We start from the raw sequence: 57,671 nt of genomic DNA, 5'->3' as shown, positions 1-57,671 counted from the left end.
GAGGAGGCATCGTGGCGCTCGGGATCATAGACGCTCAGCAGGTTCTGCAGAAAGGTCGAGGCGTTGATGGTGCCGGTGCAGCCGTGCTCCTTGATCTGTTCCAGGGCCTTCTCCGGGTCCCACCGCTCCATCACGTGCGTCGCCGCCCCGTGGATCAGGGGCAGGATGATGCTCGTGACGAGCCCGGTGGTGTGAGTGACCGGACTAGGGCCGAGTTGCACATCTTGCTCGCCGTAGCGGTAGTTCCCCCCTTGGATCCTGGCCGACGCGGCCAGCGTGTTGAAGGTATGCAGGCATCCCTTGGCCTTGGACGTGGTACCCGAAGAGAACACGATGGCGAAAGGGTCGTTCGGGCCGGAACCCTCCGGCAGATCGCCAGCGTCCCCTTCGACCGTGATCCCGTCCACTAGGTCCTCGAGGGTCCGGGTTCCTTCGGGGCCGGTTCCCCGCACCGTGATGACGTGCTCGAGACTCGGGGCGGTGTCCTGGAACGCCCGAAACATCCCGGCATGATCGAAGCCGCGGTACGCGGTCACCGTGAAGGCGACCTTGGCGCCAGCGGTCTCGATGATGTGCCCCACTTCGTCCTCGCGGTAAATGGGCTGGATGGGGACGATGACGGCGCCCAAGCGGTTGACGGCCATCGTCAGCGGGGCGAACTCCGCCCAGCTGGGCATCTGGATGGCGACAGTGTCTTCCCGGGACACCCCGAGCCTTGCCAGGCCAACAGCAATCCTCAGGGCCTCGTCACGTACCTGCCGATAGGTGTACTGGCTGGTGTCGTCCGTAATGAAGACCTTGTCGCCACGCTGGACCGCCTGCTTCTCCAGTTCGCCGAACATGGAGAGCTCGCCCCAGACCCCCTCCGCGTGGAAGCGGTCGATCTGCTCCGGGGGATAGCGGTCATGGACTGTCGCGAGAGCCATCATTCCTACTTCCGAGCCGCTCTGGGCCCCAACTCGACCTTGCCGCCGACCACGGCTGTGACGCGGCTCACCAGCATGTTACTTAGGTCAGACCATTAGCACAATATGTAGAATTGGGGCTTACTTCAGACCTGCCCGGCAGTTCAGCGGCTCTGCCACCGCGGTTCGCGCTTCTCCTTCAGCGCCGCGACCCCTTCGCGGACGTCCTCCGTGGCGAAGGCCAGCGCCAGCTGGGACCGCAGGTAACCCAGCGCATCGTCGAAGGGCATGTCCCTAGTGGCATCCAGCGCGTCCTTTCCCATCCGAAGCAGCAGCGGGGATCGTGTGGCCAGTCGGCCGGTGAGCCGGGAGAGCTCCTCCTCGAAACTCTCCCGGGGTGCCACGCGGTTGACGATGTCCATGCGCTGGGCCTCTTCAGCGGTGATAAGTTCACCGGTCATCATCAGCTCGTTGGCCTTGGACCGCGGGACACTGCGGTAGATCAGCGCCGAGATCATGAACGGGAAGACCCCCACGTTGATCTCCGGGCAACCGAAGCGCACTCCCTCCCGCGCCACGATGAAGTCGCAGCCGAGGGCGAGGCCGAAGGCACCGGCAAGCACGTCGCCTTCCGCCGCACAGACGATGGGCTTTCCGAGCCCTCCCAAGGCCCGGTAGAGCCGCGGGAAACGATCGAGCCCGGCGTACTTCTCAATGACGGGGCGGTCGTCCGTGAAATCCTTGAGGTTGCCCCCGGAGGAGAAGACCTTCCGGTCCGCGGAGCGCAGCACCACCACGCGCACCGACTCGTCCAGCCGGGCAGCCTCCAACTCGGCCAGCAATTGATCCAGGGTGTCGTCCCCCAGGGCGTTCCGGGTGGACGGGTCGTCGAGGGTGAGTGTCAGGACGGATCCGTCGCGACCGTGGCGAATGGTTCTGTTCGAGGTCATGGCATGTCTTTCGTTGTTCTCGGACGCCGCACTGGTGGGGAGGTATTCAGCCGTGGTCGAGAACGACTTTGCCGAACCCCCCGCCGGATTCCAGGTAACGGTGGGCATCGGCGGCCTGCCCCAAGGGGAAGACCCGGTCGATGACGGGCGGGCGAACCGAAGCGGCCCTGACCAGTTGGAGTAGCCCGCCGAAGTCCCGAGGGCTTCCCATGGTGGTTCCAAGCAGGTCGTACTGACCGAAGTAGAAGGAGCGCGTGGCCAGGGGCGCAGTGTCTCGGGCATTGGCCCCGAGGACCACGCAGCGGCCACCGGGCCGGAGGGCTCCGATGGATTCGTCGACCCGGCCGACGGGGTCGAGCACGAGATCAAAGCCCTCACCGCCGTTGGCTGAGCGCCGGGCCTCCTCGACCCAACCCGGAGCCGAATGGTCGATGCCGGCGGTCGCCCCCAAGCCGCGGGCTCTGGCGATCTTGTCCGGCGACCCGGAAGTGACGGTGACCTTGGCGCCCGCGGCGGCGGCGAGCGCAACGGCCATAGTGGCCACCCCGCCACTGGCGCCGATCACCAGCAAGGACTCTCCTGCGGCCAGGCGGCCGCGGGTGAACAAGGCACGGTAGGCGGTGACACCGACCAAGGGAAACGCAGCGGACTCCACGGCGGTCCACCCGGACGGCCGCGGAAAGACGGAACCGGCGGGAACGGATACCAGCTCTGCGTAGGTCCCGTTCCGATGGTCCCCGAGGATCTCAAAGCCCGGCGCGGGCGCGGATTCCTTCTCGCCCCAGAACAGGGACGGCAGGATGAGGACGTCCTCTCCGGTCTCGGCCACCACGCCCGCCCCGTCCGCCCCCGGAATGATGGGCAAAGGCGAACCGTACAAGCCCTGGCGCATCAGGGTGTCATGCCAGTTCAACGCACTGGCCTGCAATCGCACCGTGACCCAACCCTCGCGGGGTTCGGGGTCGGCCACCGAGCTCGGGACCAGGACCCCGGGTCCACCGAACGCGTTCATCTGAATGGCCTGCATACCGCCTCTTTCGGTCTCATCATCACCATCCTGCGGCGCGCTCGCAGCCCCGAACCCTCGGCCCAGAACCCGTCCGACCGACCCCGACGGCCTGCCCTGTCGAACCTGAGCGGCACCAGACATACCTTGAATATAATGGACTGACCATTATAGAGTATCGCTCATTAGCTGTTACTTGCACTCTGGAGGCTTCGTGACGGTCCGCCCACCGGCATCCGAAGCGGCATACGAGGACTCGCCCTGGCGGAACTACGCGGAGACGGCCCTGGCCGCCGGGGCAGGAGTCCGCCGTGCCGGTCCGCGAGAGCCGCAAGACCCCCGGTGCGTCACCGGATGTGCAGAGCGTTGACCGGGCACGCGCGGCGTCGACGGCCACAAGCCCACCCGGCTCTTCTTGACCGATGCGGATGCCCCCCGGTTCTGAGCCCCGTTGACAAGTCCGTTGGTAGTGCGGCTGTCTCCAACGTGCTGACCTCGTCCACCTCGGCCGGGCACATGCACGTCGGCGCAGGCGTGCCTGGCCAGCAGCAAGGCGAGGCTGACCGGGATGGTTCGGACCGCGGCCGCGGAAAGCGGAGAACAGTGGAGGGGGCGTCTCCGCGAACCTGGTCCTGTCCGGAACCACCGCCAACAACCGCTGGAGAAAGATCATGAACGCTTACCAATCGGCCTTCCGACCGGACCTCTTCGCCGGTCAGACCGTGATGGTCACCGGGGGCGGCAGCGGCATCGGACGGTGCACTGCCCATGAGCTGACCTCATTGGGTGCCCACGTGGCGCTCATAGGGCGCAAGCAGGAGAAGCTGGACACCGTCGCTGACGAGATCCGGAAGGACGGCGGCTCAGTCTCCACGTACTCCGGAGATATCCGCGACGAGGACCGCGTGGTGGAGATCGTTGATGCGGTCCTGTCTGAGCACGGCCGCATCAACGGTCTGGTCAACAACGCCGGAGGCCAGTACCGAGGCGCACTCAAGTCGATCAAGACCAAGGGTTTCGAAGCGGTCATGCGGACCAACGTGGTCGGCGGATTCATCGTCATGCGCGAGGTCTTCAACCGGACGATGGAGCAACACGGAGGCTCCATGGTCAACCTGATCGCCGACATGTGGATGGGCTGGCCCATGTACGGGCACTCGGGCGCTGCCCGGTCAGCCATGTGGAACCTCACCGAGACGGCCGCTGCCGAGTGGGGCGACGCGGGCGTCCGAGTGAATGCCGTGGCCCCGGGGTCGATCGCCTCCTCCGGGCTGGATACCTATGACCCTGAGGACGACGGTTACATGCAGCGCGATCTGCGCGGCGAGATCCCCCTCCAGCGTTGGGGGACCGAGTCCGAAGTCTCTGCCGCGATCACCTACCTGTTGTCCCCCGCTTCCGGCTTCACCTCCGGCTCCGTGATCCGGGTCGACGGCGGCGCCCCGAACGGTGCGCGGACCTGGGTCGTTCCGGAACCGGCCCGGAACGTCCAGCCGTTCCAGGCCTTCCACCGTTCCGTGGCACCCAGGATCCTCGGCGAGGATTAGTACCGCCGGTTCGGGCGCCTCCGGCCCGAAGCCCTGCCCCGAGCCAGGCCGATCCGGGGGCGCTTACGGACCAGTTCTCCCAGCCGATGTGTTCCCCGCCAGCGACGCCTCGGGGTACATCACCGGTGACGGCAGTCGATGTTCCCGTGGGCGGGCGGACCCTCCATCAGTGCACCTATTGTGAACGATCGTTACCAGGGATAGGCTCGCGCTGTGGATAAGGAACGGACCATACTCCAGGTTGCGGCCACTGCCTTTGCCGAGAAGGGTTTCCATGGTGTCAGTGTGGACGAGCTCGGCAAGCGCGCCGGCCTCAGCGGGCCTGCCCTGTACCGATCGTTCTCTGGTAAGGACGAAATCCTGGCGACCCTGTTGAACGAAGCCATGGATGAGCTGATGAGCGCCACCATCCCCGTACACGATGACCCCTACCAGGACCTGGACCGCGCCTTGCGGCACCATGTCCGCTTCTCCATCACCCACATCCCCATGGTCGGTCTCTACCAGCGGGAAGTCCGTTCGCTCACCAAACCGTGGAAACGTCCCTTCGACCGGCGGCAGCGACAGTACATCGAACGGTGGGAAAGCCTGGTCAGGCGGCGCTACCCCCACTTGCCCGACGAAAGAACCTCGCAGGCCGTGCAGTCCACCCTCGGCGCTGTCTTCTCCATGACATCCTGGCCCCGCCGGACCCTGGGCGGGCGCGACGTGGAGGAAAACCTGTTGTCCTTCCTCCACGCAGGCCTCAGCGACCTGGGCCTCTCCCGTCCCGCAACATCTGCACCCGCGTCGACCACCTGAACCGACCATCAGCGACCAGGGTGGCGATCACCGGACTGAACAGGGCCACATCCGCTCCGTCATGGTGTTCCGTCGACCGGGGTTGGCCAGGGTGCCGGTGGCCACCGGACCCTCCATGGTGACGGTGACGTTCCCGCCCGACCGCACCGGCTCGCTGTCCGGCGGCGTCGGCGCGCTCACGACCGGCCCTTCCCCCGGCCCCCCGTGGCAGCTTGGCGCACGATGCCTGCGTCGACCAGCCCTGCGATCTGTACTTCGTCCAGGCCCAGTCCTCCCAGCACGGCGCGGGTGTCCTCGCCCAGCGCGGGCGGCGCCTTGCGTAGCGGGGTGGCCTCGCCGTCGATGTTGAGCGGGCCGCGCAGCAGGGGCAGGTCCGAGCCGTCGGAGCGCTGGACGCGCTGGACCATGTCCAGGGCCTGGACCTGTGGGTCAGCGAAGACCTGCTCGTACGTGTAGATCGGACCGGTGGGAACCCCGGCCTCTCGGAGGGCCTCGACCCATTCCATCCCGGGTTTGGCGGCCAGCCTCACTTCGATCTGCTCGGTCAGGGCGTCCCGGTTCACTGACCGTTCCCGCCCCGTGGCGAACCGCGGATCGTCGGTGAGTTCCGGGGCACCGATCACCTCGCAGAACACCCTCCAGTGGGCCTGGCTTCCTACGGCGATGATGGCGGGGATGTCCGCGGTGCGGAAGACCCCGTAGGGCGCCAGGACGGGGTGGTTGTTGCCCTGCGGCGAGGGGACGGCCCCGGTGCTGAGGTAGTTCTGGCCTTGGAAGGCGGAGATCGCCAGGCCGGCTTCGAGCAGGGATGTGGCCACCTGTCTGCCCTGACCGTCCTGGCGGTCGCGTCCGGCCAGGGAGGCACAGATCCCGACGGCGGTGAACAGACCCGCGTAGATGTCCATCACCGGGAGGCCGACCCGCGTGGGGTGGTCGGCGTCCGGTCCGGTCACGGACATGAGGCCGGACATTGCCTGGGCCACCTGGTCCAGGCCGGCGGACTGGGCCAGCGGCCCGACAGTCCCGAAGCCGGAGACCGAGGCGATCACCAGCCCGGGGTTGGCCTCGCGCAGCTGTTCGGGGTCCAGGCCCATGGTGGACAGCACACCGGGACGGAAGTTCTCCACAAGGACATCGGCCGAGGTGGCAAGGCCCCAGAGAAGCCGACGCCCCTCCTTCGAGTAGAAGTCCACCGCGATGGACTGCTTGTTGCGGTTGGTCGAATCGAAGTACAGGGAGTGGTCGCCCTCGAAGGGGGGCCACGTGCGGGTGGAGTCGCCGCCCTTGGCGGACTCGACCTTGACGATGGCCGCCCCGAGGTCTCCGAGCAGGGCGGTGCAGTACGGTCCCGCCAGCGCCCGGGACAGGTCCATGACGGTGATCCCGTCCAGGGGCAGCGCGGCGGAGTTCTCGGTGGGATGCGGGGCCATGGTCAACCCCGCAGCTTCACGTTGATCTGCTTGATCTGGGTGAAGCCCTCCAGCATGCCCTCGAGGGAGGCCTCGCGGCCCATCCCGGACTGCTTGTAGCCGCCGTAGGACTGGCCGACAACCTGTCCCCCGCCCTGATTCACCTGGACCCAACCGGACTCGATCCGGTGGGCGGTGTTCAGTGCGTCGTCCAGGTCATGAGTCCAGACGTAGGCGGCCAGGCCGTAGTGGGAGTCGTTGGCCATCTTCACCACCTCGTCCACGTCCTTCCACTTGATGGCCACGAGGACCGGGCCGAAGATCTCCTCCTGGGCCAGCCGGAAGTCGTTGCGGGCCCCGCCGAAGATGGTGGGCGTGTGGTAGAAGCCCTCGGTCAGAGGTCCCTCGGCGGGCTTCTTGCCACCCAGCACAGTGGTCAGGTCCGGGTGGTCACGGCCGTCCGTCAGGTAGCCGCTGATCTGGTCGAACTGGCTCTGGTTGATGACCGATCCCATGTCCGTGGCATCGTCGAGCGGGTCTCCGACCGTGAGGGCCCCGAGCCGGGCGGACAGTCCCTCGAGCACCTCGTCGTAGATGTCCTCGTGCAGGAACAGTCGGGAGCCAGCCGTGCAGGACTGTCCCTGGCGGGTGAAACGGGACGACAGCAGCAGGCCGTCCAGGATGCCCTCGTCCTCCACCGCGTCCGGAAACACGATGGACGGGTTCTTCCCGCCGAGTTCGAGGGACAGGTGGGCCAGGCGCTCGGAGGCCTGTGCGGCCACGCCACGGCCCACCTCGGTGGAACCGGTGAAGGAGACCTTGTCCACGCCCGGGTGCGCGGACAGGGCGTCACCGATGACCGATCCGCGCCCGGTCAAGGAATTCACGGCACCGGGCGGCACGTGGCGCTGGCAGACTTGGGCCAAGTACTGGACGGTCAACGGAGCGTCGTCGGCCGCCTTGAGGATGACCGTGTTGCCGGCGGCCAAGGCGGCCGGGACCTTGAACGCCGCGATCATCAGCGGGGAGTTCCACGGCAGGATGCAGGCGACCACGCCGAGCGGTTCCCGGCGACTGTACTGCAACTGCTGGTCACCGGCGGGCAGGGTGACTCCCTTGGACTCCCCTGCGACCCCGGCGAAGTAGCGGAACAGTGAGACGAGCGTGCTGACCTCGGGCCGGGCCTGCGTCCGCAGGGCGTTGCCCGTGTCCAGGGCAGTCAGCCGGGCGAACTTCTCGGCCTCGGCCTCGATGTCGTCCGCGATGGCCAACAGCGCCTTCGCGCGCCCGGTGAAGTGCAGGCTCCGCCATTCGGGGAAGGCCTGGCGCGCGGCCGCCACCGCCCGGTCCACATCATCCGGACCGGCTGCCGGGACGCGCCCGATCACACCGCCCCGACACGACGGGTTGCGCACGTCGCGCCATGCGCCGGTGCTCGCCTCCACTGCGCGGCCATCGATCCACAGCAGCTGCTCGATGCCGTCCAGGATGTCGCTGGCACGGGAGTCCAGGATGATCTCGGTCATGGGTCCCTCTTCCGGGTTTCTTGGCGATTCGGGTGAGGTCGATGCGGACAGTGGCGGGCTCAACGGTGACGGAACGTCGCGGCGCGGCGCTCAGTGAAGGCGGCCATGCCCTCGGTCTGGTCCTCGGTGGCGAAGCAGGCGTGGTTCAGTCGGCGTTCGAGCGTCACGCCTTCGGCGAGGGTGGACTCGTAGGCGGCATTCACCGCCTCCTTGGCGAGCATCGCGACCGGCTTGGACATAGCGGCGGCGGTCTCCGCGAGGGCGGCAGCCTCGGTGAGCAGGTCGGCCACCGGCACCACGCGTGCGACCAGGCCGGAGTGCTCGGCCTCCTCGGCGCCCATGACGCGTCCGGTCAGGACCATCTCCATGGCCTTGGACTTGCCGATGGCCCGGGTCAGGCGCTGAGATCCGCCCATCCCGGGGATGACACCGAGCTTGATCTCGGGCTGGCCGAACTTCGCGTTGTCCGCGGCGACGATGACGTCCGCCATCATCGCCAGCTCGCAGCCGCCGCCGAGGGCGTGCCCGGCCACGGCCGCAATCACCGGTGTCCGCACGGTCGTGAACCGTTCCCAGATACCGAACAGGTCAGTGGTGTAGGCCTCCGTGAAGCTGAGTGAGGCCATCTCCTTGATGTCCGCGCCGGCAGCGAAGGCCTTCTCGGAACCTGTCAGGACGATCGCCCCGATGCCCGGGTCATGGTCGAAGCGGGTGGCGGCGTCGATGAGCTCGTGGCTGAGCTGGTTGTTCAGGGCGTTGAGGGCCTTCGGCCGGTTCAGGGTGATGGTCGCGACCCGGCCCTCGGTGCTGGTCAGGATGGTCTCGTAGCCAGCGGCCATGGTGGTCCTCACTTCTCGGTGGGTCCGGTGGAGGCACCGGAGTGCTCGCGGATCAGCTCGATGATGCTGGAGAAGTCCTTCGTGCCTGCATCGCCTTCGGCGTAGCCCGCGTAGATCTGTTCGGCCAGCAGTCCCATCCGGCTCTGAGTGCCGGTGGACTCGATGGCGTGCCGGGCCAGGCCGAGATCCTTGGCCATCAGCGCCGTTGCGAATCCGGGCTGGTAATCCCGGTTGGCCGGTGAAGTCGGAACCGGACCGGGCACCGGACAGTTGGTGGTCAGCGCCCAGCACTGTCCGGTGGCGTTGGAGGCGACGTCGAAGAGCGACTCGTTGCTCAGGCCCAGCTTCTCGCCGAGGACGAAGGCCTCCGAGACGGCGATCATGGAGGCGCCGAGGATCATGTTGTTGCAGGCCTTGGCCGCTTGTCCGGCGCCGGTTCCGCCGCAGTGCACCGCGCGCTTTCCGACCACCTCCAGGATCGGCAGGGCCTCGGCGTAGTCCTCGGTCGAGCCGCCAACCATCATGGCCAGCCTCCCGGCCTCAGCCCCCACGGTGCCGCCGGAGACTGGAGCGTCCAGGCTGCGGTGACCGGCCGCGGTCGTGATCTCGTGCACGGCGTGCGCGTCCTCGACCGCGATGGTGGAGCAGTCGATGAACAGGGTGTTGGGCGCGGCGACAGCCAACAGGCCCTCGACGGGCTCGCGGCCGTCGGAGCCATCGCTGCCCTGGTAGGCGCCGAGCACGTGGCGGCCGGCCGGCAGCATACTGATGACCAGCTGGGACCGCCGGACGGCGTCCGGAGCCGACTCGGCGATCCGCACCCCGGTGGCCCGGGCCTTGTCCTGTGTCTCCGGAGCGAGATCGAATCCGGTCACCCGGTAGCCGGCCCGGACGAGGTTGGCGGCCATCGGGCCGCCCATGTTGCCCAGTCCGATAAAGGCGATGTCCGGCAGAGGGCCGCCGGTTCCAGCCGTGTTCTCGGTCATGAGGCGGTCTCCTTGGTCTCTGAGAGGTGCTGTGAGAGCTCGAGGCCGTCACTGAGCGGTGCGAACAGCGCAGTGACGTCGGCGTCCGAGACGCCTTCGAGGGTGGCCGGGTCCCACTGCGGGTTCCGGTCCTTGTCCACCAGCTGGGCTCGGATGCCCTCGGGCATGTCGTGGCCGCGCAGCAGGTGGTAGGCCAGCCGGTAGTCGCGCTCGAGGACCTGCTGGACCGTGTCCGTCTCCCGAGTCCGGCGGAGTAGTTCCAGGGTCACCTTGACCGACGTCGGGGACTTGGCTTGGATCTGGGAGGCCGCCTTGGCCGCCGCCGGATCCCCGTCCGCTTGCAAGGCGGCGATGATCTCCTCGGCGGTGCCCCGTCCATAGCAGGATTCGATCCACTGGCGGTGCTCCTCCAGAGGCGCGCCGGGCGGATCGGTTGCCGAGGCTGCGATCGCTTCCGGTGCATCGGTGACCTCGAGGGCACGGGCCAGACCGTCGAGTGCGTTGGAGGGGACGAAGTGGTCGGCGAAGCCGAGGGCAACGGCGTCCGCCCCGGTGACGTGGCCCGAGGTCAGGGCCATGTGGGTCCCGAAGGCACCGGCCCGGCGGAGCAGGCGTGCTCCGCCGACGTCGGGGAAGAACCCGATGCCGGTCTCCGGCATACCTACACGGGTGCGCTCTGTAACCACGCGGTTCGAGCCGTGGGCGGAGATACCCACTCCGCCGCCCAGGACGATGCCGTCCATGAAGGCGACGTAGGGCTTGGGGTAGTCGGCGATCAGCGCGTTCATCGCGTACTCGGCCGCGAAGAAGGCCTCACCGGCCTCCGGGCGGCCGTCGACGGCAGCACGGTAAAGGGAGACGATGTCGCCGCCGGCGCACAGCCCCTTCTCGCCGGTACCGGTCACCAGGACGGTCCGGACCCCGCTGTCCTCGCGCCAGTCCGCCAGGGTAGCGCGGACGGTGTCCACCATGCCGTGCGTCAGCGTGTTCAGGGCCTTCGGGCGGTTCAGGATGAGGTGGCCGAGCCGACCGGCCCGCCGGACTATCACCTCGGGTTCAGAAGGCCCGACTGGCTTGGCTTCCGTACTCATGGATTCCTTTCAGGCGTCGTGACTGGTTCGACCGGTCCCGCGGCCGTGGCAGTGTCAGCCTTCGACCAGCATCCGGCCGACGATCAGCCGCATGATCTCGTTGGATCCCTCGAGGATCTGGTGGACCCGCAGGTCGCGGGCGATCTTCTCCACCCCGTACTCGTGCAGGTAGCCGTAGCCGCCGTGGAGCTGGAGGGAGGTGTTCGCGGCCTCGAATCCAGCGTCGGTGGCCACCCGCTTTGCCATGGCGCACAGCCGCACCGTGTCCGGGTCATTGCGGTCCAGGGCGTCGCCAGCCCGCATCAGGAAGGTGCGGGCCGACTCCAGCTCCGTGGCCATGTCCGCGAGGTTGAAGACGAGGGACTGCTTGCTGGTCAAGGGCTCGCCGAACGCCGTGCGTTCTTTCAGGTACGCCGTCGCCTTCTCCAGGGCCGCCTGGCCGCCGCCGATGGAACAGGCGCCGATGTTGATCCGGCCGCCGTTGAGTCCCTTCATGGCGATGTGGAAGCCGTCGCCCTCCTCCCCGAGCCGGTTGGCTACGGGGACTCGGGCGTCCTCGAAGATCACTGGGCGCGTGGGCTGGGTGTTCCATCCCAGCTTCTTCTCGTTCGGGCCGAAGGAGAGTCCGGGGGTGTCCGACGGGACCACGAGCGTGGAGATGCCCTTGGAGCTGGTGTCCGCGGTCCGGCACATCACCACGTAGTGCTCAGACGAGCCCGCCCCGGAGATGAACTGCTTGACCCCGTTGAGGACGTAGTGGTCACCGTCCCGGACCGCGCGGGTACTCAGGGCCGCTGCGTCCGACCCGGCTTCGGGCTCGGTGAGGCAGTAGCTGCCCAGGTGTTCCATACTCGCCAGCTGCGGGATCCACTGGGTGCGCTGCTCATCGGACCCGAAGGCGTCGATCATCCACACGACCATGTTGTGGATGGAGATGTAGGCGGCAAGCGCCGGGTCGGCCTTGGCCAGTTCCTCGAAGATGAGGACAGCGTCCTTGCGCTCCAGTCCGGCCCCGCCGTATTTCTCAGTGGCGTAGATGCCGCCCAACCCGAGTTTTCCCGCCTCGGCGAGGACGTCCACGGGGAAGTGCTTCTCTGCGTCCCAATGCAGGGCGTAGGGGGCGATCCGCTCGGCGGCGAAGCTGCGAACGGCCTCCACGAGGGCCCGCTGTTCCTCGGTGACGTGGTACATGACTGCGGTCCTTCCTCCGGGTCCGCCCCGACGTGCGGGCGTGGTCGGGGTTACTTGGAGACTTTGCCCATGCGCTGGGCGATGGGTGTGGTGAACAAGGGCTTGGAGAGGAACCAGGCGGCGGCGATGACCACCAGGGAGGCCAGGAAGATGACCAGGCCCCACCAGTCCACGACGTCCCGGGAGGTGTACATGTGGTTGAGGTTGCGCAGGGCACCGGTGAAGAACACCAGGAACACGTGAGCGATCGTGAAGGCCACGAAGTAGAGCATCACCGGGAAGTGCACGGCCCTCGCCCACTCGACCGGGTAGAGCTTGGTGAGGCGTTCGGCCTTCTCCGGCCACGATGTCGAGAACCGGATCCCGGAGATGACGGCCAGCGGAGCCGCGATGAACACGGTGACGAAGTAGGCCATCACCTGCAGCGCGTTGTAGTGCACCCACCCGTCTTCGGTGGGCCAGTCCAGTGAGGCGTACTGGATGGCCCCGGAGAGCATGTTCGGGAAGATGTCCCAGTCCGTGGGCACGATCCGCATCCAGTGCCCGGTCACCATCAGCAAGACCACGAAGATGATTCCGTTGGCCACCCAGAGCACGTCCAACGATTGGTGGAGCCACTGGGACAGGGACACCTTCTTCGGGGCGTTGCCCTTCGGGGAGAAGAACGAGTTCTCCTTGGCCGTCCAGTAACCCGGTGGCTTGCGCTCGGTGCGCACCTGCAGACCGGTGCGGATGATCAGCACGATGAAGAACATGTTGAAGAAGTGCTGCCAGCCCTTCCACCAGGGCATCCCCTCCGGGGCCGCCTCCGGCTGGGAAGCATGCCCGTCATAGGTGGCGATGAACTGCTGGACCGGCTCCAGGGTCCGCAGCCAACGGGCGGCCAGCACGACTACCAACGCGACGACGACCAGTCCGGCGGTGACCGACACCGGCCTCACCCACGCCGGGCGCCCCGCCCCGGCCCCGGATGCGGGTGCCGTCCGCGACGCCGAACCCCTCGGTGTGCCCCCCGCTCCTGCTGAGGAGGCGGCAGCCGGACCAGCGGCCGCAGAGGAGCTCGCGCCCATCCGCGACGGCTTCGCCGCTCGCGCACCGCCCTCCTGCCCCGCCGTGTCCCGGCCGGGCACCGCCGACCGGTCGCCGGCCATGCGGCGCCGACCGGGGGCACCGGTGCGTTCCTGCGGGGTATTTCCCGCGCCGCCAGAGTTGTTATCGCTGGCCATGGGCATTCTCAGTCCTTCTACTTCCTTCAGGGCAGGCGCTGGCAGCACAAGCTCGCGTGTGGCCGGACGGCTACCCGGATCAGTTCCGGCGGTTGTTGATCTCCTCGATCAGCCGCGGAACCACAGAGAACACGTCACCGACGACCCCGAAGTCGGCGACCTCGAAGATCGGGGCGTCCTCGTCCTTGTTGATCGCCACGACGGTTTTGGAGGTCTGCATCCCGGCCCGGTGCTGGATCGCCCCGGAAATCCCCAGGGCCACGTAGAGTTGCGGGGTCACGGAGACACCGGTCTGGCCGACCTGGTGGGACTGCGCCACGTAGCCGGCGTCCACGGCCGCCCGGGAGGCGCCCACGGCCGCCCCAAGCGCGTCGGCGAGGTCCTCGACCAGGGAGAAGTCTTCCTTCGACCCCATCCCGCGGCCGCCTGAGACCACGGTCCTGGCCCCACGCAACTCGGGACGGTCGGTCTCGGCCGGCGTGTCCACGGCGTCGTCGATCCGCGCCCCCGGGGCGGCCGCGGTGGCCACCATGGCGGACCGAACTTGCGGGGAGGCGACGGCATCTGCACGGGCCTCGATGGAGCCGGAGCGGACGGTGGCGATCATCAGCCCACCCTCGACGGTGGACTCGGAGGTGAAGTCCCCACCGAACACGGAGTGCTCGGTGACGATCTCCCGGCCCTCCTCGTCATAACGGACCCCGACCACGTCGGCGGCCACCGAGCCCCCGGCCACGATCGCCAGTCGCCCGGCCACGGACTTGGAATCGTTTGCGGCCGGTACCAGCACTACATGCGCGCCATAGGCGGCCACGGCGTCAGCCAGGGCGCCAACCTGGGCGGTCCCCAGCTCGGTGGCGACGGTCGCGGACTCGGCCAGGTAGGCGTGTGCGGCGCCCAGTGCGCCGAGTTGCCCGGCCAAGGCCCCGCCCTGCCCAGGGGCAGTGACGGCGACGGCGACCGGTGTGCCGATCTGAGCGGCCGCGCCGAGCAGCTCGGCGGCCGTGGACTTCGGTCTTCCCTCGATGGTGGTCTCGATCAGGACCAGGACGTTTCCGGTGTTTGCCATGATGCAGTCTTCTTTCCGGCCTGTGAGCGTCGTGGTTTCAGAGGGCAGCCGGACGGTCAGACCAGCCGGTTGGAGACCAGGAAATCGGCCAGCTGCACGGCGGCCGTGCCGTCATCGGCGACCTTCGGGCCAGCCTCCTTCGCAGGCCGCTCACTCGCCGAGACCATCACCGAACGCACCGGGGCGGAGTCCGGCCCCGCCTGGATCCCCAACTCCGTCAGGGCCCAGGTGTCCAGCGGCTTCTTCTTGGCCCGCATGATCCCCTTGAAGTTCGGGAAGCGCGCCTCAGCCGCCTTCTCGGTCACCGAGACCACCGCGGGCAACGACGAGCTCAGGGACAGCGAAGCGCCGTCCACCTGGGCTGTGCCGGTGACGCCGTCAGCGGCGATCCGTACTTCTTCCAGGGCTGGAAGCACAGACCAGCCCAGTACCTCGGCGACCATCGCCGGCACCATCCCGCCCCGGCCGTCCGTGGCCTCGTTGCCGGCCAGCAGCAGGTCTCCTCCGGTCTTCTCAACCGCCGCGGCCAGGACCCGTGCGGTCTGGACCATGTCCGAACCGGCCAGTGCCGGATCCGTCACCAGTACCCCCGAGTCCGCCCCCATCGACAGCAGCTTGCGCAGTGTCTTGGCGGAGTCCTCCGGGCCCATGGACAGGATCACGATCTCCGTGTCCGCATTGGCGTCTTTGAACCGGAGGGCCGTCTCCAGAGCACGCTCATTGATCTCGTCCGGCACCGGTTCCGAGGCGCCCCGGTCCAACAACCCCGAATCCAGGTCGAGCTTCCGATCCGACCAGGTGTCCGGCACCTGCTTGGCCAATACGACAATCTTCATCGCGTGCTCTCCTTGCCCAAGGAACCTTCATGGTCTGACCATAAGCATAGTACGTTGGTCTGACCAAAAATACTAGGACATCCAAGTAATTGCCAGCGAAGCACCAGCCAGGACTTGCCCACAGCGGGGCGAGCGGCAGCCGGCCCACATCAAGCCCTGCCGACCGCAGCGCCGGGGGCGGCTGCGCCTGTTCGACCATCGATAGGTATGGTCTGACCATAGAATCGTCAGCCCGAGGGCTCTCACCCAGGAGATCGCCGTGGTATCAGCAACGCGCACCAACCCTTCCGCGGAACAGGTTCTGCAGATCCCCGTGCACTGGACCGACGAGGTCCGTGAGGACTGGATCGATGCCAACGACCACATGAACATCCGTCACTACGTGGACATGGGCGGGTTCTCCACGGACCAGGTCTGCCAGAAGATGGGGATCGATGACGCGTATCGCGCAGAGCGCCGGTTGGGCCTCTTCACCGCGGAGCAGCACCTGACCTACGTCCATGAGATGCGGCTGGGCACGCCTATCACCGCACATGTCCGCGTCCTGGACCGAAACGAGAAGGTCGGGCATATGTTGGCCCTGGTCATGGACCGCGAGAAGGACCGGCTGGCCTGCATCTACGAGACGGTCCTGATCCACGTCGACATGGACAGCCGTCGCCCCGCGGGTTTCCCGGACGACGTGGCACAAGCCTTCGACCGCTTCATAGCCGAGGACACCGCACTGCACTGGCCAGCTCCGGTGAGCGGTTCCCTGGGGATCCGACGGAACTGACTCCCCGCCGGACGGGGGCGGTCCTGGAGAACCAGTGCCGCCGCCACATGCGCGGAGCCGCTCGGACCTGGCGCCCGCGGCGGAAACGGGATGCTGTCGGCCTATCCCGGATGCAGATCACTTCGCCCCGTCGAGCAGTTGCCCGGCGGGGCGAAGTGCCGCGCAGCGGCTGGTGCGGGTACGGCTGGGAGGGCCCCGCCCAGGTGGGCATCGACGCGGCTGAGGCCGATCGCCGCGCCGGTGGACTCATGCCACAGAGCTCGCTTCGGCCGGGCCCGAGCGGCAGGGGCTGTGCGGACACCAGCAGCCTCAGGGATTGGGGCGGTCCAGGTACACGGTCTTGGTTTCCTGGAAGGACGCCAGACCCTCGGGGCCGAGTTCGCGGCCGAGTCCGCTGGCCTTCACGCCGCCGAAGGGCGCCACGGGGTCGTTGTTGTAGCCGTTGACGCCGATGGTGCCGGTGCGGACAGTGCGGGCGAAGGCCGCGCCGCGGTCGGGGTCCCTCGTCCAGACCGAACCGCCCAGGCCGAAGTCCGAATCGTTGGCGATCCGCGTGGCCTGTTGCTCGTCCTCGTAGGGAATCACCGAGAGCACGGGCCCGAAGATCTCCTCCTGGGCGATGGTGGCCTTCGGGTCGACGTCGGCGAAGACCGTCGGCTCAACGAACCACCCTTGGCCCAGCCCCTGCGGTCGGCCGCCACCGACGAGCAGGCGGGCCTCCTGCTTGCCCTTGGCGATGTAACCCTCGACGCGGTCCCGCTGGCGTTCGGAGACCAGCGGTCCGATCTTCGTGGCCGGGTCGAGCGGGTCGCCCACGGCCAGCCCGGAGTAGAGATCGGCGAGCGTCCCGGTGATCTCGCCGTAGCGGGCGGCGGGTACCAGGATTCGGGTTCCCAGCCAGCAGACCTGCCCGTTGTTGACCATGGTCGCTGCGAAGAAGTCCTCCAGGTTCGACTCGAGTTCCGCGTCGTCCAGGATGACAGCGGCGGACTTGCCGCCCAGCTCCAAGGTCACCGGGCGCAACAGCTCTCCACAGGCGGCCGCGACCTTCCGGCCGGCCTCCGAAGACCCGGTGAAGGACACCTTGTCCACACCGGGATGGGACACGAGGTAGGCGCCGACCTCGCGTCCAGCAGGGACGATGTTCACCACTCCGGGCGGCAGGCCCGCCTCGTCAGCGGCCTCTGCAAGCAGGAAGGCATCCAGGACGGTTTCCGGGGAGGGCTTCAGCACCACGGTGCAGCCGGCGGCCAGCGCTGGCGCCAAGGCAAGGAAGGTGATGGCCTGGGGGACGTTCCACGGGACGACCTGGGCCACGACCCCGATGGGACGGCGCACCACGAGAGTCTGCTTGCCCAGCAGGCCGGGCCTGACCTCTTCCTGGGTCTTCTCCGCGAGGTCGGAAAAGTAGCGCACCAGCACTGGCGGGAAGCCCTGTTCCCACTGCTGAGCCAACCAAATGGGCATGCCGTTCTGGACCGTGACCCGCCGGGCGGTCTCCTCACCGCGGGACTCCAGGGCACGGGCGAAGCGCTCGAGGGCCTCGCGGCGTTGTCCGGGAGTCGAGTGGGCCCAGCCGGACGGGTCGTCGAACGCGGTCCGGGCAGCCGCGACGGCCGCGTCGACGTCGGCCTCGCTGGCCTCGGGAACGCTGCCGACGGGCTCATGGGTGGTGGCGGAACGGACGCCGATGCGCGCGGGCGTCGTCGGTTCTGCCCAGGCGCCGCCGATGTACATGCGGTCGTAGTCCACTATCTGTTTGGTGTCCGAGGTGGTCACGTCCAGCTCCTTGGTTCGGGATGGGGTTACAGGTGCGGGTACACGGCGGATCAACCGTGGACCAGCACAACCTTCACGGCCTCTCCGCTGGCCTGGGCGGCGACGGCCTCGTTGATCCGGTCGAAAGGCAGGGTGGTGACCAGCCGGTCAAAGGGGAGGACGCCCTTTTCGTACAGGGCAATGAGCTCAGGGATAAAGGAGTCCGGATCGCTGTTTCCCTCGACGATTCCGGTGAAGCTCATCCCGCGGGCCTGCATCTCCAGCAGATTGACGTTGAGGGCGGCCTGCGGCTGCTGCGGCACGCCCACCATGCCCAGGTGCCCCCGTTGTCCCATGGAGGCGAGGATCTCGATGATGACGTCCTCCATGGCGGTGGTGTCCAGGACGTAGTCCACCCCCTCGGGCAGGATCTCCCGCACCCGCGCCGACATCGACGAAGCCGTAGGGTCCACCACGTGGGTGGCGCCAAGGGACAGGGCCAGCTCCCGACGCTGGGGCAGAGGGTCGGACACGATGACGGTCCCCACCCCACGGGCCACCGCGGCCAGGACACCGGATAGCCCTACCGATCCCCCGCCGGTCACCAGTAGGGACGAGCCCTGCTCGGCGTCCAGCGCGTTGAGCACGGCGCCGGCACCGGTCTGCACCCCGCAGCCCAGCGGTCCGGCGATCTCCAGAGGAACCGATTCGGGGATCTTGACCACGTTGCGTTCGCGCGCCATGGCATGGCGGGCGAATGTGGACTGGCCGAAGAAGTTCGAGGCCACCGGTTGGCCTGCGTGACTGAGGGCACTGGTGCCATCGGGGCGCGCACCACCGAAGTTGCGGTCCATGAACTCGAGGCAATAGGCCGGGACGCCGGCCCGGCACTGAGTGCACTTGCCACAGCTGTTGAAGCTGGCAGCGACCCGGTCGCCGATCCCGACCTTCGTGACGCCTTCGCCAACGGCCAGTACGGTGCCGCTGCCTTCGTGCCCCAACACGCCGGGGAACGGGAAGGGCAAGTGACCCTCCCGGACGGCGATGTCAGTGTGGCACAGGCCGACTCCGGCGACTTCGAACAGGACCTCGCCAGGACCTGGATCGCCGATGGCCAGGTCCTTGAGCGTGAACTCTCCACCGGTGGCCTCTAGGACAGCTGCGGTGGTTTTCATGGTTTCTCCTGGGGGTGTGAACGACTCCGGTTTCGGGCTGAGGTCAGCTGCGGCCAGCCCGTATCAGCAGTTGCCGCGGGAGACCCGGACACGGGCGCCCTCGGCCTCGTCCGAGACGATCAGCTGGCAGGACAGCCTGGAGTTCGCTGACGCGTCCTCGAGGAACTCGATGAGGTCCGCTTCCTCAGTCATCGGCTCCTCGAACGCGCCGTCAGGGGCGTGTTCCAGGAAGACGTGGCAGGTGGCACAGGAACAGCTCCCGCCGCATTCGGCCACGATGCCGGGCAGATTGTTCCGCACGGAGCCATCCATGACGGATTGCCCGCAGGGAACATCCATCGGTTTTTCGGTTCCGTCCGGAAGCACATAGGTGACAGTGGGCATGTCAGTCCCTTCCTTCTTGGGCTGGGATTTCGATATCGGCAGCCGCCCAGGGGCCTCGGCCCGGGAGGGCTCAGGCCGGCAGTTCTCGGACCGGCGGACCTCAGGCCGACACGAGGACCCGCAGGTCGGTGTCCGGGTCGAGAAGAGCCTGCGGGTCGACCGGGCACTGCCTGGTGAGCATCTTCTTCGCGGCCATGAAGTCCCTGGGCGAGTTGACCGTCTCGGCGGCGAGCAGCCGGCCGCCGCGGAGGTGGTACAGGGCGTAGCTCCCGCCAGCCGGATCCCCGCGCTGCACCGTCTCGTAGTCGCCGTGGACAATGCCGACGATCTTGATCTTCAGTTCGAACTGATCCGACCAGAACCACGGAATGTCATGGTCCTGCGCCGGTCGGCCGAGGACGACGTCGACGGCATGTCGCGCCTGTTCCACGGCGTTCTGGATGCTTTCCACCCGCATTCGCCCGGACGGAGTGGCCAGTCCGGCCACGGGCCGGTTCGCGACATCTCCGATCGCCAGGATGGACTCGTCGCTGGTGCGGGAGCGCGCGTTGACCACGACCCCCTGATCGCAAGCCAGACCCGCCTCACGGGCCAAGCCGTCCCTCGGGATCGCTCCTGCCCCCACCAGCACGGTTCCGCAAGGGATTTCCGTCCCGTCGGCCAGCCGCACACCACCGACCCGGCCGGCGTCGCACCGGTATCCCACAGTCTCGGCGCCCGTGACGATTGTGGTGCCGCTCCGTTGGTGGTGCTCCGCGATGCGGTCGGAGAGGTCCGGGCTGGCCACACGGGCCAGGATGCGGTCCTCCCGTTCGATCACGGTGACCTCCACGCCACGGGTCCGGGCGGCCGCGGCCACTTCCAAGCCGACGTAGCCGCCGCCGACGATGGCCAGCGGCCGCCCGGAGAGGATGTCCCTTCCCAGGCTGGTGGCGTCGGCCAGGTCGCGAAGGACGTGGATACCCTCGAGGTCCTTCCCGGGCAGATCCAGACATCGGGGTTCCGCCCCGGTGGCCAGGACCAACATGTCGTACTCGAGCTGCGTGCCTCCGGCCAAGGTCACCCGCCGGGAGGACCGGTGGATGGACACGGCCGTGTCCCCCAGGAGCGCGGTAATGCCGTTGTCCGCGTAGAACGCGGGGTCGTAGAGCCACTTGACGTTCTCGCTGCCGAAGGACTTGGACAACGGGGGGCGGTGGTAGGGGGCGTGCTCCTCGGCGCCGACCATGACGATCTCACCATCGAAGCCCTCCCTGCGCAGCAAGGCCACGAAGGTTCCTCCGGCATGGCCGCCGCCCACCACGACGACCCTGCGTGGACTCACGACAGCTCCAGGATCAGGGGCCTGTTCTTCAGGCCGCCGACGAAGTTGGTCTGGACGACCTTGCGGCCCCCGGTGAGCCGCACGGAGGCGATGCGGGGCAGCAGTTCCTCCAACATCACCCTGAGCTCCATTTTGGCCAGGTGCTGGCCGATGCACATGTGCGGGCCGTAGCCGAAGGCGATGTGCTTGTTGGGTTTGCGGTCGAAGCGGAACTCGTAGGGGTTGTCGAAGACCTCGTCGTCGCGGTTGGCGGACTGGTACAGGGTCATCAGCCGGTCCCCCGGCTCGATGTGCTGCCCGCGCAGTTCGTAGGCCTCTACGGCCTGCCGGGTGAACTGCTTGACCGGTGAGGCCCAGCGCAGGGCTTCGTTGACCAGGTCGGGGATCCTCGACGGTTCCGCCTGGACCGCCGCGAGCTGGTCCGGGTGTTCGGCCAGTGCTTCCAGGCAGCTGGCCATGGTGGACGAGGTGGTGTCATGGCCGGCCGTGGCGATCGCGATGAACCAGCCGTAGGCCACCTCGCGGGGGAAATACTCGCCGTCGGGCTGCGTCGCGTTGGCGATGATGGAGGCCAGGTCGCCCCTCGGTTCGGCGCGGCGGTCGTCGACGAGGGTGTCGAAGTACCGGTAGAAGTCCTGGATGGTGGCGGCCCACTGCTCAGCCGCCGCGGCCGGGGACATGGGGGTCACGTCGGCGCGCTGGGCATCCGGGTCTGCGGTGCCGAAGAAGTCCTGCGTCAAGGCCATCATCCGCGGCTCGTCCTCGGCTGGAACCCCGAAGAGGGTCATGATGACGTGCAGCGGGTAGTAGACGCTGAAGTCCTTCACGAAGTCCAGTTCGTTACGGCCGGAGACGAGGCGCTGGTCGATGGCTTCGCGGGCCAGCACCCGGATCTTGTCCTCCCAGTGCTTCAGCGACGCCGGCCGGAACCATTCCGCGCCGATGTCGCGGAACATGGTGTGCTCCGGGGGATCGAGATATGTCAGGGATTCGATGATCCGCAGGCTTCCACCGGTCAGCTCCTTGGTGAACGCGTCGTCCGCCTGGCTGGCGAAGTTCGGGTTGTGCGCACCAGGGGTGGCTCCGCCGTTGGTGAAGATCTCGGGCTGGCGTTCGACCGTCATGATGTCCGCGTGCTTGGTCAGCAACCAGACCGGGTCGTATCCCTCGACCTTCACCTTGGCCAGCGGGGCGTTCTCGCGAAGCCACCGGTACGCCTCGAAGAGGGCCTCGTCGTCGCGGTGGCCTTCCGGGGTGACGACCTGGCGGGCGATGTGGTCGGGGACCTGCGTCTCCTGCGCGTTCTGGGTAACGCTCATCGTGTCCTCCGTGAGTTGGCTGTTTCCAACATGGAGGAATGTGACCTGGGTTACATCTATCGAATGGGGTATCTTGCCGCCCGGAAGGCACCGTCAGCTATCGCCGCTGTGGCGCCGGTACAGGGCAGCGGCCCGAGTCCTGTTGTCCACGCCGAGCTTGCGGAGGATGTTCCTGACATGGGTTTTGGCGGTACCTTCGCTGATCACCAGGGCCGCCGCCAGGTCGGCGTTGGACAGGCCCTCGGCCATCAGGGACAGGATCTGAAGTTCCCGCTTCGTCAACTCCCCGCAGCAGCCGCGCCCTGGCGCCCTCAGGCCAGCGGCACCAACAGGGGCGGCGGCCCCCGCGGACTCCACTTCGACCGCGGTCCCGCCCCGGCTTGCACCCGACGCCTTGCGGAGCAACCGAAGGCCGCGGTCAGCAGCCAGCCTCGGTTCCTCCCCACCGCCAGTCAGGAGGATCCGCTCCAGGGCGGCTCCGGCGCCGACGGTCAGGAGGCTGACCAGGTCTCGGTCGAAATCGTCCACGGTGCCGCTCTGCGCATGGAGGTCCAGGCTGACAAACCCCACTACCTCATCGCCCACCACCAGCGGGGACGCGACATAGGAGTCCGATTCGGTGACCTTGATGATGTCCGGGTGCACCCTGGAACTGTCCCTGATCCCCCGCATGAGGATGGGGCGCCGACCCTGGATCATGTCGTACTCGAAAAGGCTCCTCAGGTCCCGGAGCGGTTTGCGCCGACCGGCCTCCACCAGCCGCCTGCTCTCCGCCGGACCGCGCTCGGAGTGCGCAGACTGAGCTACCCAATGCAGACGGTCCACCCAGGAGAACAGCGATCTGACGTAACCGAGTTCCACGATCTCCACCGGCAGTCGGGAACTGAACTCGTCGATCGACCCGATCGTCCGCAACTTCTGCAGGGACTGGTCAACCCGGTGCATCATCTCCTGCCGGGTTGCCATCTGCCGGGTCATCAGACTGTTCCGCAGCACGGCAACGTCCGACGCCAGCAGGCGCGCAGCACCCGGCACGTCCAGACCGCCGGCCTGCGACCACACGGGACCACGGCTCCGCAGAACGCCCTCGGCCCAGGCCAGTGCGGCGTCCAGCTCCCGCCAACTGTCGCCGACTCCGTGCAGTGGGAGACACCTGTGGTCCAACAGGGCGACGGTTTCCAGGATGTGGTGGGCCCGCGCTGTCAGGGACTCCCACGACTCGTACGACTCGTACGGTCCGCTGGCCGGACCCAACGGTGGACTCGTCATACTCAGTGAGTATCCCACAAGCCTGATAAGCGTACAATGCTTTCAATGGACCATTGGTCAGTCCAAACATTGCGGCCCTCGCCGGACCAGCGGTCCAGAGCCGCCCGACTTGACCGGGCTCCACCGCCCGCAGAGGCTGCGGGCAGGCTTCATCGAGTAACTATCCCGTCGGGGTAGGCGAGTGCGCTCCCAGCAACCCCAGCGCGTCTGCCAGCCGGTCATTCCACGCCTCCGGGGAACCGAACAGGCCAGCGTTCAGTTTGGCCCGCTTGTAGAACAGGTGCAGGTCGTGCTCCCAGGTATAGCCGATCGCGCCGTGCATGGTCAGGGCGGAGTCCGCCGCGCGCGGCCCCTCGGCCGTGACTTGCGCCTTGGTCGCGGCGGCGTGCAAGGAGCCCTCCGGCTGGCCGGAGTCCACCGAAGCGGCCGTGTAGTACACCGCAGACCGCGCCGCCTCCACACCGACCATGATGGTGGCGGCGGCGTGCTTGACGGCTTGGAACGACCCGATGGCCACGCCGAACTGCTGACGCTGCTTCGCGTACTCGACGGAAAGGTCGAGCAGCCTCTGACTGACACCAAGGGTGTCCGCCGCGACCAGCACCGCGGCTTGACGGGCGATCCCGGACAGCACGGCCGACGCGTCCACGTCCAGGCGTTCCGACGCGGCCCCGTCCAGGGTCACGTCCGCCATGGACCTCGACCGGTCCAGCAACCGGCGCGCCGTGGACCGGACGCCGTCCTGGGCGGCCCCGACCAAGTGGAGCTCCACTCCGCCGGCACCTGCGACCGGCACCACGAAACGGGCCGCCTTGTCACCGGAAAGCACCCGGGGAACAACCCCGTGGATTCCGGAATCCCGCACCTCCAAGGGCGCGGCGTCGTCGGGAATCCGGTCCGCGGGTACGAGCAGGGCAAGCGTCTGGCCGGACAGGGCCGTCTCCACGTCCTCAGGCCGCCCGGCGAGTGCCGGCAGGGCCAGGGTCGTCGCCAGCCACTCCGAAGACGGGGCGGCTACGCGGGCGAGGTGCTCGGACGTCAGGGCCAGCTCCACCAGACCCCCGCCCTGTCCCCCCTCTTCCTCGGGGATGCCGACACCTGCCCAGTACCGGGCGAACGAACCTAGGAACTCAGAGGGGTCGCCGGTCTCGAACCAGCGCCGCAGCCGTTTCGAGTCCACGGAGCTCTCCAGCCAGTCCTGGAGAGCCTCGGCGTAGGCCTCCTGCTCCTCTGAAAACTTCCATTCCATGGTTCTACTCCAGTCACTGGTTATGAGGTCTTGGCGGTGGTCCCGGATAGTCGGGAACGGGGGTCCGCTACTTGCGGGGCATCCCGAGGATCCGTTCGGCCACGATGTTGCGCTGGATGAAAGTGGACCCGCCGGCGATGGCGGTGCCTCGGGCCTGGTTCGCCAGGCGGAGCCAGTGCCGTCCCGGATCGCCGCCGCCAGAGGCAGCCACCTCGTCTGCCAGCCCGAACTGGTCATCCAGCGGCTCCAGCGAGAGCCCGGCATCGGCCAGGTCCTCCACCAGCGGGCAGAAGTAGAGCTTTCCGATGGAGGTGACCTCACCCGGGGGCTCTCCGCCGGTGGCCCCGGAGATGACGCGCTGGCTGATGGCCTGGTGCAGGTGCACCCGGCCCCACAGATCGGCCACCGTACGCCGGACCTGCGGGTCGGCGCCCAGCGGGCCGCCGTCTCCGGCCGTGCGGGACCGGACGTCCCCGATGAGGCGCTCGATCTCCTTCACCGTGTTCACCCGCCCGGTGGCGATCGCAACGCGCTCGAAAGACAGGGTGCCCATGGTCACCTTCCAGCCACCGTCCACGTCGCCGACGACGGCGGAGTCCGGCAGGAAGACCTCGTCCAGGAAGACCTCGTTGAACTCCGCCTCGCCGAGCATGTGCTCAAGCGGGCGGATGGTCACTCCCGCCGCATCCATCGGCAGCAGGAAGTAGGTGATGCCCTTGTGCCGCTCGCCCCCTCCGGTGCGGGCCAGGAGAATGGCGTGGGCGGCCAGCTGGGCCCGGGAGGTCCAGATCTTCTGGCCGGTGATCCGCCAACCGCCCTCCACCTTCACGGCCTTGGTACGCAGTGAGGCCAGGTCTGAGCCGGATTCCGGCTCAGAGAACAACTGGCACCAGATGTCCTCACCGGTGAGGATCCGGCGCAGGTATTGCTCCTTCTGCTCAGCCGTCCCGTAGTGGGCGATGGTCGGCCCGGCGAAGTCCTCACCGATGGTGTTCAGCCGCTCCGGAGCGCCCGCATGCGCAGACTCCTCAGCGAAAATGGAGGCCATCCGTTCGTCGAGCCCCTGGCCTCCGTACTCCTTCGGCCAGGTCAGGCCGGCATAGCCGGCATTGAAGAGTTCGGTCTGGTAGTTGCGCCAGAACGGTGCCTTCTCCTCCAGCTCCGGCGGCTCGGGCCAGTCCAGGGCGGGGAGTGCACGGGCAAGCCAGGCACGCACCTCGGCGCGGAACCGTGCCTCTTCCGGCTGCTCGGAGAAATCCATGCTCGTCCCTTCATCCTTCATTCGCTACAGTGAACTTTAGGTCAGACCATTTAATATGGCTAGCCTAAGACCTCATCAGCGAGAGGACGTGCTCATGGAGGACACCAGCTTGGTCGGCACCGTGGTGGACGAAGTCGCCTTCGACGTCGAACGGGGCAAGATCGCCGAGTTCGCGCGGGCCACCGGGGCCCACGACACCGTGCACACCGACCGCTGCGAGGCCCAGCGACGCCGATTGCCGGACGTCGCCGCAACGGCAACCCATGTGGTCGCCGCCGGCCACCACCGCAGCCAGACCGCGATGCTCGAGACGCTCGGCCTGGAATTGGCTCGGGTCGTCGTTGGCAAGACCGGGTGGCAGTACCTCCGCCCGCTCACGGCCGGCGACTCCCTGACTGGCCGACGGGTGGTTGTCGCTGACGAGGCCAAGACGAGCAGCAGCGGCACTGCCCTGCGGATCATCACCCTGGAGACCGAATACCTGGACCGCGACGGCACGGTCACCGTCCGCCAGCGGGAAACGATCCTCGAAAGGGGCCGGAAATGACCACCCCGTCCGCAGGACGCTTCGGACCTGTCACGCAGACGGACATCGTCCGGTTCGCCGGGGCCGGCGGGGACTTCAACCCCCTGCACCACGACCCCTCCTTTGCCCGGGATGCCGGGTTCGAAGCCCCCATCGCGATGGGCCAGTTCACCGCCGGGCTGATGGCCGGATGGCTCACCGACTGGTGCGGCGTGGAGAACCTCCACTCCTTCGACGTGCAGTTCAAGGCCCCGGTGAAGATCGGCGACACCGTGGACTTCTCTGTCGCGGCAACGGAAACGCCCCCGGACGGGCGCACCCTCGCGCTGGACCTGATCGCATCCGTTGGCGGAAGGACCGTCGTCGTCGGGCACGCCGTGACCACCCCGCCAGAGGGCTGTACGCAGGAAGCCGGCGCCGCGTCGGGCGGCGACGTCCGTCAGCCGATGTGGACACCGTCGGCCGCGCGGGTGGACGGGTCACGGATGCGCGACTTCCAGCGCTGGGTCGCCGAGTACCGCGGAGTGCAGACCAGCGACTACACCTCCCTGCACCGGTGGTCGGTCTCGGACCTCGAGGGCTTCTGGGGTGCAGTCTGGGAGTACTTCGGCGTCCTGGCGTCGAGAAAGCCCGACCTCACGAGGCCGGGCTCCGTGCTGGCCGACGATTCCATGCCCGGGTCCTCCTGGTTCCCCGGTGCGAGGTTGAACTATGCGGAGAACCTGCTGCGTCATGCCGCGGACCGGCCGGACGACGTTGCGATTATCGGCGAGCACGAGGAGCTCGCAGCCACCAGCCTGACCTGGAGCGAACTGGAGGCGCAGGTGGCTGCCCTGGCCGCCGAGCTGCGCCGGCTCGGGGTCCGTCCCGGAGACCGGGTCGCTGCCGTGCTGCCGCACATCCCGCCAACCGTCGTGGCACTCTTGGCCACCGCTTCCGTCGGTGCGGTCTGGTCCGTGGTGAACACCGACTTCGGCCTCAGCGGAGTGGCCGACCGGTTCGCGCAGATCCAGCCGAAGGTCCTGCTCACCGTGGACGGCTACGAGTTCGGCGGCAAGGTGCGCGACATGACAGGCACCATTGCCGAACTGCGCGGGGTGCTGCCCACCGTGGAGCACGTGGTCGTGGTCGATCAATTGCCGGCCGGCACCTGCGGCGAACCACCGGAGGACACCCAGCGGCTCTCGCAGATCCTCGGCCGCCCGGCCGAACCCGACTACGAGCAAGTGCCCTTCGAGCACCCCCTGTGGGTGCTCTACTCCTCCGGTACCACCGGCAAGCCCAAGGGAATCGTGCACTCCCACGGCGGGGTGCTTCTGGAGGTGCTCAAGGCCAACGGCCTGCACTACGACCTCGGGCCCCGGGAACGCGCCTACTTCGCCGTCTCCACCACCTGGGTGGTGTGGAACATGGTGGTGGACACCATGGTCATGGGCACTTCGATCGTCACCTACGACGGCTCACCCAACCACGGCGGTCCGGACCGCCACTTCGAGCTCATCGCCCGGCACAGGGCCACCTTCTTCGGCACCGGCGCAGCCGTACTGACCATGGTGGAGAAGGCTGGAGCGGTCCCGAACGCACGTTACGACCTCTCTGCGCTCACCGCCATGATGGTCACCGGATCGCCACTGCCCGACTCGACCTGGAACTGGGTCTACTGGGCGGTCGGCGAGGACATCCGAGTCGGCTCGGACTCCGGCGGCACGGACGTGGCCACCGCCTTCATCGGGTCGAACCCGCTGGACCCGGTGTACCGAGGCGAGCTCATGGGCGCCTGCCTGGGAGTGGCCGCGGAATCCTGGGACTCCGAGGGGCACCGTATCCACAACGAGGTCGGCGAGTTCGTGGTCACCCGCCCCATGCCGTCCATGCCCGTCATGTTCTGGAACGACCACGACGGTTCCCGGTACTTCGACTCCTACTTCAGCACCTACCCCGGTGTCTGGAGACACGGCGACTGGGTCACAGAGCTGGAAGAAGGACAGTTCATCATCCACGGTCGCTCCGACTCCACCATCAACCGCGGCGGGATCCGGATGGGCTCGGCGGACATCACCCAGGTCGTGGACGAGGTAGACGGGGTCGCCGCCTCCATGGTCATCGGTGCTGAACTGTCCGGCGGGGACTACTACATGCCCCTGTTCGTGGTCCCCGCCACCAGTCGAACCGTGGACGACGCAATGCGGAAGGCCGTCGTCGACGCCATCCGCACCCGTGTCTCCCCCCGCTACGTGCCCGACGAGATCATCGAGGCCCCGGCTGTGCCCAGGACCCGTACCGGCAAGTTGATGGAGGTGCCCGTCAAGAGACTCTTCCAGGGCGCCGGGCCGGAGAGCCTCAACCGCGGCACCGAGGACGACTCAGACGTCCTGGACTGGTATGTCGGCCAGGCAGCGGAGTTCCAGCGGTCCCGAACGTGAACCGGATCGAAACATCGGCGGCGCCCTATTGATAACGATCGTTCACAGGTCTAGAGTCTGAAAATGGTAAGACCAAAAATCTCAGGCCGGGGTTCCCCGGCCGCGACCGGGTCGTACCACCCAGAACCACACACAACCGACGAACTTCAAGGAAAATCATGCCCGCACTCGAGAACTTCACTGACGTCCTCTACGAGGTTGACAACGGCCTGGCCTGGATCACCATCAACCGCGCCGACCGTTACAACTCGTTCCGGGCCCGAACCGTCGACGAGCTCGTCATGGCGTTCAAGACCGCTTGGAACGACCCCGAGGTGGGAGTCGTCGCGCTCACCGCCGCCGGCGAGAAGGCCTTCTGCACCGGCGGCGACCAGAAGCAGCGGTTGGAGAGCGGCGACTACGGCCCCTCCGAGTCGGGCCTGTTCGAGATCGACTCCCTGCACCGCGTCATCCGGGACACCCCCAAGCCCGTGATCGCCGCGGTCAACGGCTTCGCCATCGGCGGTGGCCACGTCCTCCACCTGCTGTGCGACCTGACCATTGCGGCGGACCACGCACGGTTCGGGCAGAACGGCCCGCGCGTCGGGTCCTTCGACGCCGGCTTCGGCACAGGCCTGATGGCCCGCGCGGTCGGTGAGAAGCGCGCTCGGGAGATCTGGTTCCTGTGCCGCCAGTACTCCGCCGAACAGGCAGTGGACTGGGGCCTGGCGAACAAGTCCGTCCCCGCCGACCAACTCAAGGCCGAGGTGCGTTCCTGGGCGGACGAGATCCTCAAGCTCTCCCCCACCGCGCTCAAGGTGCTCAAGCAGTCCTTCAACTCGGACACCGAGCACTTCGCCGCAACCGGGCAGATGGCCTACTCCAGCCTGAGCTTGTTCGGCGAGACGGCGGAGGCCCAGGAGGGCATCAACGCCTTCAACGAGAAGCGGACACCCGACTTCCGCGCCCACCAGGCCTGAGCCGCCCGGACCGCTTCTCCGAGAGGACTCCACCCCATGCAGTTCACCGAAGAACAGCTGTCGCTGGCCGAGGCCATCCGCGGCTATTGCGCTCAGAACACAGCGACCGTAGCCCAGCGGGACGCCCTGACCGGGAACGGGACGCAGACCACCTCGCGGCAGACACTGGCCGATATGGCCGAGCTCGGCTGGCTGGGGATTTCCCTGCCCGAGAAGTACGGCGGGCAGGGCGGGACGTTCGTGGACGAAGTGGTCTTCCTCGAGGAGAGCTCCCGAGGCCTCGCCCCGGTCCACGCCTACTCAACCGGGCTGACCGCCGCCCAGACCTACCTCAGGTGGGGCAGCGAGGAGCAGAAGGCCAGCATCTGCACGAACCTGGCAGAGGGCCGGCTGGAAGCGATCTCCCTCTCTGAGCCGAACACGGGGTCGGACTTGGCCGGGGTGCGCTGCAAGGGTGTCCGGGACGGGCGCGATTACGTCATCAACGGCCAGAAGACCTGGTGCACCGCTGCGCACCTGGCCGAGCACGTCCTCCTGCTGGTCCGGGAAAGCTCCTCGGGCACCCGGCATGAAGGACTGACGCTGCTGATGGTGCCCACCAGCAGCCCGGGGCTGGACATCGTGCCGATCGAGACCATGGAGCCCCGCACGGTCAACGAGCTGTTCTTCAAGGACGTCCGTGTCCCGGCCTCCGCCGTCGTCGGGAAGTCCGGGCAAGGCTGGAAGCAGCTGATGCGCGGGCTGAGCGTGGAACGCCTGATCATCGCCGCCATGAGCCTGGGCGCCGCCCAGCGTTCCGTGGATGACACGGTTGCCTATCTCCAGGAACGCGAGGCCTTCGGTGTGAAGCTCGCGACGTTCCAGGCGCTGCGCCACCGGGTGGCAGACCTTGCCACCGATATCGCGATGGCCAGGTCCTTCGTCTACGACGTGGCGGCCGAGATCGACGCCGGGCTCGAGGACTCCCTGGCCTCCAGGTCGGCCATGGCCAAGTCCCGGTGCACCGACATAGCCCAGCACGCCGCCCTCGAGGGCATCCAGATGCACGGCGGGAACGGCTTCACCCGCGAGTACGGCATGGAGGGCCAGCTGCGTGCCGCCATCGCCCCGCGAATCTACGGAGGCGCGAACGAGGTCCAGCGGGACATCATCGCCAAGGCCCTGCTCGGTCGCCCCTGATCGCAGACCGGAACAACTGACAGGAGCGAGATCATGACCTCCCACCCCTCCCCATTCCGCCCGGACATCCTGGCCGGACAGCGGATCCTCGTCACCGGCGGCGGCACCGGGCTGGGCCGCGGCGTCGCCCGCCACCTGGCCGAGCACGGCGCCGAGGTCCATCTCTGGGGCCGCCGTGAGGCTGTCCTCGAGGAGGCTGCGGACGAGGCATCGGCGTCCGTTCCCGGACGCGTCCACTTCCAGGCCGTGGACGTCAAGGACCATGACATGGTCGACGCCGCCATGGAAACCCTGTGGAGCGGGTTCGGCCCGCTCACCGGGGTTATCAACAATGCTGCGGCGAACTTCATCGCCCAGACCAAGGACCTCAGCCCCCGCGGGTTCGACACTGTCTCCTCCACAGTGATGAAGGGCTCTTACCACGTCACGCAAGCCGCCGGGAAGCGGTGGATCGCACAAGGGCTGAAGGGCAACGTCCTGTCCACCCTGACCACCTGGGTCTGGACTGGCTCGGCCTTCGTGGTCCCCTCAGCCATGGGTAAGGCCGCAGTGAACGCCATGACCATGTCCCTGGGCGTGGAGTGGGCCAAGTACGGGATCCGCATCAACGCGGTCGCCCCGGGCCCGATCCCCACGGAGTACGCCTGGGAGATGCTCAACCCCACGGAGAGCTCCTCCGCCGGGGCCACCCAGTTCGACAGCGTCCCGGCCGGCCGCCCCGGCACGGTCGAGGAATTGGCCAACCTGACGATTTTCCTGCTCACCGACGCCTGCGATTACATCACCGGCCAGACCATCGCGATGGACGGAGGGCAGATGCTCGCCGGCCCCGGCACCTTCGCCGGCTTGACCTCCATGACCGACGAAGACTGGGCCGAAGCCCGCGAGAAGTCCCGGGCTGCCACGGAGGCCTCCAAGGCGCAGCGAAGCGTGTAGCCCGGTAGTCGTCGCCGAAGAAACCATCCGTCCCCTGACTGGAGTCTCGATGTCCCCTCCCACTGTTCGCACCTACGAGGACTCCGCCGTCGTCGTCGCCGGCGCCTCCTCCGGAGTAGGGCTGGCCTCCTCTCTGGGCTTCATCGATGCCGGGGTGACACGGATCGCCATGCTTTCGCGTTCCTCGGAACGGGGCATCGCCGCGCGCGATACCGTGCGTGCACGCAACCCCGAGGCGACCGTCGAGTTCATCCCGGCGGATCTGAACCATCCCGATCAGGTTGCCGAAGCCATCGAGTCAGCCCACCGGAAATTGGGGGCCATCGACGTCATGGTCAGCTCCGTGGCGGCGTCCTACCGGCCGGAGCTGCTGCACATGGTCGACCCGGCGGAGTTCGCTGCGATCGTCAACGGGCAGGCCCTTCCACCCATGTATCTGACCCGGGCCGTCCTGCCGATCATGTCGGAACAGGGCGGGGGCAGCATCGTCAACATCGCCTCGGATGCCGCCAAGGTTCCGACCCCGGGTGAGTCCGTCCTCGGCGCAGCCATGGCGGCAATCGTCATGTTCAGCCGGACAGCAGCCATGGAGGCCAAGCGCAACGGGATCCGGGTCAATGCGGTCACGCCCTCCCTGATTTCGGGAACCGCGACGGCGGAGCGGGTCCTCAGTGACGGCTTCAGCAAGTCGCTTTTCGAGAAGGCGGCCCGGATGGCGCATCTGGGAGTCGCCGAGCCAGACGATCTCGCCGAGCTCGTGGTCTTCCTCGGAGGGCCCGCGTCGGCCCGCCTCACCGGGCAGGCCATCAGCGTCAACGGCGGTATCTCCGCCGGTTGAGCAACTACCCATCGGCACGGATGAAAGGCGGGGTCCCCATGGCCTCCATTTCCAATCGCTACACCCAGCTCACCGGCATCGACCATCCCATCGTCCAGGAGGGCCTCGGCCCGTTCCGCACCCCCAAGCTCGCCGCGGCGGTGTCCGAAGCCGGTGGCTTGGGCACTGTGTCCATGCCCGGCATGCCGCTGGACATCGATGCCGGCGCCCGCACCTTCCGCGAGCACATCGAGGAAGCCGCGAGCCTCACCGACCGCCCGTTCGCCGTGAACATCCCGGTCGGCGTCGACCACAACGGAGAAGTGCTCCCCTTCACCGACACCTACATCAAGACCGTGCTCGCCGCCCGGAAAGCGGACGAGACGCTGGCCCGCCAGCTGCGGGTGATCACCACCTCGGCGGGATTCCCCGGCCCCTACATCCAGGCCGTCAAGGACGCCGGAATGATCCACCAGCACAAGGTCGGTTCCACTCGGCAGGCCGTCAAGTCCGCGGAAGCGGGGATCGACGTCGTCATCGCGGCGGGCTTCGAGATGGGCGGACATGCCCCGAGCAAGGCCGTGCACACGTTCGTCCTGGTTCCCAGCGTCACAGAGGCCGTGGACGTGCCGGTCCTGCTCACCGGTGGTGCCCGCGACGGCAGGGGCCTGGCCGCCGCCCTGGCCATGGGGGCCGACGGCGTGGCGATGGGCAGCCGATTCATCGTCAGCCAAGAGAACTCCGACTGGCACCCGAACTACGTCCAGGCCCTGCAGGACGCGCGCGAGGGCGACGACGTCGCCTTCGACGGCGTCTACGGTCCCTGCCGCGGGCTGCGCAACAACGCCTCGGACAGACTGGCGGCCCGTAGCGGCCACGGGCCGGACGGCTCCGATGAGAAGCTCAGCGAGGTGGACCTCATGCGCTGGAAGATCGAGTCGATGCAGCTGTCCCAGACCGCCGGGGATGTGGAAAACGGACTGGTCCTGGCCGGTCAGGTCTCCTCTGCCCTGACCGAACTCATCCACGTCGCGGAATTCGTCCCCGCCATGGCCGAAGAGGCCGCCAGCATCCTCCGTGGCCTGGCGTCCCGTATCGACACCGCTGTGGCCGTCGATTGAGCGGTCCCCACCAGAGCCGAACGCCGGGGCGAGGCCGACAAGAAGGCAGACATGGACTTCGGAATGACGGAAACGCAGCAGGAGCTGCGGGACATCGTGCGGGCCTTCGCCCGTGACCGATTGGCCCCCGGGTACTTGGAGCGCGCACGATCGACCCGCTTCGACTGGGACCTGCACCGCCGCATCGCGGAACTCGGCGTCTTCGGCCTCTTGGCCGGCGAGGAACACAATGCCCTGCCGACCGAGGACTTCGTCGCCGTCGGGCTGGTGATCGAGGAACTGGCCTACGCGGACTTCAACATGGCCAATGCAGCCATTCCGGTGATGCTCATGGGCTCGCTCCTGGCCCGGCACGGCAGCCCGCGGGTCAAGGAGGAGTACCTGTCCCGGCTCGTCGACGGCAGCATCTACGTGGCACTGGGGCTCACGGAACCCGAATGCGGGTCCGATGTCAGCGCCATCACCACCACGGCCGAGACCACCGGGGACGGCTACGTCATCAGCGGTGAGAAAACCTCGGTGACTATGCTTCCCGGAGCCGAAGCGATCATTCTGGTGGCCCGAACCGTGCGGAGCGGGCAGGACGTGGGCGCTTCCGCTTTCCTCGTGCCACTCGACGCGCCCGGAATCTCCAAGGCACCCATTGAAGACCCCGGCTGGAAACCCCTGGGACGCGGGGTACTCCACCTCGACCGGACCGCCATTCCCGCCGATGCTCTCTTGGGACAGGAGGGCCAGGCTTTTAGGCAGGTGCTCAACGGCTTCGACTTCACCCGGCCGCTACTCGCCCTGACCGGAATCGGCTGCGCACAGGTATCCATCGACGAGACGGTGGAGTACGTCAGCCAACGCACCACCTTTGGGACGCCGCTGGCCAAGAACGAGGGCGTCTCCTTCCCCTTGGCCGAGCATGCGACGCACCTGCAGGCGGCGCGACTGCTGTGCTATTCGACGCTCTGGCACCGGACGGCCGACCGGCGGCACACCGCTCTCGCCGCGATGACCAAGTGGTACGGACCCTCGCACGCCAGCCAGGCGATTCGGGAATGCCTACTGCTGCACGGCAACTTCGGCTACAGCAGCGAGTTCCCCTTCGAACAGCGGCTGCGGGACGTACTTTCCGTCGAGATCGCCGACGGCACCGCCCAAATCCAGAAGATCATCATCGCCAGGGAGCTGTTCGGTCGGCAGTTCGTGCCCTACGGCACATGATGGCCCGAGGAAGGCGTGCCCCAGCCGGCGTTCACCGCCCGGAGGGCCGCGACCAAAGCTGCCGGCTGATCCAGCATCGGGGCATGGCCGGCGCCGGGCAGATCCAGACAGATCCCGCCCGCGGCCTCAATCAATCCGTGCACTGAAGCGGACACCATACCGAGTTCACCCCGCAGGTAAGCCAGTCGACCTCCGGGGCTCGGCATTGTGGTTCGCATCCTGGCCTTGCCATGGAAGATCCCGGCGTCGAATTTCCAGGTCCAACCTCCCGGAACCCGGCGGATCGAGCTGCGGGCCACATGGTCGCGCACGTCGGGCAACGAGGCCTGCACGGGGATTGGCCGGAAGCGCTCCACCGCCTGCTCCAGGCTCGGGTAGAGGCGGTGCCGGGAGACGAAGGCACCCGCCTCCGGTAGCTGTTGGGCCTCCGAACCGCCGATCGGCGAATCGACCACGATCGAACGGACTACCCCGGATTCCGCCTGCTCCCGCAGGTACAGGGTGATCAGACCGCCCAGGCTATGACCGACGACGGTGCAGTCCTGGCCCAGCCCGGCAGCGCGTCGGACTTCCAGCACCTCGGCGCCCCACGTGTCTATGTCGTAGCACGCCCGGTGGTCGCTGTCACCGTGACCGGACAGATCGAGGGCCACTACCCGGCCGCGCGCCGCCAGGAGCGGGCCGATGTGGTCCCACCAGCCGGAGTGGGCGCCGCCGCCGTGCACCAGCAAGACGTCCCCGCTGCCGGCTTCACCCCACATCCTGAAGGCGATCCGTGCCCCCTCCACTCTGACGGTGCCGCGGTCGGGACGCCGGTTCAGTGCCTCCACGATCCAGCCCGTCGTCGAGACGCTTGATAGCCCGACGTTTTCCTCCTCGTCTTCACCTTCGTCCCGCGTTACCGGCCCGGAACCGATCGTGGTCATGGCGTTCCTCTCCTCGGTGGGTCCGACCCTTCGACGGACCTTGAAGCATCGTGCGGCGGCCGTGCAGCTGACCCAACGTTCGACATTCGTGGAAACTTAGTCCCCTCCATTGACAAATATTAGCCGCCGACGGATCGTGGGGGAAGGACGCACCGCATACCCGCAGTCGATGGTGGAGGGATACGTCATGGACACCTTGGATCCCACAGCGCTAGCGGTTCTGGAGCGCGCCGCGCAGGACCCGGTGGCTTACGCACAGAGGTGGAAGGACCGCACCGGCGGCAAGGTGATCGGTTCCTTCCCCATGAACTTCCCCTCTGAGCTGGTCCACGCCACAGGTGCGTTGCCGGTCATCGTCCAAGAGAGCCGGACCCCGATCACCGAAGGCCGCAGCCTCTTGCCGGAGTTCTACTGCAGCTACACCCGCAGCGTGGCCGACCAGGCCGCCATCGGTGAACTCGATGTCTTCGACGCCTTTGTGCTGGTAGACCACTGCGTCCAGCTGCTCGGGGCCGCTGACGTCATCCGCTGGGCGAAGCGCGAGACACCCATGCACTTCGCCCAGTTCATCAGCTCGATGGACGACCCATGGAGCCGGGAACAGGTGGAGGACAAGATCGGTGCCATGCGGGAGGAGGTCGAGGAGATCACCGGGGCCACCATCACCCCAGAAGCCCTCACCGCCAGCATCCGGGCCTTCAACGAGAACCGTCGCCTACTCAGGGAGTTCTTCGAGATGCGCCGCACCGGCCGGTTGCACATCCCGGCCCGTCGGCTCCAGGCCTTGGTGAAGTCCAGCATGGTGATGGACATCGAGGAGCACACCGGTCTGTTGCGGCAGTTGTTGGACCGTCTCGATCCTCGATCACCGGCCCCCGACCATCTGGTCCGGCTTCACCTGTCCGGCCACTTCTGTGCTCCACCACGTCCAGAACTGCTGGACCTACTCGAGGAATGCGACGTCGTCGTGGTCAACGACGACCTCTACCACGGCTCCCGGTACGTCTCGACCGATGCCCCGGAAGACGTGGACCCCTTCGCCGCCTTGGCCGCCTGGTACCTGGACCGCAACGTCTCCGCCCCATGCGGGACCCGCGTCCAGCGCAACGTGGACTGGCAGTCCTACCTGATCGACAACCTGGACGAGACCGGCGCAGAAGGCGTCATCACGCTCATGGCCAAGTTCTGCGAGCCCCTGATGCTCTACTACCCCGAACTGCGCAAGGCCCTGAACGCCCGCGAAATCCCCGAGCTGCTCATCGAAACCGAGCACGAGGGGTTGGCGACCGAGTCACTGCGCACCACCGTAGAGACCTTCGTGGAACGTATCCGCCGCCAGCGGAACCGCCAGTTCACCCCGGCCTGAACCGACCACACCCCACCTGACGGAACAGGAGCCATCCGATGTCTGCAGACCTCAACCACAGCACCAAGCAGTCCCTGGAAATGTCCGCAACCCGCCTCGTCACCCCGGATCCTCCAGACAAGTCGAACCGTCTGTCCAGCACGAAGATGGGCGGCCGAATGGTCAGCGAGTACTGGGACAATATCTTCAGTGCCCGCGAACGCGGCAAGACAGTTGTCTGGTACAACGGCACCGCCCTGAACCCCATCTTCCAGGCCGCCGGCCTGGAGTGGTGCCACGGTGAGGCATTCTCCGCCCGGCTGGCCGCCATGCACATGGAGGGACCGGCCCAGCAGGCCGGCGCCGAATACGGGTACATCGGCGAACTCTGTTCCTACGCCCGCACCCACTTGGGCTGCGCGGTGATGACCCAGAAGGGCATCACCGAGAAGCAGAACGGCATCGTCGGGATGGTCGAACAGGAAGAGCTCGCGGCCAAGCTGCCCTCCCCGGACTTCTTCGTGAATGCCTATGCGGGCTGCAGCACCGGCCAACAGTGGGACGCCATGACCTACCGGGTCTTCGACAAGGAACTCCCGATGTTCAATGTGTCCTTGCCGATGATCTGGGGCAACAAGAAGGACTCCGGATACCTGCGGGGCGAGGAGTGGGAAACCACCCCGCTCTACGTCGAGGAGCAGCTCAAGGAACTGATCAGCTTCATCGAATACCAGACGAAGCGGCCGTTCGACTGGGACGCGCTGTCCGAGAACATGTACTACATCAAGAAGGCCTCGGAGCTGCGGTTGGAGGCGATGGCACTGTGCGCCAAAGCCCCCACGCCGGCCACGTATTGGGACTGGGTCGCGAGCATCGCCCCGATCAACTTCCTACCGGCGAACCAGATGCTGGTGGATTACTTCCAGCGGGTCAAGGACGAGATCGAGCAGCGCATCCGGGACAACGTCTCCGCCGTGCAGAACGAGCGGTACCGCGTCTACTTCGACGGCATCATGAACTGGAACAAGCTGGGATTCCTGACCCGCAAGTTCGCCGAGTACGACGTCGCAGTGGTGGCCGGCCGCTATACCCACGATTCGTTCTGGCAGGAGCCGGACCTCATCGACCTGGACCGGCCCCTCCTGGGGATGGCGCAGCACTACTTGATCTGCCCCATCAACCACGGGCTGAAGATCATGGAAGAGCTGCTGCTGAAGCGTTGCGACGAGTACGCCATCGACGGCATCGCCTTCCATTCCACCCGTACGTGCCGGGCGATGACCAACCCCCAGCACGTCCTGGCTCGGACGGCCGAACGCGACCGCGGCATCAAGTCCTTCTTCTTCGAGGGGGATGTCGCCGACGCGTCGTTCTACAAGGACGAAACGTTGGAGAGCGGCCTGGTGGCCATGCTGGAGTCGATCGACCAGCAGCGCGCGAAGGCCTTGAGCGGCTCATCACGGCACACGGGGTAACTCGATGGGACGGGGAACCACAATGAAGTGGTACACGATGGGCGTGGACCTGGGGTCGACGACGGCCAAGGCCGCGATCGTAAACAACGACGGCGACATGATCTCCTCCACGGTGGTCCAGATGGGTGCGGTCAGCCGCCGGGCCGTCGGGGTGGCGATAGACCGCGTCCTCGGGCAGGCCGGCCTGCAACCCTCTGACATTGCCCGGACCATCAGCACCGGCTACGGTCGCCGTCTGGTGCCGTCGGTTGACAAGACCTTCACGGAGATCACCTGCCACGCGCGGGGCGCCGCCGCCCTGTCCCCGGGGGTTCGTCTGGTCATCGACATCGGCGGTCAGGACAGCAAGGCCATCGCCGTGGACGAGGAAGGACTGGTGGACCGGTTTGCCCTGAACGACCGCTGTGCCAGCGGCACCGGGCGGTTCTTCGACGTGCTGTGCCGAGCCCTGGAGGTTGACCTCGGCGAGCTCTTCGACCTGGCCCTCCAGGGGACGGAGAACCTTGAGGTGAGCAGTATGTGCGCCACGTTCGCCGAGACCGAGGTGATCTCCCTGTTGGCGCAGGACGCCGAACCCGCGGACATTTCCGCTTCAGTACACCGCTCCGTGGCGTCCCGGACGCTAGGACTCGTCGCCCAGGTCGGCAAGGCGTTCCCGGCGGTGATGACCGGTGGAGTGGCCAAGAACCAGGCCCTGGTGCAATTCCTCTCGGACTCCCTCGGCCAACAACTCGTCCTTCTGGACGATCCGCAGATCGCTGGCGCACTCGGCGCTGCACTGATCGCCCGGGACGAGCACCAGGGGAGCCTCAGCCTCGAGTCCGCCGACGTCGACGCGGACGCACAGCTGGTGGGCCAGCGCTCCGGAGGGGTGCGGGACTGCACCGGCTGCGACGGCCAACTGCACCGTGACCACCCAGCACACGGGAACAGCGGCCCCGTTCCCGTCATCCTCAGCTTGGACCGCCTCGCTGCCCCAGGGTCCAACGGCAGCTGAACGGACGACGTCGCCCCGTCCGACCGGAGTCGGGGCCGCCTCCGCAACCGCCTCGGTAGACTAGAAAACCATGACTAGCCCCACCGGAGCCGAAACGATCGCGGGGTCCTCACCACCCCGGCAGCCGCAGGCCAACCTGGCCCAAGGGAGCGCGCGATCCGTTCTCATGACCGTCCTGGGTGAGCTGGTGTGGCCCACGGGTGGAGCGGCGCGGACATCGGCGCTGCTGTATGTGATGGGCGGACTCGGCATCGAGGAGGCCAACGCCCGCCAGGCCCTCATCCGGGCGGCCGATTCGGGATGGATCACGTCGCACAAGCACGGACGCGAGGTCAGCTGGACCCTGACCCCCTATCTGGTGAGGGTCTTCGAGGAAGGCTCACAGCGCGTCTTCGACCTCAGTGAACCGTTTTCGGACTGGGATTCGCAGTGGTTGGTTCTGTTCATCACCGTGCCCCAATCTCAGCGCAGACAACGCAAACGGCTGTACAGCGACCTGACCTGGGTCGGCTTCGGCAACCCCTCCCCCGGCGTGTGGCTCAGTCCGCATGGTGAACGCCGCGGTCAAGTTTCCGAGGTAGTGGACCGCATGGGTCTGGCCGAATCGACTATGTCCTTCTACGGCCCCGTGGACGGTGTAGGGCTGACCGAATCGGAGATCGTCGCCAAGGGCTGGGATCTGGACTCACTCGCCGAGGACTACCGGCAGGTCTACGAGGAGTTCCGAGACCCGGCACCGACCAGCGAGGATGATCTGTTGTTCACTGAGATCCGGGCCGTTGGGCAGCTACAGCGATTCCCCTTTACGGACCCGCAGCTGCCCGAAGCCCTGTTGCCCGATTGGATCGGACGGACGGTCGCCAGCCACATCAAATCGCTCCGCCTTGAATGGGCTGACGCCGTCCGCGATCGGTGGGCGGCCATCAACCGCGGTCGGTACTGACTGCCTTAGGGAAAGCGGACCCGTGAATGTCGGGGCCATGGCGTTACGCGCCGCAGGTCTGCTCACTTCCAGACGGGCGATCCCGTTCGCGGTGGCGGGGTTGATCCGGTCCCGGGTCACGAGGTGACCGGTTCTTCGCCCTGCTTGTCCGAGTGCGTGGAGGCAACGACCTCCTCAAGCTCACCGGACTTGATCTGCTCCAGCAGGACGAACTTCTGGATCTTGCCGGTCGGGGTCTGGGGGTAGGCCTCGGTGAAGTACCAGCGGCTAGGGGCCTTATGGGCAGAGATGCGCTCCCGGCACCAATGCTTCAGCACTGCGGGGTCGGGGCGGGTGCGGCCGTCCCTGAGCCGGGCGACGGCGGCCACCTCCTCACCCCACTTCTCGCTCTCCACGCCGACCACCACCAGATCGACGAAGTCCGGGTGTCCGGCGAGGACCTCTTCGATTTCCCGGGGGTAGAGGTTCACGCCACCGCGGATGATCATGTCCTTGAGGCGCCCGGTGACCCTGAGGAAGCCCCGATCATCCATGGTGCCCAAGTCGCCCATGTGGAGCCAGCCGTCCGGGTCGATGGTGGCAGCAGTCTGGTCCGGGAGCTGATCGTAGCCGAGCATGTTCTGATAGCCGCGGGCACAGATTTCGCCCTGCACGCCCGTGGGCACGGTCTCCCCTGTGTCGACGTCGACAATCTTCATTTCCAGTTCCGGCAGGGCCTGCCCGACGGTCTGTGCCTGGTCCTCGGGCGAGTCAGTGACGCGTGTCTGATTGGTCACCCCATGCATCTCGGTCTGCCCGAACAGGATGCTGAACTGGCATTCCCAGCGGTCCATGACCCGCTTGACCAACGCTTCGGACACCGGCGCGGCCCCGGACATGATGGTCTGCAAGCTGGACATGTCCCGCGTGGCGGAATCCGGATGCTCAAGGACAGCCAAGAGCATGGTGGGAACCATGAGCGAGTGGGTGCCGCGGTAGGTTTCGAAAAGCTCCAAGGTCAGAGCCGGGTCGAACGCTGGCATGACCACATAGGTCCCCCTGGCGGAGATCGTCTGCAGCTCCGTGACCGCGCCACCGCCGATGTGGTACATCGGCATGGCATTGATGCACACGCCGTCCGGCCCCATCGCAGCGCGCTCGCCCACGAAGGCGGCCTCGTTCACGATGCCCTTGTGGTGCAGGATCGCCCCCTTGGGGAAGCCGATGGTTCCGGAGGTGTACTGAACCTGTACCGGATCGGTCGGGCTGACCTCGGGAAATTCGAGCGCGTGATCGCCCGAGTCCAGGAACTCGTCCCATTGGTCAAAGGTGACGAGGGTATTCAGCTCCGTGGCCTCGGGCAAGGCGGCCTGCACGACCGGCTCGAGGTCGGCACCCCGATAGGACCGCACGTAGAACAGGGCCACGGCACCCGACTGGCGAAGAAAGTACTTGAACTCGTGGGCCTTGTAGGCGGGGTTCGCCGCGACGACGAGCATGCCGGCCATGGCGACGGCCTGTTGCAGGATCACCCATTCGGCGCTGTTGGGTGCCCAGATGGCGATCCTGTCGCCAGGGGAGAAGCGGGTCAGCAGGGCGCGGGCGGCACGCTCGACATCCGCCAGGAACTCGGCGTAGGTCCAGTGTCGACGCTCGGCGGGATCCGGCACGGCATCAACCAAGGCCAAGTGCTCGGGTGCGCGCTCCGCCGCCTCCCGGAGCAGGTCCGGAAGCGTGATGTCACGGACACCCGTACTTTGCTCGGCTGGCCAGTATGACTGGGTCAACGGGGTGGTCATCGGTACTCCTTCGATGCTGCGGTGGATTCCACTCGGCCTGACGGACAGGTTGTCGGCTGGACTGGCGTCTTCGTCACGCCGGGCCACCGTTGGGCATGTCGAACACTCGCCGTGATGTCCATACATACGGTCAGACCTTTTAAATTGATTATGTGATCTGCCTCACCAGATTTCAAGGCATACCCCCACTTCGACCGACGGAGCACCGAGGGACTCAGCAGCCAGGGACTCCTGCGGGCATCCCGTGTGATGTAGCTAACATGATGGAATGGTACGACAGACTTTATAGCCTGACCAGACATTTGGTCCAACAATTTTCAACGCACTTCGCGCTGCCACACCCTTCGCCCCTGACCCGATGTGAGAGCTACGCGTTCGCGCCGCCCACCGCACGGAGCACCCGACGGTCGGATCGACGATGATCCCGGGCCAGACGCTTCCAGCAAGGATCTGACTCCGCTCGCACCGGGACCGAAGCCGACCCCCACCCCTGGCACGCCCCCATGCCGGGCACAGGGATCTGGCTCGCCAGCAGCGCGCCCGTGGCGTTGATGCCCGGAAGCCCGCCCTAGATCTCCGCATCCTCAGACCGGCCACTCGACCTCGCTACACACCTACAGCAAAAGAGCCATCACTCAAAGGGTCTGACCATTGAAAAAATAGTCCAGCCACTTTAGGATCACCGTGATGTGACCCACGACACCGTGCAGCACTGGGAGACGACCATGCCCCCACACACAACGACCTCGCGGGATCGCTACACCGAGGCCGAGGCAAAGGCCTATGCCGACGCTGGTTTCTGGAAACCGGAGAGCTTCTACCAGCTCGCCCTCAGGCAAGCTGCCGAGCGCCCTGACCAGACCTTCGTGTTCGACAACGCGAAGTCGCTCACCTACGCGCAGTTCCGTGAGCGCGTCCTGCGGACCGCCGTCGGCCTACGGCGTGCGGGCATCAAGCCGGGCGACCGCGTCGCCGTGCAGCTGCCGAACTGGAGCGAGTTCCCTGTTCTCGCTGTGGCGCTGTCCCGCATCCAAGCCGTCCTCGTGCCGATCATGCCGATCTACCGCCGCGACGAGGTGGGGTATGTGCTGAAGCACTCGGGAGCCACAGCAGCGGTCACCTCCCAGAGCTTCCGAGGCTTCGACCACCTGGCGATGTTCCAGGAACTCGCGCCGGACTGCCCGGACCTGCGATTCCTGGTCGTTGCCCGCCCCACGAACGACCCCGCCCCCGGGGCCGCCTTCACCTTGGAGTCCCTTGAAGCGGCCGGTGACCTGGACTCGCTGGAGGAGGAGGCCGGGCCAGACAGCTCACCCGATGACGGGTATCTCATCGTCTACACCTCTGGCACGACCTCTCGGCCGAAGGGCTGTTTCCACACCGTCAACACCGTGCGCTCCAGCGCCGCAGCCATCGCGAAGAGTCTCGACTACACCGAGGACGACATCCAGTTCGGCCCCTCTCCCGTGACCCACAGCACCGGCCTGGCAACGAGCATCCTCCTGCCCATGGTCTCGGGCGCGACATCCTTCCTCATGGAGGCCTGGGATCCGGGTGAAGGGCTGCGCTTGATCGAGCAACACCGGTGCACAGTGACGGTGACGGCGACCCCGTTCCTGCAAATGCTCATGGGCGCCTACGACCCGGACAAGCACAACCCCAGCAGCTTGCGCGTGTGGGTGTGCGCGGGGTCGCCGATCCCCGGTGCGATCGTGGAGCAGGCCTCGCAGGTCCTGCCCTCCGCCCAGACACTCAGCCTGTACGGCCGGTCAGAGAACATGCTGACCACGATGTGCACGGTGGCGGACGATCCCCAACGGTCCATCACCTCAGACGGCAGGGCGCTGGAAGGTGCCGTGGTCAAGGTCGTCGGACCCGACGGCTACGAGCTGCCCCGCGGCGACGAGGGCGACATCGCCTACAAGGGCCCGAGTCACATGCTGGAGTACTTCCGTGACCAGGAGCAGACCGCACAGTTGTTCACTCCGGAGGGGTATTCGCGTTCCGGTGACCTCGGGCGCATGGACGACGACGGCTACGTGCGCGTGACGGGACGCTTGAAGGACATCGTCATCCGCGGGGGCGTGAACATCAGCGCCCGGGAGATCGAGGACGCCCTGATGGGGCATCCCTCAGTGGGGAACGTGGCGGCAGTGGGGATGCCCGACGAGCGCTTGGGCGAGCGTGTGTGCGTTTACGTCCAGGTCGCCTCGAACGCCGACCCCCTCACTCTCGATGACGTGGTCGCGCACCTGCGCGGGCGCGGCGTGGCGACGCAGAAACTCCCCGAGCGGCTCGAGGTCGTCCCCGAGCTGCCTATGACGGCTACCGGCAAGATCCAAAAGCACGTGCTGAGGGCGGACATCGCCGAAAAGGTCTCCTGACAGTCGCCCGCGGAGAACTGGAGGGGGCTCGGACACGGGCCAAGACACTCAGAGAATCCCGGCGACTGCGGTGCGACGGCCGCCGATACTACTGATCCTTGATGAGGTGATTGACGGAATGGGGCAGGGATCCGGCCCGACCGATCGGACGAATCCGAGCAGCAATCCCGGCCCCTGCTGGACTGAGCGCAGACGGGACCGCAGCACCTTCTCCAACTCCTCCAAGCTCCGGAAGGCCCGGTTCGCCAGATGGTCCTTTATGTGTGCCCACAACGTCTCGACCGGGTTCAACTCCGGGGCGTACTTGGGCAGGTGCACCGCGCTCAACCATGCCCGACCGGCCACCTCCCGGCTCACCCAGCGGGCAGTCTGCGAGGACAGCCCGAGTCGGTCCAGCATCCGCCAGACCCCGGAAGGGTCGGGGTAGCGGCGGCCGAACCGCTCTGACATCAGGTGGTTAATCCGGTCCAGGTGCCACTGCTGGTCCTGCCAGCCGTGGCGCCTGAGCCCTGGGGAATCAGGGCGATCAGGGTGATCAGCTCGCGCTCTTGCTCGGGGCTCAGCAGGGTATCGGCTCCTAGCGGGCCGCGCTCAAGGCTTGGGCGCCGCCCTTGGACCAGGTGTTATGCCGCAGGTGGACGGCTTGGCAGGAGGCACCGAGCAGGCGGGCGATCTGGGCTTGGGAGTGTTTGCCGGCCTCGAACAGGGCAGCGGCGCGCATCCGACGGGCGTGAAGTTCCTCAGGGGCACGAAGGTTCTGGGGGAACTCCACGCCTTATGACAGGACAGGCGCCGACATTCGTCAAAACCAACCTCGAATATCAGTAGCTCTGAATGACATTTACGGCCTTAGTGCGTGTGTAACTGAGTAGTTCATCAAGGCACTCTTCACGACCGATCCCGGAGGCCTTGACACCGCCGAAAGGCATTCCGGGAAAGTGTTGGGTCGCTCCGTTCACCCAGACGTATCCCACATCCAGCTCCCGAACTATTCGCTGCGCTCGTGCTAGGTCGTTAGTCCAGACACTCGCAGTCAAGCCGTATTCAACCCCGTTCGCGAGAGCGATCACTTCACCCTCTTCGCGCCAAGTCAACACCGAAAGCACTGGCCCAAAGACCTCCTCGTTGGCGATCCGGTGTTCTGGCTGGACGTCGCCGAGTACGGTCGGGCGCACGAAGTAGCCCTTCTCGAACCCCTCCGGAGGGCCTCCGCCCGCCAGGACGGTCGCACCTTCCGTTACCGCCAGATCGATGTAACCAAGCGTTTTTTCATACTGCGCCATGGAGGACATGGGTCCAAGCGTGGCCCCATCATTCAATGGTGAGGTCATAGGTGTCGCATCGAGCTTGTCGACTACAGCCTGTACTAGTTCGTCGGCGATCGATTCGTGGACTAGCAACCGGGAGGTGGAACCGCATGACTGCCCGGCCCAGCCGAAATTCATGCCGCGGATCGCGGCGCTGGACGCGGCGTCGATATCGATGTCCGGGCAGGCGATGAAGGCGTTCTTGCCCCCGAGCTCGAGCGTTACGGATTTTACGCCTGTCTCGGCGGCGTCGCGCTGGATCGCCCTACCGGTGGGTTCGCTGCCGATGAAACCGATGCGATGGACGGACGGGTGCCGCACGAGCGTGCGCGGGACCTCAGGACCATCTCCGACGACCACCGACAAGACACCGGGGGGCAGGAGTTCACTGAAGAGTTCGCCCATCCGAAGCGCCGAGAGCGGAGCTGCTTCCGGTGGTTTCAGTACCACGCAGTTACCGGCCACTACGGGTGCGGCGATTTTCGTGATGGCAAACATCGCTGGATGGTTGAAGGGGATGATCCTTGCGACCACGCCGAACGGTTCGAGCAGCGTGAAGTGCAGGTTCTCACCGGACGCTGGAACGGTCTCGCCCTTGGCCTCCAGCGCCAGGCCGGCGAAGTAGCGCAGTGCCTCGCTGGAACGGGCGAGATCCGCGCGCATCTGCGTGATCGGCGCGCCGCAGTCCACGACGTCCAAAACGGCCAGTTCCTCCGCGTGCTGGTCCACGACGTCGGCCATGGCACGGACGGCAGTAGCGCGCTCTTTCGCCGGCGTCCGCCGCCATAGCTTGAATGCCTGCTCGGCAGCGGTGACGGCGGCGGCGACTTCGTCGGCTCCTGCGTCGGGAACCGTGGCGATGGAGGCTTCGTCGATCGGACTCGTCACTTCGAACGTCTTGCCGGAAGCTGCCTTGGTCAACCGCCCACCTACGAGGAGCTTCCATTCATGTCTTAGCAGTCTCGCCGCGTACTCCTGTGTCGGGTGCGGGGAGGAAGGGTGAGCCATAAGTCCAGACCTCCTACCTTTTCTCACTATGTGCTAAGAAAATCATTCATATTGATAAGAACCGTAGCTGAAGGCGGGTGCCGCGGCAAGGCTCGTCTGGCGGCGGAGGGCTAAGGAAGGCGACGGGTGCCCCGAGCTCGAACTTCGGCACCTGAGGAAGCACCCAGACGCGCCCGACTCCTCGCTGCCACCAGAAGGCGCAGCGGCGTGAGGAGTGGATCCTCTACGCTCCCACCCTTTCTTGTGTGGACTGGCAACCCGATGATCTTGACGAGTCAACAGCCGCGCCGTATGGTCTGGATCACTATACGCTAAGCCATTCTCACATAGTGCGAATGTTGCTCCAGTAGGGGATCGAGGTGAGCGCGGGTGCAGCCAGTCGGCCAGACACGGATCGGCGTCTACTGCCGTCTCGCGCCGCGGTCGTCCTTCGATCGGTTCCTCTCTGGCCAGGTTGGTGTTTACGTACGCAACCTGCAGAAACGTATCGCAAGCGTCCCCGCTGTGGTCGATAGTGGCGTGCGTTTCCGGCACATGGACGGGTTCGGCAGCTACCGCAGGATCAGCGACACCGCCGCACCTCTAGTAGAGGACATCCAGGACCAGCCGACCTCGCGAGAGGTGTCCCGCACCGGCAACGTCGCCCGGAACGCGCGGTACGACCGACCTGCTGCCGACGGGGGACACCAACAGGTTGTCGGAGGGCTTTATGAGCGCTGATTGCCCTGCAAGCCGTAAGACGGTCCCGGGAACGGCCAGTGCCCGCAAGGTCGTGCAGCTTCTCCTGAGCTTCTCCGAGCGTCGTCCCCGCATGAGCGTTGCTGAGCTGTCCGCCGAACTGAACATCACCCAGGCAACCACGTACCGCTACGTCGCACTCCTGAAATCCCTCGGCACGGTTGAAGAGGGCCCAGACAGTTCGTACCAGCTCACTGCAAAGGTCCTGCCCATGGCTCGCGCCGCCCAGGTGGTCAACAGTGAAGCGCGGCTCGCCCGGCCGGTCATGGAGGAGATGTCCCATCGCCTAGGTGAGACGGTCATGCTGCTGGCCGCGGCCGGTGATCTGGCAGTCTGCGTCGACCGCGTCGAATCAGCGCGGCCCATGCGGTTCACCTTCGAGCCGGGCCACTCACTTCCGCTGGGACGGGGCGCTTCGGGGAAGCTCCTGCTCGCACTGCTCCCGCCAGCTGACCGGATGAGACTCCTCAATACCTGGTCGGGCGAGGAGCGCACCGCTCTGGCCTTCGAGCTCGAAACGATTGCCGAACAGACCTACGCCGAGAGCTTCGGCGAGGTCGACGAGGGCTTGTGGGCCTGCTCTGTGCCCGTCCGCACCTTCCGCCCCCAACTCGTCCTCAGCGTCGCCGGGCCCGAGTCCCGGATACCGCCTGACGACAGGTCCGCGATCGTGGCGTCGATGAAGGCTGGTGCCGGAACGATCAGGGACGCCCTTGAGGAGTTCGCCATGCACTGACACCCCGCAAGTCGATACCCCATCGCCGACAGGAAGGTCGGATCACCATGAGAGAGCTACGACGAACTATCACCACTCCTATGGCAGCGGCCGTATCCGTCGCTGTGCTCACAGCCTGCACCGGCCTCGTCGGGCAGGACGCGGCAGACTATCCGCAAGAGGACATCGAATTCCTGGTGGGCGTCAGTCCAGGAGGCGACTACGACACCTGGGCACGGATACTGGCGCCCCACCTGGAAGAGGCGCTCCCCGACAACGTCACCGTCATCGTCGACAACGTTCCGGGAGCCGGCGGCCTCCGAGCTGCCAACACGCTCGCAGCGGCAGAACCCGATGGCTACGTCTTCGGGATCACCAATACGATGGGACTGACCGCCGCCTACGCCACGGGACAGACCGACTTCGAGGTCCCGGACCTGACGTGGCTCGCCTCGATCAGCCAGGAACCGATGGCCGTCCTGGTCAGCCCTGATGCCGGGTACGAGACCATCGACGACCTCGCTGCCGACGGCACACCGAGGGCCGCCATCACAGGGATGGGAGCGAGCACGGGTATCGGTGCCGCCCTGGTGGCGAACACCTACGGGTTCGACTGGGACGCGGTGACGCACGATGGCGGTGCCGATGCTTCGCTGTCGGTCGTCAGGGGTGACTCCGACTTCATGATCGACTCGGTGTTCAGCCGCAGTGGGGAGATCGAGGCGGGTGACCTGGTCCCGATCCTCAACCTTTCGGACCAGACGGAAGGTCCGGGCCTCGCCGACGTCGAGTCCGCTGCCGAGCAGGGCGAGGACGAGCTCGTCGGAGCGCTCAGGTTCTCCCGCGACCTGGCTGCGCCGCCGGACCTGCCTGACGAGGTACACCAGACTCTCACCACCGCCCTGGAGGAAGCCCTGGCCAGCGCGGAACTCGAGGAACAGGTGGAGGAAGCCGCGCTCGAGCTCAGTCCGCTGGACTCCGGAGAAGCCACCGCTCAGGTCGAGGAGATGGTCGCTATCTACGAGGAAGTAGAACACATGCTGGAGATCGACGAGTAGTCGTTACCGCAGATCCGTAGCACGCACCTGAGAGGAACACATGCTCGCGGAGATCTTAGCCGGTTTTTCCACTGTGTTCCAGTGGCCGAACATTCTCATTGTCCTGGGCGCCGTCGCCATCGCTTTTATCATCGGCGTTCTCCCCGGGCTCGGTGGTGCGGTCGCCCTCGCCCTGCTCATTCCCTTGACGTTCGGAATGAGCCCGGAGGCGGCGATCATTCTGCTGATGGGGGTCGCGGGCGCGGTGTGCTACAGCGGCATGATCACGTCGATTGTGCTCAACACACCCGGGACGCCTGAGAACGCGGCCACCGTGATCGACGGATATCCGCTCGCCAAGCAGGGCCGGGCGACCGAGGCGATCGGCGCCGGCATCGGGGCATCAGTCCTCGGAGGCCTGATCGGAATCGGTTTCCTGATTCTGCTGGTCCCGGTGGCAAGGGAACTAGTCCTCAATTTCTCCTACCCTGAATACCTGATGATGGCGGTCTTCGCATTGACCGTCATCGCCATGCTCACCCAGGGGCGGGCGTGGAGAGGGCTGCTCGCAGCTGGCGTGGGGTTCATGCTCTCGGTCATCGGGCTCGAACCCATCACCGGCTCTCCCCGGTTCACCTTCGGCGAGACCTACCTTTGGGACGGAATCCCCGAAGTACCGGCTCTCATCGGGCTGTTCGCCGGAGCGGAGATGCTCGCGCTCTATGGGCGGGGCAAGGCCGTTTCCGAGGTGCCGTCGGGCACAACTGCGTCAACCTTCGGTACCGGTGTCAGAGCAGCGCTGCGCCACTGGAGCCTCGTGCTGCGCGGCGGGTTGATCGGCACCGGTATCGGGGTCGTCCCGGGCGTGGGAGGTGTGGTCGCCTCGTTCCTCTCCTACGGGCAGGCCGTTCAGACGTCCAAGCATCCCGAGCGGTTCGGGAAGGGTGCCATCGAAGGCGTGGTCGCCGCGGAGTCCGCGAACGACGCCAAGGACGGCGGGTCGTTGCTGCCTACTGTGGCGTTCGGCATCCCGAGCAGCGTGACGATGGCGATGCTTCTGGGCGCGCTGGTGATGCACGGAGTGCCCGCCGGGCCGACCCTCATGCTCGAACGCACCGACCTCATCTACGTGATGATCGCCGTCCTGGTGGTCGCGAAGCTGGCCGCTCCGGTGTTCGTATGGCTGATCGGACCGCGCATTGCGAAGTTGACGCAGGTCCGGCCTTCACTGCTGGCGCCTGCCGTGGTCGTCATCGCACTGTCCGGTGCGTTCGCACTCAACGGCGATATCTACGACGTCTTCGTGGTGCTGGTCTTCTCGTACCTCGGGTACGGAATGCAGCGGTACGGGTTTTCCCGGATCGCCTTCGTGATCGCCCTCCTCCTCGGTGAACTGGTCGAACGCTCATACCACCAGACAGTCGCGTCTTTCGGCGACATCACCGGCATCGTCACACGCCCGATCTCCCTGGTGCTGGTGATCATGACCCTGCTGATGCTTGCTGTGCCCTTGGTCAAACGCCTGCGCTCGCGGTCCACGGACAAGGGGGGCCGACCGGCTGCACAGACCGGTAACCCCTCTGGCGACATCGTCCACGGCCCGGGAACCGTGGTCTTCGACGGCGTGCTCATCCTGTTCATCGGAGCTCTGGTCTGGTCGGCGCTCGCTCACGTGGAGGGCGCCGCCCGGCTGGTGCCGCTCATCATCGGCGTACCGACGCTGCTGGGTCTCGCTGTCCTGCTGGTGCTCGACCTGGCGAAGGCAAGGGGGCGCAGCGGCGACACAGAACAGGCCGAGGTACTGAGGCGCGAGCTGAAGTTCGCCGCGTGGGCCGTGTCCCTCGTCGTGGTGGCCGTGCCCTTCGGGCTGTACTTGACCATTCCGGTGGCGGTCTTCGCTTTGCTGAAGTTCGTCAACCGCGAGGGCTGGCTCCTGTCTGCGGCCATGGCGTTCGGGCTCGGGCTCTTCAGTTACACCGTCTTCGAGGTCCTTCTCGGGCTCTCTCTTTAAAACCAGCCAGCTGAGATCGAGAGAAATAAGTAAAATGGAAGAATGCATGATGCCAAAGAATCGTGAGGGCATGAAGCGGACGAAAATAATGGCGGCCGAGGAGCGGACTATCCGATACGGCGTTGAAATAGTCGACACTACCCTCAAGGCGCAGGTGGGATTGTCGATAATTCGGTGGGACTACGACAACGAGGGCATCGCGGGACCGGCGGGTGAGGCCGGATGACTAGCGGCAGCAGTGAGGTCTGGGGGAGCGACGTCCTCGTCGATTGGTTGACGCAGACCGGGATTCCTTACATCGCCCTCAACCCGGGTGCCAGCTTCCGCGGCCTGCACGACAGCCTTGTCAACCATGCCGATGTGGATGCGCCCCAGATGGTGGTGTGCCTGCATGACGAGCATGCTGTCGCCGTCGCCCACGGCTACACGAAGGTAACCGGCCTGCCCATGGCCGTGGCACTCCACGCGAACGTGGGCCTGATGCACGCCAGCATGGCCATATTCAATGCGTGGTGCGACCGCGCGCCGGTGTTCATCATCGGGGCGACGGGGCCGCTCGACGCCGCCCGGCGCAGGCCCTGGATCGACTGGATCCACACGTCGTCAGACCAGCCCGCGATCGTACGCCCCTTCACGAAGTGGGACGACACGCCCACATCGCTGCCGGCGTCACTGGAGGCGCTGGCCCGCGCCTGGGACATCTGCCGAACAGAGCCGCAGGGCCCGACCTACGTCGTGCTGGACAGCGAAGTCCAAGAGGAGCCTGTCGCCGATGTGCCCCGGCTTCCTCCGATTGTGCCCGGTGCGGCCCGCGACCAGCCCGCGGCTTCAGGTGCGTCGATAGACCGGGCGGTCGAGCTGCTCGGGTCGGCTGCCTCCCCGGTGCTGCTCGTTGGTACCGGAAGCCGCACCGAGGATGCGTTCGCGCAGCGGGTGCGCCTCGCCGAGGCTTTGGGAGCGCGTGCCATCACGGATCTCAAGGCCGGTTCGTTCTTTCCCACACGGCATCCGGCGCACGTGCCGGGGCCTGGTGTGGTGCTGGGGTCGGAGGGTCGCCGCGCCCTGGGCGAAGCAGATGTCATCCTGGCGCTCGGTTGGACGGACCTGGCGGGCACGCTGTCCCAGGTGACGACATCCGCGAAAGTCGTTTCCGCCACGCTTGAACCGCTGGTCCTGAGCACGTGGAGCAAGGATCACCAAGGTCGCCCCGAGGTTGATGTATGGCTGACCGCGGACCCTGATCAGGCAGCAGCTCAGCTCCTCGACCGGATCGGATCGAGGAGTTCCGTGGAGTCGGTTCCTGCTGAAGAAGCGCCATCCTCCGAACAGGGGATGCCTTCCGAAAGGCATGGCGAGCCGAAATCGATCACCATTACGCAATTGGTACGTGCACTGCGGAGCACAGTGGCGGGTGAGTCGGTCACTCTGACGAGAGTGCCGCTGGGTTGGGACTACGCCGAGTGGCCGTTTGAGCATCCGCTGGACTCGCTTGGCCACGACGGAGGCGGTGGCGTCGGCTCCGGACCCGGAATGGCGGTAGGTGCCGCGTTGGCCCTGCGCGGATCCGGCCGACTCCCCATCGCGGTCCTCGGCGACGGTGACTACCTCATGGGCGTGCAGGCACTGTGGTCTGCCGCGCATGACGACATCCCGCTCCTGGTTGTTGTAGCCAATAACCGCTCGTACTTCAACGACGAGATCCACCAGGAGCGTGTGGCACTGCGGCGCGGACGCGATACCAGCCGGAAGTGGGTCGGGCAACGGCTCGACGACCCTGCGCCGGACCTCGCCGGCCTCGCCCGTGCCCAGGGCCTGGAGGGGGTTGGACCGGTGAGCGATCTGTCCGAGCTACCCGCTGCGCTGAGGGAAGGCGTTCGCCTGCTCAAAGCCGGTCGTTCTGCCGTGGTCGACGTGCTCACGGAACCCGGGTACGCTGCTGGCGCCTAGGCTGACCAGGTGTGCCTTGCAGAGCCCCGCTTGTGAGTGTGCTGGTACTTTTTCCAAAGGGGTGCTCAGCGTCGGGTCTCGTCGATCCCGATCGCTTAGGTAAAGGGGTGGGCTATCGGGAAGACCGGGCCACTTGGCCGCTTGTGCAGGGCTGTGGTTGTGCGCGTTCGGGCGGGCAGGGCCGGTGTCACTTCGGTGAACGGGCTGAGGGTACGGCTTGTATTCAAGCCCGTGGGTTTTCGTTCCCGGTTGCACTGCCAATTATGATCACGAAGACCTTCGGCTTCTTACGTTCGGGGTTCCGAACCTCCCTTCCTCACACAATGTGACCGACAAGCTTGCCTGTCACCGCCCCGCCTCCAAGTAATTCGAAGAACCAGTAGAGATTACGCGGCTTGGTCACGACGGAACCCTGACCACAAGGGATCAGGGTTCCGACGAGGTTGCGAGCCCGTCCATGGCCGGGATGCTCCCGATTCTGGAGTTGCAACCGGCGTCACCGAACGCACAGGGTCTTCGAGTCCAAGACCAGTGTCTGCTGGTTCCCGCACGGGATCGGATGGACACGCTCCAGCAGCAACCCCAGCTCGAACCTGGTATGCGCCGATCCCGGATGCGCGCTGATCGTGAGCTTCCCATGCTGTTTTTCGGCGCCCCGCAACGCGGCTGCTCCCGACCGGGTCAGGATTCTCCTGGGGGCCGCCACCTCGTTAGATCCCGCAAAATCCCGTGTCCGGGGTAACCATCCTGACCACGGCGTCGCCACAAAAGTCAGCACTCGGTTGTGCAAGTCAGGAATTCGAAGACCCGGGCTCAGGTTGAGTCAGCCGAACTGCTCCTTGAGGTATTGCCAACGCCCCTCGGTGCCACCGCGCAAGCGTTGCAACTCTGCGATCTCGTCGTCGGGAATCACTCTCGGAGTCAGTCCCGATTTGAGCACATCGAGATTGGCGACCGCGAGATCCTCGAGCATGACGGCGCCGACCACGGCATCCTTGATCGTAGGCGCGACTGACACGATCCCGTGTCCCTGAAGATGGCAGAAGGATGCGGAGCCGAGCGTGCGTGCGAGATCGGCACCAAGCTGCTGGTCTGTCACAAGCTGGGCATGAGGCCACAAGCGGACCTCATCGACGTATGAGGCTGGAATGTGCAGTAGGGGCCTGATCGGAGCATCCATCACTCCCAGCAGGGTCGCAGCCTTCTGGTGCGTATGTACGACGGCTCCGACGTCCGGCCGTGCCTTGTAGATCTCAGTGTGGATATACACTTCCGACGGCGGCGGATCCTGGCCCTCCTGGAGCTTTGCCTCCAGGTCGACGAGCGCCATCTGCTCCGCAGTCAGCTGCGACGCCGAGCGAATGGTCGGTGAGTGCTTCGGCTTGATGATCGCGCCCTCATCGACTCGCAGGCTCGCGTGTCCCAGATAGTCGATGAGACCGAGGCCGGCGAGGATGCGTCCAGCCTCTGCGACCAGGTTGCGACCCTCAACGTTCGCGATCATACGTGACCCGTCTTCATCTCGATCTCCATTGACAGTTTGACCTCTTCCTCGATGAGCGACCGCACTCTGTTGACATACACGCCGAACTCAGCGGTCCGCGTGATCTGCCGCGTGCGCGAGCAGGGCCGGTCGACGCCGATGCTCCCTTCATGACGATGCGCATCCCCGGGCCCCTACGCATGCCTGCCAATAGGTCAATTATCGCTATATAATAATTTATTATCGCTATCACCCAAGATAGAGCTGGCCATCCCGCCGCGTCAAGGGGTTGTGAGCTGTTCGGGGTTCCCTCAGCAACCATCCACTCTTGTCAACACACAGCAGTACGGCCGCAGGCCACCGTTGAAGAGCCAGGAACTCGGACCGGTTCGCGCTGGAGAAAAAATCAAAGGAGTTCGCCGATTCTGCCCACACGGGCCCGCCCGTCCCGCTAACTTCTTTCTCGAACGTGTGAACGAGACGAACGAGGCGCAGGGGGAGGGGATGGGGGTGGGACCCGTGGCCGAGACCGCCCTACACCAAGCCGAACAGCAGCCTGAAGGCAAGAAGAAGCCGAAGAAGAAGCGGGGGTTCCAGCCCCGCCCCGGGCACGCGGTCCAGGCCTACGTCTTCGCCCTGGACCCCGGCGCCGAGACCGAGCACCGGCTGCGCGCGCACTGCGGAGGGGCCCGGACGGCCTTCAACTGGGCCCGCAACCACATCCTGGCCACCTGGGACCAACGCAAGGCCGAGGCCTCCTACGGTATTCCTGAGTCCGAGCGCACCCCCTGGCGGTCCTGGTCACTGCCCGCCCTGCGGCGGGCCTTCAACGCCACCAAACGCCAGGACCCCCGGTTCGCCACCTGGTGGGCCGACAACTCCAAAGAGGCCTACAACACCGGCCTAGCAGGCGCCGCCGCTGCCTTTGACGGCTATGCCGCCGCCAAGCGCGGCGATCGCAAGGGTCCGAAGGTGGGGGTGCCGCGGCCCAAGTCCAAGCACCGGGCGCCCCTGTCCTGCCGGTTCACCACCGGGGTAATCCGGTGTGAGGACTCCCGTCGCCACGTGAGGCTGCCGGTGGTGGGGCGGGTGCGTACCCATGAGTCCACCCGCAAACTCCACCGGCGCCTGGCCAATGGGACCGCGCGCATCCTCTCGGCCACGGTCTCGCACCGGCGGGGCCGGTGGCAGGTCTCCTTCCAGGTCGAGATCGAACGCGCCCCCACCGCTCCGGCCCGCCCGCAGGGGGTGGCCGGGGTGGACCTGGGAGTGAAGTCGTTGGCGGTGGTCGCCGACAACGACGGCGGGGTGTGGCAGGTGGCCAACCCCCGCCACCTGGAGGGGGCACTGACCGACCTGCGCCGGGCCTGCCGGAGGGTGTCGCGGCGCCGGGGTCCGGACCGGCGCACCGGGCGCGCGCCTTCGAAGCGGTGGGTCAAGGCCGACCGGGCCCGCAACAAGGTGCACCACCGGGTGGCGAACCTGCGCACCGATGCGCTGCACCACCTGACCACCAGTGTGGCGGGCGAGTACGGCACGGTGGTCATCGAAGACCTCAACGTGGCCGGGATGGTCAAGAACCGGCGTCTGGCCCGGCGTATCGCGGATGCGGGGTTCGGGCAGATCCGCCGCCAGCTGGACTACAAAACCGCCTGGGGCGGTGGGCGCCTGGTGGTGGCCGACCGGTGGTTCGCCAGTAGTAAGACCTGCTCGGGGTGCGGGGCGACGAAAGCCAAGTTGCCGCTGCACATCCGGGTGTTCGACTGCGACGAATGTCCCCTGGTGTTGGACCGGGACGTGAACGCAGCACGCAACCTCGCCGCCTTGGCGGCGCAGGTGGGCAGTACCGGTACCGGAGTGGCCGGAGACCGGGGAGCGCAAGCTCTGAAGGCCCGTGGAGCCGACCGTAAGACCCGCACCACCCACACCCGCCGCAGCAGGGCGATTTCAAAGTTGCTGGTCTGAGTCGTATGCCCCGTTATGTCTGATCCAGGATGTTCACCGAGTGTGACGGTGAAACGAAGATGGCCTTCCTGGCGGCACGATGGGAGTTACCAGACTTCCAAAACCCGGACCAAGAAGGCCATCAACACCAGTGTCGCACGCCCTCACCGCTTCCAACGCCCCCGCCCATCACCCCCAGAGCGAGGACGAAACCGTCCACGGACTACTGGCCGCTCTGGCCTCGATCACCGATCCCCGCCACAGCCGCGGTGTACGCCACCACCTGACCACGGTGCTGGCCGTGGCGGTGATCGCCACCCTGGCCGGAGCCAGGAACTACCGCGAACTGGCCGACCAGGCCGCCGACCTGAGCCAGGACCTGCTCTGGCTCCTGGGCGCCAGCTACAGCCCCCGCCACGGGCACCTGAAAGCCCCGTCCGGATCGACCCTGCGACGAGTCCTGATCGCCCTGGACGCCGCAGAACTCGACCGCACCGTCGGTGCCTGGCTACGTGACAAGGCCGCCGGGCAGGCCGATACCTGGGCGATCGCCCTGGACGGCAA

Annotated in this window: 50 protein-coding genes (1 of these 50 running past the window's edge); 23 read left to right on the top strand and 27 right to left on the bottom strand. The window is 66.6% G+C overall.

Annotated elements, in window-relative coordinates; translation table 11 throughout:
- The 3 genes from ACYVDG_RS21995 to ACYVDG_RS21985 all read right to left on the bottom strand — a co-directional run.
- Positions 1-926 carry the 5' portion of an AMP-binding protein gene (locus ACYVDG_RS21995; RefSeq protein WP_460756788.1) on the bottom strand. It extends 751 nt beyond the left edge of the window, so the window shows 926 of its 1,677 coding nt (coding positions 1-926); it begins with the start codon at positions 924-926; its stop codon lies beyond the left edge, outside the window.
- 143 nt (positions 927-1,069) lie between these two features.
- A complete protein-coding gene (locus ACYVDG_RS21990) occupies positions 1,070-1,855 on the bottom strand; it encodes an enoyl-CoA hydratase/isomerase family protein (protein WP_460756784.1) in 786 nt (261 codons plus the stop codon).
- A gap of 46 nt (positions 1,856-1,901) precedes the next feature.
- A complete protein-coding gene (locus tag ACYVDG_RS21985) occupies positions 1,902-2,882 on the bottom strand; it encodes a quinone oxidoreductase family protein (protein WP_460756779.1) in 981 nt (326 codons plus the stop codon).
- Between the two features lie 650 nt (positions 2,883-3,532).
- On the opposite strand from ACYVDG_RS21985, the gene ACYVDG_RS21980 reads away from it, so the two are divergent.
- Entirely contained in the window at positions 3,533-4,408 is an 876-nt protein-coding gene (locus tag ACYVDG_RS21980) for an SDR family oxidoreductase (protein ID WP_460756774.1), read from the top strand.
- Positions 4,409-4,621: 213 nt separating this feature from the next.
- Positions 4,622-5,209: a TetR/AcrR family transcriptional regulator gene (locus ACYVDG_RS21975; RefSeq protein WP_460756771.1), complete on the top strand. Its 588-nt coding sequence runs from the start codon at positions 4,622-4,624 to the stop codon at positions 5,207-5,209.
- Between the two features lie 27 nt (positions 5,210-5,236).
- Here ACYVDG_RS21975 and ACYVDG_RS21970 read toward each other — a convergent pair whose 3' ends face one another.
- The 10 genes from ACYVDG_RS21970 to ACYVDG_RS21925 form a co-directional block, all read right to left on the bottom strand.
- Positions 5,237-5,389, bottom strand: a complete 153-nt coding sequence (locus tag ACYVDG_RS21970; protein WP_460756767.1) for a hypothetical protein — start codon at positions 5,387-5,389, stop codon at positions 5,237-5,239.
- Positions 5,386-6,639, bottom strand: a complete 1,254-nt coding sequence (locus ACYVDG_RS21965) for a CaiB/BaiF CoA transferase family protein (protein WP_460756763.1) — start codon at positions 6,637-6,639, stop codon at positions 5,386-5,388. Before ACYVDG_RS21965 ends, ACYVDG_RS21970 begins: the two co-directional genes overlap by 4 nt.
- Before the next feature lie 2 nt (positions 6,640-6,641).
- Entirely contained in the window at positions 6,642-8,144 is a 1,503-nt protein-coding gene (locus ACYVDG_RS21960) for an aldehyde dehydrogenase family protein (RefSeq protein WP_460756758.1), read from the bottom strand.
- Between the two features lie 59 nt (positions 8,145-8,203).
- A complete protein-coding gene (locus tag ACYVDG_RS21955; RefSeq protein ID WP_460756754.1) occupies positions 8,204-8,983 on the bottom strand; it encodes an enoyl-CoA hydratase in 780 nt (259 codons plus the stop codon).
- Between the two features lie 8 nt (positions 8,984-8,991).
- The gene (gene mmsB / locus ACYVDG_RS21950; RefSeq protein ID WP_460756749.1) at positions 8,992-9,969 is read right to left on the bottom strand and encodes a 3-hydroxyisobutyrate dehydrogenase; all 978 of its coding nucleotides are present in this window, start codon (positions 9,967-9,969) and stop codon (positions 8,992-8,994) included.
- On the bottom strand, positions 9,966-11,060 hold the full coding sequence (locus ACYVDG_RS21945; RefSeq protein ID WP_460756745.1) for an enoyl-CoA hydratase/isomerase family protein: 1,095 nt from the start codon (positions 11,058-11,060) through the stop codon (positions 9,966-9,968). The genes mmsB and ACYVDG_RS21945 overlap by 4 nt, the downstream gene beginning before the upstream one ends.
- A gap of 54 nt (positions 11,061-11,114) precedes the next feature.
- On the bottom strand, positions 11,115-12,251 hold the full coding sequence (locus ACYVDG_RS21940) for an acyl-CoA dehydrogenase family protein (RefSeq protein ID WP_460756742.1): 1,137 nt from the start codon (positions 12,249-12,251) through the stop codon (positions 11,115-11,117).
- A gap of 50 nt (positions 12,252-12,301) precedes the next feature.
- The gene (locus tag ACYVDG_RS21935; RefSeq protein ID WP_460756738.1) at positions 12,302-13,183 is read right to left on the bottom strand and encodes a cytochrome b/b6 domain-containing protein; all 882 of its coding nucleotides are present in this window, start codon (positions 13,181-13,183) and stop codon (positions 12,302-12,304) included.
- Positions 13,184-13,556: 373 nt separating this feature from the next.
- Complete coding sequence (locus tag ACYVDG_RS21930) at positions 13,557-14,546, bottom strand: electron transfer flavoprotein subunit alpha/FixB family protein (RefSeq protein ID WP_460756732.1); 990 nt, start codon at positions 14,544-14,546, stop codon at positions 13,557-13,559.
- 56 nt (positions 14,547-14,602) lie between these two features.
- The gene (locus ACYVDG_RS21925) at positions 14,603-15,382 is read right to left on the bottom strand and encodes an electron transfer flavoprotein subunit beta/FixA family protein (RefSeq protein ID WP_460756727.1); all 780 of its coding nucleotides are present in this window, start codon (positions 15,380-15,382) and stop codon (positions 14,603-14,605) included.
- Between the two features lie 259 nt (positions 15,383-15,641).
- Here ACYVDG_RS21925 and ACYVDG_RS21920 point away from each other — a divergent pair, with 259 nt between their 5' ends.
- Positions 15,642-16,157: a thioesterase family protein gene (locus ACYVDG_RS21920; protein ID WP_460756722.1), complete on the top strand. Its 516-nt coding sequence runs from the start codon at positions 15,642-15,644 to the stop codon at positions 16,155-16,157.
- A gap of 309 nt (positions 16,158-16,466) precedes the next feature.
- On the opposite strand, the gene ACYVDG_RS21915 is transcribed toward ACYVDG_RS21920, so the two are convergent.
- The 8 genes from ACYVDG_RS21915 to ACYVDG_RS21880 form a co-directional block, all read right to left on the bottom strand.
- Complete coding sequence (locus tag ACYVDG_RS21915; RefSeq protein WP_460756715.1) at positions 16,467-17,936, bottom strand: aldehyde dehydrogenase; 1,470 nt, start codon at positions 17,934-17,936, stop codon at positions 16,467-16,469.
- Positions 17,937-17,986: 50 nt separating this feature from the next.
- A complete protein-coding gene (locus ACYVDG_RS21910; protein WP_460756712.1) occupies positions 17,987-19,090 on the bottom strand; it encodes an NAD(P)-dependent alcohol dehydrogenase in 1,104 nt (367 codons plus the stop codon).
- A gap of 63 nt (positions 19,091-19,153) precedes the next feature.
- Positions 19,154-19,390: a 2Fe-2S iron-sulfur cluster-binding protein gene (locus ACYVDG_RS21905; RefSeq protein WP_460756706.1), complete on the bottom strand. Its 237-nt coding sequence runs from the start codon at positions 19,388-19,390 to the stop codon at positions 19,154-19,156.
- 184 nt (positions 19,391-19,574) lie between these two features.
- A complete protein-coding gene (locus ACYVDG_RS21900; RefSeq protein ID WP_460756701.1) occupies positions 19,575-20,798 on the bottom strand; it encodes an NAD(P)/FAD-dependent oxidoreductase in 1,224 nt (407 codons plus the stop codon).
- Positions 20,795-22,117: a cytochrome P450 gene (locus tag ACYVDG_RS21895; protein ID WP_460756698.1), complete on the bottom strand. Its 1,323-nt coding sequence runs from the start codon at positions 22,115-22,117 to the stop codon at positions 20,795-20,797. The genes ACYVDG_RS21900 and ACYVDG_RS21895 overlap by 4 nt, the downstream gene beginning before the upstream one ends.
- Before the next feature lie 93 nt (positions 22,118-22,210).
- Positions 22,211-23,386: a helix-turn-helix transcriptional regulator gene (locus tag ACYVDG_RS21890; RefSeq protein WP_460756694.1), complete on the bottom strand. Its 1,176-nt coding sequence runs from the start codon at positions 23,384-23,386 to the stop codon at positions 22,211-22,213.
- Between the two features lie 160 nt (positions 23,387-23,546).
- A complete protein-coding gene (locus tag ACYVDG_RS21885) occupies positions 23,547-24,635 on the bottom strand; it encodes an acyl-CoA dehydrogenase family protein (protein ID WP_460756688.1) in 1,089 nt (362 codons plus the stop codon).
- Positions 24,636-24,702: 67 nt separating this feature from the next.
- On the bottom strand, positions 24,703-25,896 hold the full coding sequence (locus ACYVDG_RS21880; RefSeq protein ID WP_460756684.1) for an acyl-CoA dehydrogenase family protein: 1,194 nt from the start codon (positions 25,894-25,896) through the stop codon (positions 24,703-24,705).
- 94 nt (positions 25,897-25,990) lie between these two features.
- Between ACYVDG_RS21880 and ACYVDG_RS21875 the strand changes: the two genes are divergently transcribed.
- The 8 genes from ACYVDG_RS21875 (at position 25,991) to ACYVDG_RS21840 (ending at position 35,069) form a co-directional block, all read left to right on the top strand.
- Positions 25,991-26,443, top strand: coding sequence for an FAS1-like dehydratase domain-containing protein (locus tag ACYVDG_RS21875; protein ID WP_460756679.1), 453 nt, complete (start codon positions 25,991-25,993; stop codon positions 26,441-26,443).
- Entirely contained in the window at positions 26,440-28,845 is a 2,406-nt protein-coding gene (locus ACYVDG_RS21870) for an acetoacetate--CoA ligase (RefSeq protein WP_460756676.1), read from the top strand. Before ACYVDG_RS21875 ends, ACYVDG_RS21870 begins: the two co-directional genes overlap by 4 nt.
- A gap of 158 nt (positions 28,846-29,003) precedes the next feature.
- On the top strand, positions 29,004-29,804 hold the full coding sequence (locus ACYVDG_RS21865; RefSeq protein ID WP_460756671.1) for an enoyl-CoA hydratase-related protein: 801 nt from the start codon (positions 29,004-29,006) through the stop codon (positions 29,802-29,804).
- Between the two features lie 36 nt (positions 29,805-29,840).
- Positions 29,841-30,983 (top strand): acyl-CoA dehydrogenase family protein, encoded by a 1,143-nt coding sequence (locus tag ACYVDG_RS21860; RefSeq protein WP_460756668.1) that lies wholly within the window; start codon positions 29,841-29,843, stop codon positions 30,981-30,983.
- Positions 30,984-31,016: 33 nt separating this feature from the next.
- Positions 31,017-31,919 (top strand): SDR family oxidoreductase, encoded by a 903-nt coding sequence (locus ACYVDG_RS21855; protein ID WP_460756664.1) that lies wholly within the window; start codon positions 31,017-31,019, stop codon positions 31,917-31,919.
- Between the two features lie 49 nt (positions 31,920-31,968).
- Positions 31,969-32,757, top strand: coding sequence for an SDR family NAD(P)-dependent oxidoreductase (locus tag ACYVDG_RS21850; protein WP_460756660.1), 789 nt, complete (start codon positions 31,969-31,971; stop codon positions 32,755-32,757).
- A gap of 38 nt (positions 32,758-32,795) precedes the next feature.
- Positions 32,796-33,857 carry an NAD(P)H-dependent flavin oxidoreductase gene (locus tag ACYVDG_RS21845; protein ID WP_460756656.1) on the top strand — a complete coding sequence of 354 codons (1,062 nt, stop codon included), beginning with the start codon at positions 32,796-32,798 and terminating at the stop codon, positions 33,855-33,857.
- 51 nt (positions 33,858-33,908) lie between these two features.
- Complete coding sequence (locus ACYVDG_RS21840; protein WP_460756653.1) at positions 33,909-35,069, top strand: acyl-CoA dehydrogenase family protein; 1,161 nt, start codon at positions 33,909-33,911, stop codon at positions 35,067-35,069.
- Here the strand turns inward: ACYVDG_RS21840 and ACYVDG_RS21835 are convergent.
- Complete coding sequence (locus tag ACYVDG_RS21835; protein WP_460756650.1) at positions 35,057-35,995, bottom strand: alpha/beta hydrolase; 939 nt, start codon at positions 35,993-35,995, stop codon at positions 35,057-35,059. The two genes, ACYVDG_RS21840 and ACYVDG_RS21835, sit on opposite strands and share 13 nt — an antisense overlap.
- 169 nt (positions 35,996-36,164) lie before the next feature.
- Between ACYVDG_RS21835 and ACYVDG_RS21830 the strand changes: the two genes are divergently transcribed.
- From ACYVDG_RS21830 to ACYVDG_RS21815, 4 genes are all read left to right on the top strand, one after another.
- Positions 36,165-37,361: a 2-hydroxyacyl-CoA dehydratase subunit D gene (locus tag ACYVDG_RS21830; RefSeq protein WP_460756647.1), complete on the top strand. Its 1,197-nt coding sequence runs from the start codon at positions 36,165-36,167 to the stop codon at positions 37,359-37,361.
- Positions 37,362-37,399: 38 nt separating this feature from the next.
- Complete coding sequence (locus ACYVDG_RS21825) at positions 37,400-38,815, top strand: 2-hydroxyacyl-CoA dehydratase subunit D (RefSeq protein WP_460756643.1); 1,416 nt, start codon at positions 37,400-37,402, stop codon at positions 38,813-38,815.
- A 22-nt stretch (positions 38,816-38,837) separates the two neighbouring features.
- Positions 38,838-39,812, top strand: coding sequence for an acyl-CoA dehydratase activase (locus ACYVDG_RS21820; protein ID WP_460756640.1), 975 nt, complete (start codon positions 38,838-38,840; stop codon positions 39,810-39,812).
- Positions 39,813-39,882: 70 nt separating this feature from the next.
- The gene (locus ACYVDG_RS21815) at positions 39,883-40,755 is read left to right on the top strand and encodes a PaaX family transcriptional regulator (RefSeq protein ID WP_460756636.1); all 873 of its coding nucleotides are present in this window, start codon (positions 39,883-39,885) and stop codon (positions 40,753-40,755) included.
- A 116-nt stretch (positions 40,756-40,871) separates the two neighbouring features.
- On the opposite strand, the gene ACYVDG_RS21810 is transcribed toward ACYVDG_RS21815, so the two are convergent.
- Complete coding sequence (locus ACYVDG_RS21810) at positions 40,872-42,533, bottom strand: AMP-binding protein (protein WP_460756632.1); 1,662 nt, start codon at positions 42,531-42,533, stop codon at positions 40,872-40,874.
- Positions 42,534-43,258: 725 nt separating this feature from the next.
- Here ACYVDG_RS21810 and ACYVDG_RS21805 point away from each other — a divergent pair.
- On the top strand, positions 43,259-44,917 hold the full coding sequence (locus tag ACYVDG_RS21805; protein ID WP_460756628.1) for an AMP-binding protein: 1,659 nt from the start codon (positions 43,259-43,261) through the stop codon (positions 44,915-44,917).
- Between the two features lie 48 nt (positions 44,918-44,965).
- Here the strand turns inward: ACYVDG_RS21805 and ACYVDG_RS21800 are convergent, their stop codons facing one another.
- The 3 genes from ACYVDG_RS21800 to ACYVDG_RS21790 all read right to left on the bottom strand — a co-directional run bounded on the left by ACYVDG_RS21800 (position 44,966) and on the right by ACYVDG_RS21790 (position 47,145).
- Entirely contained in the window at positions 44,966-45,367 is a 402-nt protein-coding gene (locus tag ACYVDG_RS21800) for a transposase (RefSeq protein WP_460756623.1), read from the bottom strand.
- Positions 45,368-45,494: 127 nt separating this feature from the next.
- Entirely contained in the window at positions 45,495-45,638 is a 144-nt protein-coding gene (locus ACYVDG_RS21795; protein WP_460756618.1) for a hypothetical protein, read from the bottom strand.
- Between the two features lie 100 nt (positions 45,639-45,738).
- Positions 45,739-47,145, bottom strand: a complete 1,407-nt coding sequence (locus ACYVDG_RS21790; RefSeq protein WP_460756614.1) for an aldehyde dehydrogenase family protein — start codon at positions 47,143-47,145, stop codon at positions 45,739-45,741.
- Positions 47,146-47,736: 591 nt separating this feature from the next.
- Between ACYVDG_RS21790 and ACYVDG_RS21785 the strand changes: the two genes are divergently transcribed.
- The 5 genes from ACYVDG_RS21785 to ACYVDG_RS21765 all read left to right on the top strand — a co-directional run bounded on the left by ACYVDG_RS21785 (position 47,737) and on the right by ACYVDG_RS21765 (position 53,680).
- Positions 47,737-47,952, top strand: coding sequence for a hypothetical protein (locus ACYVDG_RS21785; RefSeq protein WP_460756609.1), 216 nt, complete (start codon positions 47,737-47,739; stop codon positions 47,950-47,952).
- Positions 47,942-48,706 carry an IclR family transcriptional regulator gene (locus ACYVDG_RS21780; RefSeq protein WP_460756606.1) on the top strand — a complete coding sequence of 255 codons (765 nt, stop codon included), beginning with the start codon at positions 47,942-47,944 and terminating at the stop codon, positions 48,704-48,706. The genes ACYVDG_RS21785 and ACYVDG_RS21780 overlap by 11 nt, the downstream gene beginning before the upstream one ends.
- Positions 48,707-48,786: 80 nt before the next feature.
- Positions 48,787-49,743, top strand: a complete 957-nt coding sequence (locus tag ACYVDG_RS21775; protein WP_460756603.1) for a Bug family tripartite tricarboxylate transporter substrate binding protein — start codon at positions 48,787-48,789, stop codon at positions 49,741-49,743.
- Between the two features lie 40 nt (positions 49,744-49,783).
- Positions 49,784-51,733, top strand: coding sequence for a tripartite tricarboxylate transporter permease (locus ACYVDG_RS21770; protein WP_460756600.1), 1,950 nt, complete (start codon positions 49,784-49,786; stop codon positions 51,731-51,733).
- Positions 51,734-51,955: 222 nt separating this feature from the next.
- Entirely contained in the window at positions 51,956-53,680 is a 1,725-nt protein-coding gene (locus ACYVDG_RS21765; RefSeq protein ID WP_460756595.1) for a thiamine pyrophosphate-binding protein, read from the top strand.
- Between the two features lie 823 nt (positions 53,681-54,503).
- Here the strand turns inward: ACYVDG_RS21765 and ACYVDG_RS21760 are convergent.
- A complete protein-coding gene (locus ACYVDG_RS21760) occupies positions 54,504-55,184 on the bottom strand; it encodes a class II aldolase/adducin family protein (protein ID WP_460756590.1) in 681 nt (226 codons plus the stop codon).
- Positions 55,185-55,634: 450 nt separating this feature from the next.
- Between ACYVDG_RS21760 and tnpB the strand changes: the two genes are divergently transcribed.
- A complete protein-coding gene (gene tnpB, locus ACYVDG_RS21755) occupies positions 55,635-57,128 on the top strand; it encodes an IS607 family element RNA-guided endonuclease TnpB (protein WP_460756585.1) in 1,494 nt (497 codons plus the stop codon).
- 130 nt (positions 57,129-57,258) lie between these two features.
- Positions 57,259-57,671 (top strand): transposase family protein (locus ACYVDG_RS21750; protein ID WP_460756582.1); only part of this gene is annotated, 413 nt, incomplete at its 3' end.

It is taken from the genome of Nocardiopsis oceani (genome assembly GCF_054777395.1).
Note: the sequence above shows the minus strand (reverse complement) of the source record. Positions and strands in the feature narration are given on the sequence as shown.

What these genes read in the sequence shown, in the direction of transcription:
- ACYVDG_RS21960 (WP_460756758.1), bottom strand. Translation starts at nt 8,144, where the DNA reads ATGACCGAGATCATCCTGGACTCCCGTGCCAGCGACATCCTGGACGGC.
- ACYVDG_RS21895 (WP_460756698.1), bottom strand. Translation starts at nt 22,117, where the DNA reads ATGAGCGTTACCCAGAACGCGCAGGAGACGCAGGTCCCCGACCACATC.
- ACYVDG_RS21850 (WP_460756660.1), top strand. Translation starts at nt 31,969, where the DNA reads ATGTCCCCTCCCACTGTTCGCACCTACGAGGACTCCGCCGTCGTCGTC.
- ACYVDG_RS21760 (WP_460756590.1), bottom strand. Translation starts at nt 55,184, where the DNA reads ATGATCGCGAACGTTGAGGGTCGCAACCTGGTCGCAGAGGCTGGACGC.
- ACYVDG_RS21795 (WP_460756618.1), bottom strand. Translation starts at nt 45,638, where the DNA reads ATGCGCGCCGCTGCCCTGTTCGAGGCCGGCAAACACTCCCAAGCCCAG.
- ACYVDG_RS21865 (WP_460756671.1), top strand. Translation starts at nt 29,004, where the DNA reads ATGCCCGCACTCGAGAACTTCACTGACGTCCTCTACGAGGTTGACAAC.
- ACYVDG_RS21965 (WP_460756763.1), bottom strand. Translation starts at nt 6,639, where the DNA reads ATGGCCCCGCATCCCACCGAGAACTCCGCCGCGCTGCCCCTGGACGGG.
- ACYVDG_RS21875 (WP_460756679.1), top strand. Translation starts at nt 25,991, where the DNA reads ATGGAGGACACCAGCTTGGTCGGCACCGTGGTGGACGAAGTCGCCTTC.
- ACYVDG_RS21985 (WP_460756779.1), bottom strand. Translation starts at nt 2,882, where the DNA reads ATGCAGGCCATTCAGATGAACGCGTTCGGTGGACCCGGGGTCCTGGTC.
- ACYVDG_RS21955 (WP_460756754.1), bottom strand. Translation starts at nt 8,983, where the DNA reads ATGGCCGCTGGCTACGAGACCATCCTGACCAGCACCGAGGGCCGGGTC.
- ACYVDG_RS21830 (WP_460756647.1), top strand. Translation starts at nt 36,165, where the DNA reads ATGGTGGAGGGATACGTCATGGACACCTTGGATCCCACAGCGCTAGCG.
- ACYVDG_RS21845 (WP_460756656.1), top strand. Translation starts at nt 32,796, where the DNA reads ATGGCCTCCATTTCCAATCGCTACACCCAGCTCACCGGCATCGACCAT.
- ACYVDG_RS21775 (WP_460756603.1), top strand. Translation starts at nt 48,787, where the DNA reads ATGGCAGCGGCCGTATCCGTCGCTGTGCTCACAGCCTGCACCGGCCTC.
- ACYVDG_RS21820 (WP_460756640.1), top strand. Translation starts at nt 38,838, where the DNA reads ATGAAGTGGTACACGATGGGCGTGGACCTGGGGTCGACGACGGCCAAG.
- ACYVDG_RS21840 (WP_460756653.1), top strand. Translation starts at nt 33,909, where the DNA reads ATGGACTTCGGAATGACGGAAACGCAGCAGGAGCTGCGGGACATCGTG.
- ACYVDG_RS21990 (WP_460756784.1), bottom strand. Translation starts at nt 1,855, where the DNA reads ATGACCTCGAACAGAACCATTCGCCACGGTCGCGACGGATCCGTCCTG.
- ACYVDG_RS21810 (WP_460756632.1), bottom strand. Translation starts at nt 42,533, where the DNA reads ATGACCACCCCGTTGACCCAGTCATACTGGCCAGCCGAGCAAAGTACG.
- ACYVDG_RS21945 (WP_460756745.1), bottom strand. Translation starts at nt 11,060, where the DNA reads ATGAGTACGGAAGCCAAGCCAGTCGGGCCTTCTGAACCCGAGGTGATA.
- ACYVDG_RS21885 (WP_460756688.1), bottom strand. Translation starts at nt 24,635, where the DNA reads ATGGAATGGAAGTTTTCAGAGGAGCAGGAGGCCTACGCCGAGGCTCTC.
- ACYVDG_RS21855 (WP_460756664.1), top strand. Translation starts at nt 31,017, where the DNA reads ATGACCTCCCACCCCTCCCCATTCCGCCCGGACATCCTGGCCGGACAG.
- ACYVDG_RS21765 (WP_460756595.1), top strand. Translation starts at nt 51,956, where the DNA reads ATGACTAGCGGCAGCAGTGAGGTCTGGGGGAGCGACGTCCTCGTCGAT.
- ACYVDG_RS21815 (WP_460756636.1), top strand. Translation starts at nt 39,883, where the DNA reads ATGACTAGCCCCACCGGAGCCGAAACGATCGCGGGGTCCTCACCACCC.
- ACYVDG_RS21800 (WP_460756623.1), bottom strand. Translation starts at nt 45,367, where the DNA reads ATGTCAGAGCGGTTCGGCCGCCGCTACCCCGACCCTTCCGGGGTCTGG.
- ACYVDG_RS21930 (WP_460756732.1), bottom strand. Translation starts at nt 14,546, where the DNA reads ATGGCAAACACCGGAAACGTCCTGGTCCTGATCGAGACCACCATCGAG.
- ACYVDG_RS21890 (WP_460756694.1), bottom strand. Translation starts at nt 23,386, where the DNA reads ATGACGAGTCCACCGTTGGGTCCGGCCAGCGGACCGTACGAGTCGTAC.
- ACYVDG_RS21880 (WP_460756684.1), bottom strand. Translation starts at nt 25,896, where the DNA reads ATGGATTTCTCCGAGCAGCCGGAAGAGGCACGGTTCCGCGCCGAGGTG.
- ACYVDG_RS21770 (WP_460756600.1), top strand. Translation starts at nt 49,784, where the DNA reads ATGCTCGCGGAGATCTTAGCCGGTTTTTCCACTGTGTTCCAGTGGCCG.
- ACYVDG_RS21835 (WP_460756650.1), bottom strand. Translation starts at nt 35,995, where the DNA reads ATGACCACGATCGGTTCCGGGCCGGTAACGCGGGACGAAGGTGAAGAC.
- ACYVDG_RS21940 (WP_460756742.1), bottom strand. Translation starts at nt 12,251, where the DNA reads ATGTACCACGTCACCGAGGAACAGCGGGCCCTCGTGGAGGCCGTTCGC.
- ACYVDG_RS21860 (WP_460756668.1), top strand. Translation starts at nt 29,841, where the DNA reads ATGCAGTTCACCGAAGAACAGCTGTCGCTGGCCGAGGCCATCCGCGGC.
- ACYVDG_RS21870 (WP_460756676.1), top strand. Translation starts at nt 26,440, where the DNA reads ATGACCACCCCGTCCGCAGGACGCTTCGGACCTGTCACGCAGACGGAC.
- ACYVDG_RS21825 (WP_460756643.1), top strand. Translation starts at nt 37,400, where the DNA reads ATGTCTGCAGACCTCAACCACAGCACCAAGCAGTCCCTGGAAATGTCC.
- mmsB (WP_460756749.1), bottom strand. Translation starts at nt 9,969, where the DNA reads ATGACCGAGAACACGGCTGGAACCGGCGGCCCTCTGCCGGACATCGCC.
- ACYVDG_RS21780 (WP_460756606.1), top strand. Translation starts at nt 47,942, where the DNA reads ATGAGCGCTGATTGCCCTGCAAGCCGTAAGACGGTCCCGGGAACGGCC.
- ACYVDG_RS21910 (WP_460756712.1), bottom strand. Translation starts at nt 19,090, where the DNA reads ATGAAAACCACCGCAGCTGTCCTAGAGGCCACCGGTGGAGAGTTCACG.
- ACYVDG_RS21980 (WP_460756774.1), top strand. Translation starts at nt 3,533, where the DNA reads ATGAACGCTTACCAATCGGCCTTCCGACCGGACCTCTTCGCCGGTCAG.
- ACYVDG_RS21805 (WP_460756628.1), top strand. Translation starts at nt 43,259, where the DNA reads ATGCCCCCACACACAACGACCTCGCGGGATCGCTACACCGAGGCCGAG.
- ACYVDG_RS21925 (WP_460756727.1), bottom strand. Translation starts at nt 15,382, where the DNA reads ATGAAGATTGTCGTATTGGCCAAGCAGGTGCCGGACACCTGGTCGGAT.